The sequence below is a fragment of the Acinetobacter sp. YH12120 genome, from assembly GCF_013418795.1.
In the GTDB taxonomy this organism is placed as follows: Bacteria; Pseudomonadota; Gammaproteobacteria; order Pseudomonadales; family Moraxellaceae; genus Acinetobacter; species Acinetobacter towneri.
Window position 1 is genome coordinate 57,672 of record NZ_VPBI01000009.1, and the last position, 55,697, is coordinate 113,368.

The following is a 55,697-nucleotide window of genomic DNA, read 5'->3' on the forward strand; positions in this document are numbered from 1 at the left end:
ATTGACTGCTTTGTTGGCAGATGTTGAAGTGATTTCAGATAACAAGCGTTTTCGTCAATTATCACGTGAACACAGTGATTTAGACGAAATTACGGCAGTGTGGTCACAATACACACAAGCCGAAGCCGATATTGAAACAGCCGAAGCAATGTTGTCTGATCCTGACTTTAAGGAAATGGCGCAAGAAGAAATTAAAGACAATAAAGCGCTGATTCAGCAACTTGAAGCTGACTTAAATATTTTAATGATTCCAAAAGACCCGAATGATGCCAACTCGGCTTATTTGGAGATTCGCGCAGGGACAGGTGGCGATGAAGCCGCGATTTTCTCGGGTGACTTATTCCGCATGTATAGCAAATATGCCGAAAGTCAGGGCTGGAGAATCGAAATTTTATCTGAAAATGAAGGTGAACACGGCGGATATAAAGAAGTCATTTGCTTGGTGAATGGCGAAGGCGTGTATGGCCGTTTGAAGTTTGAAAGTGGTGCGCATCGTGTGCAACGTGTTCCTGCGACTGAATCGCAAGGTCGTGTGCATACATCAGCGTGTACTGTGGCAATTTTACCTGAAGTAGATGTAGACACCACGGTAGATATTAACCCTGCCGATTTGCGTATCGATACCTATCGTGCTTCGGGTGCGGGTGGTCAGCACGTTAACAAAACCGACTCTGCAGTGCGTATAACCCACATTCCGACGGGTACTGTGGTGGAATGTCAGGAAGAGCGTTCACAGCATAAAAACAAAGCGAAAGCGATGGCGTTGTTGGCATCACGTTTGGAAAATGCCAAACGTGCTGCAGCAGATGCAGCAACTTCAGAAATGCGTCGTGATTTGGTGGGTTCGGGTGACCGTTCTGAGCGTATTCGTACCTATAACTATCCGCAAGGACGTATGACAGATCATCGTATTAACCTGACTTTATATAAGTTGGATGCGGTGATGGAAGGTGATTTAACTGAACTACTAGATAGTCTGCATCGTGAATATCAGGCAGATCAGTTGGCGATGCTTGCTCAGCAAAACGGTGGTTAATGAATATTGCGCAAGCCTTGGCGCTACGTGGTGAAGTCGATAGCTATGAGCGTCAAGAAAATATTTGGTTGTTAGAGCATTTTTTAGGACTCAGTGCGCTTGAATTAAAATATCGTGCAGATCAGGAATTGAGTGCCGCGCAAGAGCAGATGTATGTGCAGGCTTTGGCACGTATAGCAGCAGGCGAGCCTTTGGCGTATATCACAGGTTCACAGCCATTTTGGACACTGGATTTAAAAGTCACGCACGATACTTTGGTGCCACGTCCTGATACCGAGGTTTTGGTCGAAACTGTGTTGGCTTTGTCATTACAACGTGATGCTGTAATTGTCGATTTAGGCACAGGTACAGGGGCGATTGCTTTGGCTTTAGCATCTGAACGTCCAGATTGGCAGGTAACCGCAACCGATATTTACCTGCCAACGCTTGCAGTTGCTCAAGAAAATGCAAGCAAGCATGCTTTAAATCAGGTGCAATTTGCCCGTGGTGCATGGTTTGAGGCATTGGGTTCAGCAGCCGAGCCACGTTTTGATTTAATTGTATCTAATCCGCCGTATATAGATGCTAATGATGCACACATGTCTGCTTTGGCAGCAGAGCCTGAACGTGCATTGGTGGCAGCAGATCAGGGTTTGGCAGATATTCTGCAGATTATTTCGCAGGGTAAGCACTGGCTGAAAGCAAATGGATGGATTGCACTAGAGCATGGCTATGACCAAGCTTTAGCAGTGCAAGCGATTTTTGCAGAACACGGTTTTTCTGACATTCGTACAGTCAAAGATTATGCAGGCAATGATCGGGTGACTTTAGCACAATGGCTTGCTGGCTGATGTGTTATATCAGTTAAAAATCTTGTGAGATCTATTTATCAGCTTGCAAACATAGACGAATGATTAGCAAAGTTTAAGTGCAAGACCAATTTATGAGCCTCAACTCAACTGATGTCAGCTTAGGTTGCCTTTCACTGCCAAAATTGCAGGTGGCAGTTCTTCGCCAAGTGAACTCAGCATTTCCCGTTCAATTAATCGCACCATGGAGTTGAGCGGTAAATCATTGTCTTGCAGGCCAAAAGGTTCTTCAAGTTGTTCGCTGAGAGCATCTAAACCTAAGAATAAATAGGCAATTAAACCCACCAAAATTGGTGTCCAGATTCCTAAACTTGCTTCTAAACTAAAAGGCAGAATAAAGCAGAAGCAATACACAGTGCGGTGCAACAAGACTGAATAAGAAAAAGGCAAGGGTGTGCTGAGAATTCGATCGCAACCTGCTTGCACATTACCCAATTCAACAATATGTTGATTCAAGCCTTGATAAATAATATCGGAAATTTCACCTGTTTTCAGTGCGCTGACTAACTCTTTTTGAATGCTTTCTAAAATAAACTGTGCGGCATTAATATGCGGAAATAATGCTTCATAATCTGCAGATGTGAGGTTGACTTTGTTTTGATAAAAATCGATAGGTTGGTTTTGATTGCGTAAACGGTTACGCAATAAATTACTAAACAACATGACCCGATACATCAAGACCCGACGCTGCTGATCTGGCAGTACGTATGAGTCACGTGAAATATGCCGTGCTGTTGCAATTAACGTCCCCCACAATTTTCGACCTTCCCACCAACGTTCATAACTGGCATTATTTCTAAAACTAAGGAAGATAGACAAAATAATACCGAAAATGGTAAAGCCAATGGCAGGTACGCTAGGGACTTGAAAAAAGTGGTGAGAAGACAAATACACTAAGACCGTAGAAAGGAAGACCACAATTGCAAGTGCAGGTAAGACCGTGGGTAAAATTGTCCCATACCATGCAAACAGTAGGGTAAAACTGTTGTTTTTATTGCGAATAATCATCTTGATGCATCCTTGAAGCTGTCCTTAGTGTTTCATAGACAAACAACGCTTGGCAAGATGATAGCTAGCTTTTGATTCAAAAAGCAGCAAGCGGCTTAAAGTCAATTTTTCTTATTTATTATTGCAACAGCCAATAAAAAAGTGATGCCATGAAGACATCACTTTTTAAATACTTTCAGCAAATGAATACCCGAAGTTTTAGTTTACATCGGGTAATCTTGCAAACAGTCAGGAATTTCAACTTGTGCCAAACTGTCTGTTTCTAAAGCCAAACATAGCGCAACAATTTTAGCGGTATCGCACAGGTGTTCATCTTTGAGAGCCAAACCCGCTTGCAAAGATTGTAAATCTTCTTGGCAAATATCTAGGGCTTGCGCTGCTTCAAGTGCATCTTCACGTTTGAAAAACGCAGACATGACATTACGTAACTGCTCTTCTGAGGTATTTAGAATACTTTGATTGAGTAATTCATCTAATTGTTCAGAAGCTTGGTTGAGGGAGTGAGAGAAATTTTGAACTAGATTGTGTTCAAGTACATCCATCATCTTAAGCATGGGGAAACCTCCAAAGATGCTCGTACATTTAATATTACAGGGGGAGTATGACAGCCGAATTGCATAAAATTTATGCTTTAAATTGATTGAAAAGTAAACTAAATTTAATACTTTGACAATGCTGTGCCGATGAACGTCCAGTTCACTGCTCAACCTTGAAATCACAGCGATGAGTTTTCTTTTATAATTAAGTTGTTTGTAAAATACACAAAATAGTGGCTGAGTAGTAGGTGATAAGTCACGCAATTATGAGCTTTCAATTATGAGCTTTCGGTATATTGTCGATATGCACCAGGATTGACCCCAGTCCATTTTTTAAAGGCACGATGAAAAGCGCTAGGATCATGGAAATTTAATTGATCGCTAATTTCCTGAAGTGATTGTTGGGTTTTGCTCAACAATTCAATTGCCGTATCTCGACGGATTTCATTTTTTAATTGCTGATAGCTGGTGCCTTCCTGCTTTAAACGCCGTTGGAACGTCGCTTCAGACATATTGAAATGTTGGGTTAATTCGTTCAGTTCTAACCACTCACTCGGCGGCAATCGCATTAATTGTTTACGGATTTTATGACTCAGCGCATGTGGGTTTTTATAACGCACCAAAAGGTTAAAAGGCGTTTGTTTTAAAAAGCGTTTCCAGCTTTTTTTATCCTGCTTGATTTTTAAATCAAGATGTTTTGCCTCAAAATAAATCTTATGCGTTGTACACGCATATTCAATTTGGTCACAGAAACGGACACGATAATCAGCATCATCCTGCGGAGCAGCACATTTGAGTTGCATGTTTAAGATAGTAATACGTTGTCCTGTCAGCCAGCACATCAAGCCATGAATCAGCATTAAATATGTGGCATAACTAAACATCGGTTTCACTTGATATTTATCGTGAATGGTTAAGATTGCATATTCACCATCTACGTTTAATTCACCTGAAAAATCATCCAGTATTAAATTAAAGAAATTTAAAATGTCCTGTAATGCGGCCTTTAAATGCTCTGCTTGGTACACCCATTTAGACAAGAGTTGATAACTGCCACGACGCATAGCATGGCTGTCCATGCCAAAAAACTCATCATTCATGGTATCTGCCAGTGCAATCCACAATTGACCATATTGCAGAACCGACACCCGCGCTTTGTTGGAATGTAAAAGCTCTACAGGAATACCCGCCGTCTGCAAAATCGCATGCGTATCCATACTGCGTTGCTGTGCAGTATGCAAAGCTTCATGAACTAAAGCAATTGAAATTGTACCTTTGCTATAAGTGAGCTGAGTTGCATTCATGGGATGGCGTGGTATTCCATTTACAAGTTGAGTGTTCAAATACATCATAATCGATGCAGGGTTTGGAAATTGTACTCTAGCTTGAGTGTGATTAATCTGTTTCTTAAGTTGTATCAACCTGAAAATTTATAAGGAAAATAAAATGAAAATTCAAGGAAAAGTCTGTGTGGTCACGGGTGGTGCATCGGGTTTAGGCGCTGCGACTGCACAACATTTAGTTGCGCAAGGTGCAAAAGTTATTTTGGTTGATATGAATCAAGAACTTGGGCAGCAGCTTCAACAGCAATTGGGCGAAAATGCAGACTTCGTAGCTGTAGACGTGACCGATGAAAACCAAGTACAGCAGCTTTTTAACCATATTGAGCAAAAATACGGACAGTTAAATGGCTTGGTGAATTGTGCAGGCATTGCACCGTCTGCCAAAGTCTTGGGACGTGATGGTTTGCATGATTTGGCAATGTTCCAAAAAGTGCTGAATATTAATGTCACGGGCAGTTTTAATATGATCCGTTTTGCGGCACAACTGATGGCGAAATATGACTTAGCCGCCGATGAAGAAGAGCGTGGTGTGATTGTGAATACTGCTTCGGTTGCAGCATTTGATGGGCAGATTGGACAAAGTGCGTATTCTGCATCGAAAGGTGCAATTGTGGGGATGACGCTGCCTTTGGCACGTGAATTGGCACGTGAAGCCATTCGGGTGATGACGATTGCCCCCGGTATTATGGAAACCCCGATGCTGAAAGCATTTCCACAGCATGTGCAAGATGCTTTAGGGCAAATGGTGCCATTTCCACCACGTTTGGCAAAGCCTGAAGAATTTGCGCAATTGGTGGGTCATATTTTTGAAAATGGTTATTTAAACGGTGAAGTGATTCGTTTGGATGGCGCAATTCGTATGCAACCGAAATAAGTTATGACGATGCTATCTCCATAAAATAGCCTAAGCAAAAATTCAAGTATTGAAAAACTGGATACTAAAAAACCGTTGCAATACAGAACAAGGATGTTGCGCGCATTCCTGACAAAAACAACATCTACCATATAAACAGAGGGTCACCATGATTTTAAGCCATGAACAAAAAATGATTCAGGATATGCTGCGCAGTTATGCACAGGAAAAGCTTAAACCAACTGCAGCGGCACGTGATAAAACTGCTGAATTCCCTGCAAAGGAGTTAAAAGAACTGGGTGAGCTAGGTGCTTTGGGCATGACCGTTGCAGAAGAATGGGGCGGTGCAGGTTTAGATTATGTATCTCTCGTTTTAGCCTTAGAAGAAATTGCTGCGGGTGATGGTGCAATTTCAACGATTGTGAGTGTGCAAAACTCATTGCCATGCGGAATTACACAACGCTACGGCACAGAGGCGCAAAAACAAAAATATTTAACTAAACTGGCAACAGGCGAATGGTTAGGTTGCTTTTGTTTAACTGAACCACAAGTCGGCTCTGATGCCAGCGCGATTGAATGTAAAGCTGAAAAAGATGGCGAGGATTGGGTTTTAAATGGCACCAAGCAGTTTATCACCACAGGCAAATATGCAGATGTTGCTTTAGTTTTTGCTGTAACGGACAAAACTGCGGGTAAAAAAGGCATTTCCTGCTTTTTAGTCCCGACGAACACACCAGGTTATATCGTGGCACGTTTAGAAGACAAAATGGGACAGCACTGTTCCGATACCGCCACCATCGTGTTGGAAAACTGCCGTATTCCTGCAGAAAACCTATTGGGGCAAGAAGGTGAAGGCTACAAAATTGCACTCTCTAATTTAGAGTCGGGGCGTATTGGTATTGCCGCGCAATCGGTGGGTATGGCGCGAGCAGCTTTAGATGCAGCCGTGGACTATGCCAATGAGCGTAAAGCTTTTGGAGTTGAAATTGTGCAACATCAGGCAGTCGCGTTTCGCTTGGCAGATATGGCAACACAGATTGAAGCTGCACGACAGCTTATTCTACATGCCGCAAGCCTCAAAGATGCAGGCTTACCGTGTTTAAAAGAAGCATCTATGGCCAAGCTTTTTGCTTCAACCATGGCAGAGCGTGTGTGTTCAGATGCGATTCAAATACATGGGGGCTATGGCTATGTATCTGATTTCCCAGTTGAACGTATTTACCGCGATGTGCGCGTTAGCCAAATTTATGAAGGTGCATCCGATATTCAGCGTTTGGTGATTGCACGTGAAGTGACTAAGCGTTAAAGCTGAGTATCTAAAACTTTAGTCGGTGTCCAAAGCTTGCAAGGTTATTGCAGGATGTGGAAATTGAGAAAATGTTCAAATCATGTTTAGCTAACTTGATTGAAAAATACGCGAAGATCATGTCGTGATTGCGTTGCATGATCGACTTCAACACAGCAAACCTAATTTAAATTTTAAAGAGCGATTCAATCCTAACTTGTAAAAACGGTTAAAACAATAACGCATATTGCTGCAAATGAATTGCAGTGTCATCAGTTTAAGACGGAGCTTAAAAGAATGAAAACTTTGCAAGAGGCATATCAACAGTTTGATATTGAGCAACTGATTCAAACCCAATTGGCAGGAACGCCAACGGCACTTAATGCCTATGAAGAATGTTGCGGACGCTATACGGGTACTCAACAAACTGCCTTAATTTGGGACGGCAAACACGGTCAAACTGCATCGTGGACATTTGATCAACTGGCAGAAGCATCTGGAAAATTGGCAAATTATTTTACTCAACTGGGCTTAAAAGCAGGTGATTGTATTGCAGGATTATTGCCGCGTACGCCTGAATTGTTAATTACGGTTTTTGCCACATGGCGCATTGGGGCAGTGTATCAGCCTTTATTTACAGCCTTTGAATCTAAAGCGATTGAGCACCGTATTCAAACTGCAAAGACGCAGCTCATTGTGACCAATACTGAGCAGCGTCCAAAACTAAATGCCTTGTCTAATGTGAAAATTTTAACTGTGGACGCAGCAAATCAAGCTCAAAACCATGATACAGATTTTTGGCAAGTTCTAAGCACTCAAGACACTTACTTTGAAACCGTGTATCGCAGTTTTGAAGATGATTTTCTGATGATGTTTACATCAGGCACTACGGGTTTAGCTAAATCTGTACCTGTGCCTTTAAAAGCCATTGTGGCATTTAAAGGTTATATGCAGCATGCAGTCGATTTAAGAGCAGAAGATTCATTTTGGAATTTAGCCGACCCTGGTTGGGCTTATGGCTTGTATTACGGTATTACAGGGCCACTGAGTTTGGGGCATAGCATTATTATGGATGAACGTCCATTTAGTGTTGATCATGCACTGGAAATTATCCGTAAATATCAGGTGAGTAATTTAACAGGTTCACCAACCGCATTTAGAATGTTCTTTGGTTTTAAAGAAAAGTTTGATGGTGATATTCAACGACATCTGCGTGTGGTTAGCAGTGCAGGCGAGCCGCTCACACCAGAAGTGATTCATTGGTTTAAGCATGATTTACAAGTCAATATTTATGATCAATATGGACAAACCGAATTGGGGATGGTGATTGCCAATCATCATGCACTGGAACATCAGAAAAAAGTAGGTTCTGCGGGTTATGCTATTCCCGGACATCGTTTCGCGGTTTTAAATGCACAGCATCAGGAAGTCGCTCACGGCGAAATTGGCACACTTGCACTGGATGAATCACAATCGCCTTTAATGTGGTTCAAAGGTTACGATGGGGATGACCGTAAATCATTTGTGGGACAGTATTATTTAACGGGTGATACGGTACGTTTAAATGAATTTGGTGGGATTGATTTTATTGGTCGTGCAGACGATGTCATTACAACTTCGGGTTATCGTGTCGGGCCTTTTGATGTAGAAAGTACTTTGCTTGAATGTGAGGAAGTGCTTGAATCCGCAGTAATTGGTAAGCCAGACCCAGAGCGTACAGAAGTGGTAAAAGCCTTTGTGGTGTTAAAAAATCAATATCAACCAAGCACTGCATTGCAGGAAAAGCTGCAACAGTATGTGCGTTCACGCTTATCGAAACATGCCTATCCTAAAGAAATTGAATTTGTCAGCAGTTTGCCTAAAACATCCAGTGGAAAAATTCAGCGTAATTTATTGAAGCAACAAGAAATTGCAAAACAAAATGCTTTTAAAAAAGTGAGCTAAATTCAGCCAATAGGCCCTGTTAATTATTGCGCCATAAGAAAAACGCCATTCATACAGATTGGCGTTTTTTTAAATCTGTATTCTTTATTTAAACCACCCGATTATGCAAGCACGAACTCAATCGATAGAAAATGTGTGCATCATATTGGTGATGTGATATTTTCAACTTTATGCTGACACAATGAACAAGGCTGCATGTACTTCGATTACGATAAAAGCATGTAGGCAGCGCAATACATATTGGGGGAGAACATCATGGTAACAGCTCATTTAAATTTCACGCAGCCGTCAAAGCGGATATTTACGAAGTCGATATGGATGGGCGCAGCTTTACTGTTGTGTGCCTCTGGCAGTTATGCACAAAACTGGAACCCAGCGCCAACTGCTGAAAGTACAGCCTATTCCAGCTATCCAGCAGCAAAAACGCCACAAAAAAATTATGCAGTCTTTGCCGAATACGCCAATTTTGAAGCAGATTTTGACAGTGGCGATACAGTAGAACTAGATGGTTTTGCTTTGGGTGTTTCCACCACGCCACATCGCTCAGGTTTTTATGGCAGATTGGAATTCTTAAAAAACAATGAATACGATTTGGATTATTATGAATTCAATATGGGTGGGAATTTAAACCTGATCAGCTATCATGGTTTTTATTTCAATACATACGCAGGTCTAGGTTATAGCGGCGCAAGTTCAAAGCTGCTTGCCAATGATGTCAATTTTGTCACTTTACCTGTGGGCGTAGAAGTCGGTTTGAACTTTGTTCCTGATTTCTCGATTTACGCCACTGCCGGTTATAAATGGTTATATGACAGCACCTCGAATACCACCTGTAAAGATGGGACAACCTCAGACAAAGTCGGGAATACGGCATGTTACTGGAATGGTGGAATTGCCTATTATAATGAATATATAGGCGATGCCGATGGCGTTACTTATAACGTAGGCATGCGGATGCACTTTTAAGCAAGTCGTTGCACATCTCCATCTGTTCAAATACGCAACAATTCAACCGCCGTCATGGCGGTTTGCTTTGAATACCCGTTATACTTGGCGTTTTGGTTTTGCAGAATAGGGCATTTTCTTGGAAAGCATATTCGATACTCAGTTGGAATTGAGCGATGCAGAAATGCATCTATATAGCCGACAAATTTTATTGGATGGCTGGGATATTGAAGCCCAAGAAAAATTAAAACTGGCCAACGTACTTGTTGTGGGGGGTGGCGGGATTGGCTGTTTAAGCGCAGAATTACTTGCACGTGCAGGCGTGGGAAAAATCACTCTGATTGATGCTGATGTGATTGAAACCAGTAATTTGCAACGACAAATCGCCTATACCCCCGCAGATTTAGGCTTTTATAAGGCCGAAATTCTCGCAAAAAGATTAATGCAAATTAATCCTTATATCGAGATTGTTTGTTTAACCACGCTGTTAGATGCGCAAAATGCAGGCACTTTAGTTGCCCAACAGGACCTAGTTTTAGATGGTTGTGATAATTTCAGTACCCGATATTTGGTCAATCAATATTGCCGACAATTGAATGTACCTTTACTCAGTGCCTCTGCCATTGGTTTTCAAGGGCAAATGTTCATGGTCGAAGGTGATTCTGCTTGCTATGAATGTCTGTTCCCGAAAGAACAACATGCCAATGAAAGTTTGCGCTGCGCTGACAGTGGCGTATTGGCAACCACTCCCAACGTCATGGCCAGTTTACAAGCGCATCATGCCTTATTGTACTTGGGTTTAGGCAACACCGCGCTGAAACAAAAGCTATTACTTTGGGATGGTTTAAGCATGAAACAACGCTTATTGTCGTTTGATCAAGACCACAACTGTCCAGTTTGTCAGGCAAGATAGCCTTTTTACTTGGCAATTTTTTGTTAAACTCTCACTACTTTAATATGACTCAGACATGATGAAAAATAATATCTGGTTAGATGGTTTACGTTCAGTTGCTCGCATGGGTGAAACTGCCGTAGTGGCAGCCAAAGCAGGCATTAAATATGCCACTGAAAAGCCAAGTAATGCCAAACTCATGCGCGAAACATTTGAATCTTTAGGTTCAACCTACATTAAACTTGGGCAGTTTATTGCCAGTACACCGTCATTGTTCCCGCGTGAATATGTCGAAGAGTTTCAAGGTTGTTTAGACCAAACTCCAACTTTACCGTTTAGCTATGTGCAGCAAGTATTGGCATCTGAATTTGCAGGGCGCAATTTAGATGAAATATTTGCCTCAATAGATGAAAAGCCTCTAGCTTCAGCATCTATTGCACAAGTACACGCTGCAAAATTGGTGAGTGGCGAAGATGTGGTGATTAAAGTGCAAAAACCGGGGGTAGAAACTATTCTCTATACCGATTTAAACGTCTTGCACTGGGCGACTAAACTGCTCGAAAAAGCTGTACCTAAAGTCAAATTTGCGTCATTGGCCGATATTGTCGAAGAAATCAAAACCCGTATGGTGCGTGAAGTCGACTTTATTGAAGAAGCACGTAACCTAGATGATTTTATTAATTATCTGAATTTAACCCAAAATACAAAAGCCACTGCACCTAAGGTCTATCATCAATATTCCACCCGTCGCGTATTGACCATGCAGCGTTTGTATGGCGTACCTTTGACCGATTTTGACGTGGTGAAACAAGTATCTAACGATCCATCGCAAGTGTTGATTACTGCCATGAATACATGGTTTGGTAGCTTGATGATGTGTAACAGTTTCCATGCCGATTTACACGCAGGCAACCTGATGTTGCTTGAAGATGGGCGTGTCGGCTTTATTGATTTTGGTATTGTCGGACAGCTAAATCCTGAAGTGTGGACTGCTTGTATGGCCTTTATGGATGCCTTGCAAAATACCAACTACACGCTTATGGCGGAAAATATGCTCAAAATGGGCATGACTGACACGCAAATTGATACTCAGGTTTTGGCAGCAGATTTAGAGCGTTTATTTAGTGGCGTATTGCTGGCTGATCCTCAAGAATTGCTGACTTCTAACCCTGCAGATTTAAATGACATCATGCTTGATATGGTTGCTGTGGGTGAGCGTCATGGGATTCGTTTCCCACGTGACTTTGCTTTACTGTTCAAGCAAATGTTGTACTTTGACCGTTTCATGCGCGTTTTAGCACCTTATACCGATATTTATGCCGATCAACGACTGCAGATGGTACAAAGTATTGATCCGAATTTGTTGTTAAAGCATTAATTATCCATATTGGGCGAATCAAGCCTTCTGGTTGCATATTTTAAAGCCACCGATCTTTTGTTTTATGAGTTCAGTGTGGCTTTAAAATACGGCAAATATCCCTTTCAATAGACAGAGATAGAAGGATTTAAAATGAAATATAGAGTGTGGTCATGGATGCAATTATCATTGAAGGCTTAAAGGTAGAAACAGTCGTCGGCTGTTTTGCATGGGAGCGTCAGATTCAACAACCGCTTATGTTGGATTTGATTATTGCCACCAATTTAAGCCAAGCTGCAGCTTCAGATGAATTGCAAGACACGCTCAATTATGCAGAAATTTGCAGCATTTCAGCGCAAGTGATTCAGCAGGCTGCGCCCAAATTGATTGAGCATGCCGCACAATTGGTATTGGATGCACTTTTTACGACTTTTGCCGCCATTGAATCCATTACCATCACCATTCGCAAACCTGCCATTATTCCAGAAGCCAATTCTGTAGGAATTCGTCTTGAACGCCACCGAAACGATTTTTGCCCTCGCTCTGGCGAGTAACTGCGAAGCACCGCGTCAGTTTAAAAATGCCTATCAGCAAATTGCTGCATTGGGTGAAGTGCATTTTTCGCACATTTATCTGATTCCATGCCGTGATGGAATTGGTGCAGACTATTGGAATTCTGCTTGTTTGCTAAAAAGCCGTTTAAGCTTTGAGCATCTAAACGTCATCCTTAAGGAATTGGAAGTTGCAGCAGGGCGTGTGCGTCCATCGCATGATATTCCGCTGGATATTGATATTATTGCGTGGGGTGAAAATTTAGCTCAAATGCAATTCAATCCGAAAAAACTGCCACTGGCTTTAGATGTTAAAATTCCAATGTGGGATATTTGGCAAGATGAGGCTTTTGTGCATCCAGAGCATGACTACCCAATTGTGAGTTGTGAAGAATAAATCAGCCAATAAAAGGGGTAGATTCGTACTACACATCTTTAAATTTTGGCTGTGATCTGTGATCTCGTTTCGGTTAACATCACCGTGTCATATCTTTCTGATATATTTGTATGAAAAACCATCAAAAACAATATTTTTCTGTATTTATACGGCTTTGCACTTAAAAAATATCCACAAAATCTGCGGATAAATCTTGGGATAACTCAAGATCGGCTCTTTCTCTGTTATTTTTTGATCGTTTTAATCGAGATGTTTTCTATTCCAATGACATAAAAAAACGCCCACAATTGTGAGCGTTTAAGTGTTATCAATTCATTAAATATAATAACTGGTCTTGGTCATGAGCTTGGAAATCGCAGTCATGGTCAAACGTACAGGTACAGGCAAATCTACACCACCTGCTTTGAGCGCCGTATCGCGATGATGCAATTCATCTTCATTCATTTGGACTAGAATTTTACGTGAACGATCATCTTGTTCAGGCAATTGGCTAATATGATGTTCTAAATGCAAGCTGACTTGACGTTCAGTTTCTGCCACAAAACCCAAACTGTATTTATCGCCCGCAATACCTGCAATTGCACCCATCCCAAAAGACAAGCCATACCATACAGGATTAAGCAAACTGGTGTGACTGTCTAACTCTTTTAAGCGGTCTTCGCACCACGCCAAATGGTCTTGTTCTTCAATTGCAGCCTGTTCCATTTCACGACGTACATTGGGCAATTTCGCAGTTAAAGCCTGACCGTGATATAAGGCTTGTGCACAGACTTCACCACTATGGTTTACTCGCATTAAGCCTGCAACATGACGTGCTTCACTCACAGCCAATTTGGTTTCAACCGTATTGCCCGGGTTTTCACGTTGAGCCGAAGTTGTGCCAGGTACTAAACTACGTAAGGCTTGGTCAAATGAATGAATAAACTTGTCGATGCCTGTGTAATGACGCATGAAATTAATCCTCCAAAGAGTCCTGTGCAGTATCTAACATTGGCTTGAGCTTTAACAAGAGCCAAAAGGTGAAAACAGCACTTAAAACAGCCGTAATACTAAATAAAATTTTTAAATCAATTTTTAAAATGCTTAAAATTAAAATCGAAAAAATGGCAGATGACACCATAAATACCGCATTTAAAATATTGTTGGCTGCGACCACACGTGCGCGGTGCGAGCGAGGGGAATAGGCTTGCATTATGGCATACAAGGGCACAATGTAAAAACCGCCACTAATGCCCAGTAAAGTGACTGCACACATGACATGATAATAACTCCAGCCTTGCTGAAAGACTTCGGCTAAGCCCAGTAGTGCGCCTGTTTTTTCTGGTACAAAAGCCAATGTGCCTGCCAAATAAAAAGCAAAGACGGTTAAACCGACTGCGCCAATAGGCACCATTTTAATATTGACCTCGGTACCGCCTATTTTACGGCAGAGCAAAGAACCTACGCCAATACCGACAGAAAAGAGTGTCAGTAATAAACTCACCACATTTTCAGAAGCATGCAAGTTTTGTTGAGTGAGCTGTGGAATTTGGGTTAAATACGTTGCCCCATAAAACCAATACCAAGAATTGCCCAATAATATTAGAAAAATCATCGGCAGGCTTTTGGCATATTTTAAAGTCTGGAAACTGGTACGGAAAAAATTCCAGTCAATTTGAATGTCGGGTGCCGTGACGCGCTGCGTCAGCACAAAACGACTTGAGGCATAACCAATTAGTGCAATAATCACCACAGTTAAGCTAATCCAGACTAAATTGCCTGCAGATACCGAAATCACTGCACCGCCTAAAATCATCCCCAATAAAATTGCAATGGATGTACCTGACTGGAAAATTGCATTGCCCGACATCAGTTCATGCGGTTTGAGTACTTCAGGCAAAATGGCATATTTGATTGGGCCAAAAAAGGTCGATTGTGCACCCATTAAAAACAAGGCCATCAGCAACAGCCACAAATTTCCTAAAATAAAACCAACGGTACCAATCAGCATGATGATAATTTCAAGCAGTTTGATGGCACGTACCAATTGAGCGCGTTCATACTTGTCTGCCAATTGTCCTGCGGTGGCAGAAAAAATGAAATAGGGCAAAATAAACAGCAGGGCTGCCAAATTGTTCAGGGTGCTGACATTTGCAGATTGTTGGCTAATCCAGCCATAGGTAAAGACCAAAAGCAGCGCTTGTTTATACACATTATCATTGAGTGCGCCAAAAAATTGAGTGAGAAACATCGGCAAAAAGCGACGACTCTTTAACAAATGTTCATTTTTTTTCATGCATGATTAACTTCGTTTAGTTTTATTAAGAAATGTGACCACTTGATATAATTGTACAGAAAATCATGTATGATGTTTCAAGTATTTCACTAATGAAAAAATCGAACAAATAGTGTTTATACGTGGGTTGATTGGGGTTTATCCAAAAAATTAAATCAGTTTAGAGTTTTTTATGCTTGTAAATACAAACTTTAAAAAATCAGTACTGTGTTCCAGTATGCATGCAATTTTATGCTGGAATATGCCGAAAAAGCTCGGACTAAGTCTGTTTTTAGGTTTAGTTGCATCCTCAAGTTTTGCAGAAAGTCTTAAGGTATCTAACTCCAACACCCAACTCGCTGAAAATCCTACATCACTGCAGACTCCAACTACAGAAGAAGCACAAAATTTAGCTGAAGAAATTAAACAACTGGCAGCAGCACAAGGTAAAGACAGTGCCCAAGATCTACAAAAAATAGAAGAAGCTTTAGAGCAAGCGCAAACACCTGAATTTAATAGTCTAGAAATGCTGCAACAGCAACAACAGGCAGGGGCATCTTTTGCTGAATTTCAGCCTATCGAATTTGAAGACTTAGAAGATTTACCCATTGCACCTGTAGATCAGGGGCTTGCCAATGAAATTTTTCAGGTGGCAGAACAAGCCAAACAAGAAGCGATGCTAGACCGCAATGGTCAAGTGCCAGAAACGTTGGTTCAAGACGCAACACAGCAGGAGCTACTGCAAATTGATCAAGCGCCTGTAAATGTCGATCAGCTCATAACCAATATTCAGGCAGACAGTAATTTTGTAGTGGAAGCCAATCCTAACGATACCTTAATGACTGAATTGGGCTGGATGACGCAGGTCGAAAATGCCGATAAACCCGGTTTTTTCAGACGTTTACTGTATAAAGTCCGTCCACCGCGTGAGCTAAACACAGCCAAAGTGCCGCGTATTAGTGCAGATGTAGTCATTACCGCAAATGGCGCCAATGGTACACAAAACTCAATTGGAGAAGTGTCGCCCGATGCTTATCGTACAGCGGTGGATCATTTAAGTGCCAATATTAAGGCCAAACTTTCCAGTTTTACCCAGGAATCTTTTGCAGATTTTCCATCGGCATTGCCGCAACTGCGTACGTTGTCAAATCAGGCTGCGCAGGCGGTGGGTTTTTATAATGCCGAGTTTAAGTTTGAAAAACTCAGTGATAGCCGCGTGCGTGTGCAGGTTGTGCCAAATCCACCTGTGGCGATTAAACAGCAAAATATTGAATTTACAGGTGAAGGACAATACGAGGCACAATTTCAGGTTATTGGTGTCTTGCCTGATCAAGAAGTAGATGATGTGTTTAATCATGGTTTGTATGAGCAAACCAAAAAACGAATTACCGATGCCGCTTCAGATAACGGTTATTTTGACAGTTACTGGCGTTTGCATGACGTTAAAGTCGCTCAACCTCAAAATACAGCCGATATCAATTTACGTTATGAAACAGGCGAGCGTTATAAACTCGGAAATGTTGAATTTCGTATGAGCGATCCAAATCAAGAATTCCCTTTGGATATGGATATTCTGCAAAGTATGGTCACTTGGCAGGACAATGCTGACTATACTTTTTGGCGTGTAAATGGTTTGGCCAATAACCTCACCAACTCGCGTTATTTCAACTACACCTTGGTTGATACAATTCGCCCTGATCCTGTCGAGTATCCTTTGGAATTACCGCCTGATATTCAGGCTTTGGTCGATCAACAAAAACTCTCTGTTTACGATGCCACAGTCGTCGATCAAAAACGGGTGGTGTCATCTCAGGAAGTGACGCAATCTGTGGTGAATGAAGCTGAGTTTGCAGGCACAGAAGAAGGTGCGAGCAACGATAAGCTGCGCATGCTACAAGCACAGCAAGAAGACAAACAATCAGAAGAAGAACGCTTAAAACAACAGGCACGTATCGACAAAAAAATTCCTGTGATTGTGACTTTAAATGCAGACCGCTTAAATAGTGCCGAAGTCGGTGCGGGTTACGGAACTGACACAGGCGTACGTTTGCGTGGGCAATATCGCCGTGCCATTGTCAATAAACGTGGTCACTCTTTCGATGCCAACTTGGAGCTTTCACAAATTCGTCAAGCCATTGATGGACGCTATAACATTCCTTATAACCATCCACTGAATGATTATGTCGCGTTGGTTGGCGGTTATGAGCGTGAAGAACGTGACGATGTTGCACAAGGTGGCGGCTTGATGATTGAATCTGCGGTTGCAGGTGTAGACCGTGTGATTAAAAACCCAATGGGCAGTTGGCAACATACTTTTGGCTTGCGTTATCGACTGGATCGCTTAACTGAAGATGGCACTGTATTTTTGGAAAAAGTGCCTGATGCCTTTATTGCCAATGGTGATGTCGAGCAACAATCGTTATTGCTTGGCTATGAAGTTTCACGTACCGACAGTAACCGTCGTGTTAACCCAAGCAAAGGTTTCCGCCAAATTTATAAAATAGAACTGGGGAGTGAATCACTGCTCAGCGATGCAGATTTAGCCATTCTAAATGCAGGTTGGCGTTTTATTTATTCATTGGGTGAAAATGACGATCATCAGTTTGTCGGACGCAGTGACTTAGGTTATATCTACACCGAAGATTTTAATAAAGTGCCTTATAATTTGCGTTATTTTACTGGTGGTGACCAGTCTTTACGTGGCTTTGACTACAAGTCTTTAACACCACAAATTGAAGGCTTTAAAATTGGAGGTCAGGCTTTGGCGGTTGGTTCATTAGAATATAACTATCAATTTAAAGAGGGGTGGCGCGCAGCAGTATTTAGTGATTTTGGTAATGCTTACGATAAAGACTTTAGCAACGACACCGAATATAGCGTAGGTTTGGGGGTACGTTGGGCATCACCAATTGGCCCAATTCGGATTGATGTGGCTTCTGGTATTTCAGATGATAACCATCCAATCCGTTTACATTTCTTTATTGGCTCTCAACTATAAATTTAAGACTTAGAGAACATTATGGCTGAAGTTGAACAGCAACCAGAAACTCCAGTAACGCCACCTAAAAAGCGTCGAATACTCAGGAGTGTTTTACTGTCACTGCTGTTGATGCTGGTTTTATTGGTGTCCGCTTTGGTGGTGATGTTCTCAACAGACCGTGGCTCAAAGTTCTTATTAGACAGCGTATTGCAGCGCCAAGAAATTATTCATTATGAATATGAAGGCGGTAATTTATGGCGCGGGATTATTCTGCGCAATATCATCGTCAGTTTAAAACCTGTTGATGTCAAAATTGACCGTGCCGATGTCATTCTTGGTTGGCGTGCTATTTTAGATAAAGAAATCCATCTCAATCGTGCCGATGTGCGTAATCTGCGGATTTATCCGAAAGGCCCACCAAGTGATGATCCATTCAAATTCAATGAAATTCGCTTACCTTTTGTTTTGCGTTTAGATACTGCCGATGTCGATCATTTATTGATTCAAACCGCCTCTGGTACGCAGGTCGATTTTTACGATATTGATTTAAATAATGCCTTGTGGTCGGGTACAGAACTGAAATTTGAAGATTCCAATATGGATATGGGATATTTGAATGTACGCAATGCCACAGGCGATATGAAATTTGAAGGTAAATATCCGCTTAATGTGGTGGGTGATTTAAATATTCCCTCTTTACATGACAGCTTAAATATTCACGATATTAAAGTAGTAGGCAAAGGCACACTCGACACGATTCAGGCGGGTGTTGCAACAAATACGCCTGATTTGCTCACGGGATGGGTGGTGCTGCATCCAATGCGTAAGCAAGTGCCAATGTTTGGTGAGTTACAATTTAAAAACTACCGTTGGCCTATTTTGACCGAGCAGGAACTTTTTACCCAAGCAGGTGCAGCTAAATTTAAAGGCGATATCAAGCGTTTAGATATTGATGTCAATACGGATTTGAGCGGTAAACACATCCCTAAAGGTCAATATACAGGTCTGATGTATACCGATTTAGTTCATCAACTGAATATCAGTAATTTAAATGCACAACTTATGCAAGGTGCTGCCAATGTAGCGGGCATTGTCAGTTGGGATAAAAAAGTCAATTGGGATTTAACAGGACGTCTGGATAAAATTAATCCTAAAGATCCACTAATTCCTCAAGTGGTCAAAGACTTTTTACCGCCAAGTTTAGATGCCAATTTAGCATCTAAAGGTCATTTGGAAAAAGGCACACACTTAACTGCACAAGTCGATTTTGACCAATATGAAACTTGGAATTTAAAACTCGATCAAAAACCTGCGCAGGGCAAAGCGGCAAATCCGATGTTGCTTGATGTGCGCTGGAACAACATAGACCGTGCTGTGCCGTATGTGGGTTGGTTGAAAAGTGAATCGGGTGATGTGCAATTGGCCTTGGTAGAAGGTCAGCAAGATATTTTTGTGGCGAGTAAAGTCAGCACACATGAAAAAACCATGTTACCTGCGGGCATGTACCAAGCCAAATTGAATTTAAAGAATAATCGTTTAAATATTCCTAATTTTAAATTTGATACTGCAGATAGTCATTTGGCAGGCAGCGCCGTCATTGATTTACCAACTGATAAACGTCAGTTGAAATGGAATGCGGTATTGGCTGCGAAAAACTTTAATCCGCAAAGTATCAGCACCGCAGCACCTGTTAATGTGTTAAATGGGCAGTTTAAAGCCAATGGTTTTGCATTGCCGAATCAGCAAATTATTCATTTGAAAGATATTAATTTGACAGGGCGTTTGGTCAATCAAAATGAAAACGTACATTTAACTGGGCAAAGCACCATCGCTTTATTGTTCCATGATGTGAAAGCTGGTGGTGGCTTTAAAAGTTTTGCCGTGAATTATGATGGTGGGTTAAATGCCAGTGCCATTCAAGGCAGTGAAGGACATTTAAAACTAAAATTATCGGGTACGCAGGAACTAATTAAAATTAGCGACTTACGCCATAATGGTGTTGCAGGGCAAATTGTGGCGGATGGTTTGCTGCATTTGAATCAGGGGGTGAGCTGGAATTTAAACACTTCTTTAATTCGCTTTAAGCCGCACTATTTTGTGTCCAGTGTACGTGGTGAATTATCGGGCAATATTCGCACTCAAGGTATTTGGTCAGACACTCAAAAACGGATCAACATTGAACGTCTGAATTTGGCAGGCATGCTCAATAATAAACCTGTACGTGGTACGGGGAATTTAGCCATGTTGATTGATGCTAATCAAAAAGGCTTTTTACCAAAACAGTTTGAAGCCAATAATCTATTTTTGTCTTATGCCAAAAATCAGTTACAAGCAACGGGGAATGCACAAAATCTGCGTATTAAAGTCAATGCGCCTGCTTTATACGAAATCTATTCAGGTTTACGTGGACGTGCGTATGGCTATATCAATGTGCAGTCGCAGCCACGCTTACAAGCCACTGCCAATTTCGCTGTTGATCAGTTCAGTGTAAATAATATTTTCAGCGTGCGTAAATTGCGCCTACAAGGTGAATTGCCAACCTCTGAAAATACGCCAACGCTGATGACGGCATCCATGGAAAATTTACGCAGTGGCAACCGTGGCATCGAGCAAGGGCAGATTTCTTTAGCAGGTACACGTCAGGCACATATTTTAAAACTAGAAGCCGAAAATAAGCTGAGTAAGTTTTATGTACAATTGGCGGGTGGTTTAAATGCACAAAATGATTGGATGGGACAAATTCAGAAAGGAGATTTTGACTCCTTAAGAACCCACTTGGCACAGCGCCAAAACGCAGCCGTGATTTATCAACATAGAACCAGTGAGTTGTATGTTGGTGCGCATTGTTGGATGAGTCAGCAAAGCCAATTGTGTTTTGATCAACCTATTCGTGTGAGTAAAACCAAAGCCAATGCATCATTTGTGACTCAAAACTTAGACTTAAATGACTTTTCTGCATTTATGCCTGAAGGTTTGGCGATTACAGGCAAGGTTAATGGGTATGCCAAAGCGGCGTGGGCAAAAGGACAGAAGCCAAAAATTGATGCACATTTGGTCACGCGTGATGGCGTCATTGGACTTGCTGCGGACGATCCACAAGATATAGGCTCAACCTTGCGCTATGAACAAGTGGCTGTGGTCGCAAAAAGCATTGCCGAAGGCTTGAAATTACGCATAGATGTGAAAACACCTGAAATTGGTACAGGTTATGCCAATGTGCTGATTGATCCTTACACTAAAAACATGCCAATGCGCGGTGAAATTGCCTTTGATCAGGTACAACTTAAAGTTTTTAAACCGTTTATTGCCGATGTGCGCTCAATGGCAGGCATTTTGTCCTTTGCTGGCAAGATCAATGGGACTTTAACTTCACCATTGCTCACAGGTGAAATGCGCCTGAAAGATGGTGCGATCAGCATGATTTCGTTACCTGTAAATCTGACCAATGTGCAGGTCTATTCCTCTATCCGCCAAGATCAAGCCAGCATTAATGGCGCATTTAACAGCGGTGGTGGTGTAGGGCGTTTAACGGGCAGTGTGGATTGGAAAAATGATCCGCGTATTCAGTTAAATTTAAACGGTAAAGACTTATTAATTCGTCAAGCACCGCTAATTACTGCAATGATTACGCCAGATGTATCCTTAGATGTTTTACCTTTCCAGAAAAAACTGAGTTTAAAAGGACGTGTAGATGTACCTCGGGCTTTAATTTCTATGCCTGAAGTGTCTGCACCTGTGGTTAACGTGTCTTCGGATGTGCGTGTGGTACATGAAGGACAAGATCAACTGGCATTATTACGTTCAGCTCGTCCATGGGATATTCGTGCCGATCTTGAATTGAATTTGGGTGATCGGGTCATTTTCCAAGGTTTTAATAGCCGTATTCCACTGATTGGACGTTTGTATTTATCTCAACGTGGTTTAGAAACTGCGATGCGTGCCAATGGTGCGATTGGGGTCAGCCAGCGTGTGAAAATTGAAGCCTATGGACAAAGTCTGGATTTGAACCGTGCCATTGCGCGTTTTAATGGCCCAATTTCTAACCCAACTTTAGATATGGATGCCAATAAAAATGTACAGGGCAGCATGGTCGGCTTTAGAGTTACAGGCACAGCCAGCAGTCCGAACATTCAGGTCTATAACGATGCAGGCTTATCTGAACAAGAAGCATTAAATGCTTTGATCACAGGTCGTATCAATGAAGGTACCAGTGGTTTAAGTCAGACCGAAAGCTTTAAGTCAGACGTCAACAATACTATTGCAGCGGCAGGTATTAGTATGGGATTGGGTGGTACACGTGCCTTGACCAATCAAATTGGACGTACCTTCGGTTTAAGTGGTTTGGCACTTGATGCCCAAGGTACAGGCGATGATACCCAAGTCAGTTTGACGGGTTATATCACCCCAGACTTGTTTATTCGTTATGGTGTGGGGGTTTTCACACCTGTCAATAAATTGACTTTGCGTTATCAAATGAATAAGCGACTGTACTTAGAAGCCAGCCAAGCTTTAGAACGCGCAGTGGATATTTTCTATAACTGGCGCTTCTAACGGCAACCTCACTTAAAAATGCGTTCTATCAGAGCGCATTTTTTAAGCTTGTGCATGGATAGTTTCGTATTTATGTCAACTTTTGATTATCATAAGCACAACAGGAGAGCTTCAATGAAAAAGATTTTGGTGGTGACTGCAGTGCTTGCATTAATGGGTTGTGCAGAAAAGAAACCCTTAACCCCTGAAGAACAATGGCAAGGCTATTGCCGAAGTGTTGGCAATGCTGCGCGTACCATCATGCTAGATCGTCAAAATGCGATTGAAAAAGAACGTGCGATTGAGCATGCCAATAAAATTGAAGATGACATTACCCGTAATTTTATCTCAGAGATTATTGAGCAAGTATATGCATTGCCACTTGAAGAAATTAATGGTGATGTTGATGCGGCACGTGAAAAAGTCCGTACGCAATTTACTGAAAAATGTATCGCGACCCCGCATGATAAAATGCCTGATTACAAACCGTTCTAAAAGAACGGTTTTTTTATGAATTAAAATTGAAATATGTTTTGTACCTCTATATCTTTTATCAAAAATAGCCTAAGTAAATCAAACGTCTAAAACTAAAATAATCAACAAATAAATTGTGACAAGTTCTAAATCTTAAAACTGGCAAAGCTTATCTTTTTCATGAATAATTAAAAACATAACAAAAACAGTAGGAGCGCATAATGGAAGTGGTTGCTTACCTGCATAATGCAGATTTGCTCTTAGAAGATGAACAAGGTGTCGCGGTAATTGGCGGCAGTCATTATGTTTTAAGTTTAGGTGATCGGGTGTATTTACGTCAGCAAATTGATGCACCTGCAAAGATATATCAAGTTCAAATTTCATTTACCAGTGCAGAACACTGTATGCTGCATGAAGATGAAATTCAACTCAAGTTTGAAGGTAGTCGCGAACAATTACAGCACTATCTTCAAGCCACAACAGTACACTAAGGTGGAATATCATTCATTCATTAGAACAGGCAACATGAGTGTTGCCTTTTTTACGAGTTAAACTTTAGGCGAAAAGTTAGTGTACATACAGACAAAGTTAAAATTAAGTCGTGTTTTGTCTGTAAATTGAACAATATGCGCATCATTTAGTTATAAAATAATGGGCATCACAAAGAAACACTCTAGTTGCATTAACTTTTAACCGGAAGTTTAGTAAAATTTTGCAGTCCATATTGTTTGTGATGCTTTAAAAGCAGGAATTCACAAATAATTTTTTAAAAAAGAGGAATAACACCGTGCTAGAAGCTTACCGCCAACACGTTGAAGAACGTGCCGCACTCGGAGTCCCACCGAAGCCACTTGATGATGTGCAAACAGCTGCATTAGTTGAATTATTAAAAAATCCACCAGCAGGCGAAGAAGCTTATTTGGTTGATTTGATTGAAAACCGTGTACCTGCAGGTGTTGACCAAGCGGCATACGTTAAAGCTGCTTTCTTAGCTGCTGTAGCAAAAGGTGAAGCAACCTCTCCACTCGTTTCTAAAGAGCGTGCTGTTTACTTACTAGGTACTATGCTTGGTGGTTACAACGTAGCACCTTTAGTTGAGCTTTTAGACAATGCAGAATTATCTGGCTTAGCTGCTGATGCATTGAAAAACACTTTGCTTGTATTTGATGCGTTCCATGACGTAGCAGACAAAGCAAAAGCAGGTAACGAAAACGCGAAAGCAGTTTTACAATCTTGGGCTGATGCTGAATGGTTCACTAGCCGTAAAGATGTACCTGAAGAAATCAAACTTACAGTTTTCAAAGTAACTGGCGAAACTAACACTGACGACTTGTCACCTGCACAAGACGCATGGAGCCGTCCAGACATTCCATTGCACGCAAATGCAATGTTGAAAAACGTACGTGATGGTATCAACCCAGAAGTTCCTGGTGAAGTTGGTCCATTAAACCAAATCAAAGACTTAATCGCGAAAGGCAACCAAGTTGCTTACGTGGGTGACGTTGTAGGTACAGGTTCTTCTCGTAAGTCTGCAACTAACTCTGTACTTTGGTTCTTCGGTGACGAAATTGCGCACATTCCAAACAAAAAAGATGGCGGCTACTGCTTAGGCGGTAAAATCGCGCCAATCTTCTTTAACACAATGGAAGATGCGGGTGCTTTACCTGTAGAAATCGACGTTTCTAACATGAACATGGGTGATGAAATCACTCTTAAGATCGACCATGCTGCTGCTAAAGTAACAGCGTTCAAAGACGGCGCGCAAATCGCTGAATCTGAACTTAAAACTCCAGTGCTTCTAGACGAAGTACGTGCTGGTGGTCGTATTAACTTGATCGTTGGTCGTGGTTTGACTGCTAAAGCGCGTGAAGCTTTAGGTCTTGCACCATCTACATTGTTCCGTACTCCAGTACAACCTGAAAACACAGGCAAAGGCTTCACTCAAGCTCAAAAAATGGTAGGTCGCGCTTGTGGTCTTCCAGAAGGTCAAGGTGTTCGTCCAGGTACTTACTGCGAACCTAAGATGACTACTGTTGGTTCTCAAGATACAACAGGTCCAATGACACGTGACGAATTAAAAGATTTAGCTTGTTTAGGTTTCTCTGCAGACTTAGTAATGCAATCTTTCTGTCACACAGCTGCGTATCCAAAACCAGTTGACGTTCAAATGCAACACACGCTTCCTGACTTCATCATGAACCGTGGTGGTGTTTCTTTACGTCCAGGTGACGGTATTATCCACTCTTGGTTAAACCGTATGCTTCTTCCAGATACAGTAGGTACTGGTGGTGACTCGCATACTCGTTTCCCAATTGGTATTTCTTTCCCAGCGGGTTCTGGTCTTGTAGCGTTCGCTGCAGCAACTGGTGTTATGCCACTTGACATGCCTGAGTCTGTACTTGTGAAGTTCAAAGGTAAAATGCAGCCTGGTATCACTTTACGTGACCTTGTACATGCGATTCCTTACTACGCAATTAAAGAAGGTGACTTAACTGTAGAGAAGAAAGGTAAGAAAAACATCTTCTCTGGTCGTATCTTAGAAATCGACTTAACAGAAATGGAAACTGACTTAACAGTTGAACAAGCATTTGAATTGTCTGATGCTTCTGCTGAGCGTTCAGCTGCAGGTTGTTCTATCACACTTTCTGAAGAGAAAGTTGCTGAATACCTTCGTTCAAACATCACCATGCTTAAGTGGATGATTTCTGAAGGTTATGGCGATGCGCGTACTATGGCTCGTCGTGTTGAGAACATGGAAAAATGGTTAGCGAACCCATCACTTCTTAAAGCTGATGCTGACGCTGAATACACTAAAGTGTATGAAATTGACCTTGCAGACATCAAAGAACCAATCCTTTGCTGCCCGAACGACCCAGATGATGCAAAACTTCTTTCTGACGTTCAAGGTGACAAAATTGATGAAGTGTTCATCGGTTCTTGTATGACAAACATCGGCCACTTCCGTGCTGCTGGTAAGTTATTAGACAAAGTTCCTGGTGGTTCTTTATCTACTCGTCTATGGTTAGCGCCTCCAACTCGTATGGACGAGCGTCAACTTATGGAAGAAGGCTTCTACAACACTTATGGTAAAGCGGGTGCGCGTACAGAAATGCCAGGTTGTTCATTATGTATGGGTAACCAAGCACGTGTAGCACCGAACACAACTGTAGTATCTACTTCTACACGTAACTTCCCGAACCGTTTAGGTCAAGGTGCAAACGTTTACTTAGCTTCTGCTGAGCTTGCATCTGTTGCAGCGGTACTTGGTAAGTTACCAACACCAGAAGAATACCAACAGTACGCTTCTCAAATCGACAGCATGTCTGCTGACATCTACAAGTACTTGAACTTTGACCAGATGGAAAGCTACACAGACGCTGCTGCGAATGTAGACACCAAGAAAATTGCTGCTGCTCAGTTGACCTAAGTTAGGAAAAGCAAACGCAAGAGCAAATCTATGATTTGTTCGAGTGTTGAGCGATAAGCAAGATCAAATAAGGGCTGATTATTCAGCCCTTATTTTTATGTGTAAAATTTCAATCTAATAATGAATGACATTTAAAACAGCATAGATTGTGATATTTCAGCTTGCCTAGCTGATTTTAAAAATAGGGGCGTAAGCTATGAAATAAATTAGGATTTAACTTATTAAAACAATATAAATTTGCCTATCAATACCGTTCGTCATAAAATAATGTAAACTGCGTCACAAAATATAATGGATTAATGCTGGTATTCAATTTTAATTATAATTTTTGGTAAAAACTTTATTGAAATGAACTACTTAGTTTTAATTTTAATGAAATTGGATATTTTTTAATAACTTACTATAATGATTGTAAAATTATGTAATTAAAATGTGTCATATTATTAATGCATTGACCAATTAAAAAAATTTTGCGTCTCTCTTTAAATATGAAACTGGGTTGTTTTTATGAATTTAATAGAAACAGTTTTTGACTTTAAAGCGCTTTCAATGCAGCAGCAATCGTATTTTTTTGAAAAAATTTATCAATTCGATCAAAAAATCTTTCCAAATTCGAGTTTAGAAGAATTTAAAGCCTTTGTTTATGACCCCGATGCAATCGCAGTCACGGTTATTCAATATCATGATCGAGATCAAGTGGTTGGGCAAAATGTTATTCCTTTTATTTTGATTCATTATAATGAACAGCCTATGCATGTGGTCAATTCACGAGCGGGTTTTTTGTCTGAATATCAAAAACAAAATTTGACGATTCCAAGTGCAGTCAAAGCCATGTTGAATCGACGCTTAAAAAATCCATTTATTCCATTGTGGTTTGTGATTAGCATTAATCAACCGAAGATTTATTCTTTGTTTGCTTCGCGTTCTAAAAGTTTTTTCCCAAGAGTCGGGAAAACTATGCCTAAGGAATATCATGAAGTTTTGCAGCTTATGGCGGCACGGTATCCTGAAATTCAAAAGCGCGGTGAAGGCGTATATGTGCATGAAACTCATTCTCCAGCACGAAGTTTTGAGCAACTGATGCATTTGAGAATTCCGCAAGATGTACATTCCAATTTCTTTTTGCAGCACGCGCCTGATTATTTTGATGGTTGGGGCATTATGTGTATTTGTAAATTAGACGGTAAAACTTTATCTGAAACGGCACTCAATTTAGCACTAAACAGAAAAGTGGATTAGGTGCTTATCACATCGAAAAACTGTAATCCTCTGTACGTATCCTGTTGACTCTATACTGCAGTAGATGATGAATTTGGGCAGTGATGGGGTGTAACCATCATCTTCACCAAAGTTTTATTGAGTGAAATAATGATCTTGATGTTTGCAGTTGCGACAAAATAAGGACACATAATTTTCTGCGTCATAATCGACAGTCAGTTCATCCGATCCGCAGTGCATACAGCGTTTAAGTGAATAAAATTTAAGTCGTGCTTCAATTTTTCGCCAAGAACGCCACACAGGTTGAAAGAAAATCCTTTCGTCATAACCCAAAAAGCGGAAGAATAAAATTTCGCTCATATAGCTGAAAGGCAAATTAGGCGGGCGTGGCAGGGTAGAGGTCTCCCATTTTTCAGCCACTGACCGTTCTCGGTATTGCTGCACAGTCTTTTTCAGTAAATTGGTATTAATAAAGTTTTCATTACGCGGTTTGAGTGCTTTTTGTTGGTATAAAAATTCCAAAGCAGTTTGCACCAAGTAATAAATTTGTCCAACCGCCAAGACATCTAAAAGTCGGTAGCAAAAGCTCTGAAAACTATGGTTGCCCGCAATTTGTATTCCCCAAGTCCGACAATAAAATTGCATAAACTGCACAATCTCTTGATACAGCAATAAATACAGCGCATCTTTGACTTCATCTGCTGTTTTGAACGGTGTGCCCATACTCAGATTTTCATAAAACCAATAACGTAATTGTTGTGCAATGCTGAATAAGCTTGGTTCAGAATAACCATCTAAACGGACATTGATATAATATTGCTGCGCATTTTCCGCAAAATCTTTGGCAATTAATATTTGCTCTTTTAGCAAATGTTTGATCATGCCGTGCTGGAAAAAATAGTTGGGGGTAATATTTAAATACTTGATTTTTTCCCAATCTATAAATTCTTCATGTGGAATATGTTCCTGTGCATGCTGATCTAAAATACTCAATAAAAATAATTTATCTATAAAACGCAGCTGATTTAATTCGCGTTCAGGTGCATCCTGTTTTTTGAATTTTTGTTGTTCTTGCAAGCGGGTTTCCGCCATGATTTTTTTGCGTTGTTGGGTACAGCTTGCGCAATGACAGTTTTGTTGTTGGCTATTTTGAAAGATGCGATGTTCACAATGACTACATTGGTGAAAATTTAATTCCTGCTCATATTGTTCTGCTTCTACCCAATACATAGATGCCTGACACAAAGGGCATAATGTGCTTTCATCTAATTGTTTTTGCAGAATTTGTAGCATTGTGAAATAGAAGCTCAAGTAAATCGTGATATGTCATTATACATGGCTTGTGTACTGAAAAGTGGAAGCTTCTGTGCTTTTGATCATCATCAAAATTAGCCTGTGTTGGTCGTATTTGAAGTGAAGTTGCATATCAAAATATTAAATTTACGCGTAATAGCAATACAGGTATTGATTTAAACAGTCTGCTTTTATGTTACTTGTACAGGATTAATCCAGATAGGATTGAAAAGCTTGGGTTGAGCGCCCATATAAATCAGCATTGTTGAATAAGACTGAAATAGATTGTGTGCAGACAGATGTTGAAAGTTGTCGTATGATCATTGCAACTTTACAAAAACAAGCGCATCGCCACAAAGAATGAGGACAAGATGAATATTGCAGCAAATCCTATGGTTGAAGCCAGCCAAACTATCTATTTAAAAGACTATCAAAAACCTTCATTCTTGGTAGATGCTGTAGAGCTAGATATTCAAGTCTATGCAGATTACACCCAAGTGGGTGCAACATTGAAAATGCAGCGTCAGACTGCAGGCGATTTGGTGTTATTGGGCCGTGATTTAGAATTGAAATCTATTATTTTGAATGGCACGGAATTATCGGAAAGTGACTATCAATTAGATAGTGAGCAGCTTCGCATTGCAAATGCACCTGATCAAGTCACGTTAGAAACCATCGTGATCATTCATCCTGAAAGCAATACGCAACTTGAAGGCTTATATCAGGCAAGTTCTGATTTATTTGTTACCCAAAACGAGCCTGAAGGTTTCCGTAAAATTACCTTCTATCCTGACCGCCCAGACGTATTGTCGGTATTTACCACACGTGTTGAAGCCGATAAAAAATATCCTGTGTTATTGGCAAACGGCAACTTGTTAGAAACAGGTGAAGCAGGCGAAGGTCGTCATTATGCGATTTGGCAAGACCCGACCAAAAAGCCAAGCTATTTATTTGCTTGTGTGATTGGCGATTTGGCAGTCATGAAAGACCATTATGTGACATCTGAAGGGCGTAATGTTGCACTGGAAATTTATGCAGAAGAAAAAGACATTCCAAAATGCAAAATTGCTATGCAAGCGTTAAAACATTCGATGCGTTGGGATGAAGAACACTATGGTCTGCCGTATGATTTAGATAATTATATGATTGTGGCGACCAGTGCCTTCAATATGGGCGCAATGGAAAATAAAGGTCTGAATATTTTCAATACGTCATGTGTATTGGCCGATGAAGAATACACCACAGATGCCGCAATTATGCGCGTACAGTCCGTGATTGCGCATGAATATTTTCATAACTGGACAGGTAACCGTATTACTTGCCGCGATTGGTTCCAGTTGTGTTTAAAAGAAGGTTTAACGGTGTTCCGTGACCAATCTTTCTCTGAAGATTTACAGTCTGCCGCAGTACAGCGTATTGATGATGTGGCGGTGCTCAAAGCACATCAATTCCCCGAAGATTCTGGCCCGTTATCGCACCCGCCACGTCCAGATCATTTTGTAGAAATTAATAACTTCTATACCGCAACAGTCTATGAAAAAGGTGCGGAAATTAACCGCATGATGTCGACTTTACTCGGTAAAGAAAAATTCCGTAAAGGTAGTGATGAATATTTCCGTCGTCATGATGGACAAGCAGTCACGGTTGAAGATTGGGTCAATGCTTTAAGCGCAGGTTCAGGTGTCGATTTATCTAATTTCCTGACTTGGTACAATCAACCAGGCACACCAAAGCTTGAAGTGCAGGGCGAATACGATGCGGCTGCGCAGGTTTATCGTTTAAATTTAAAACAAAGTCTGAAAAGCAATGCCAAATATCCAAACTTAAAAGCATTGCCTATTCCTGTTGCATTGGCATTGTTCAATGCAGAAACAGGCGAGCAATATATTTTGCAGTCTGAAGCTTTGGTTGAAAACTCAGTAAAAGATGGTGTGTATTTGTTTGATCAGGCACAAGCAAGTATTGAATTTAGCGGTATAACTGCGCATCCCGTTGTTTCTTTATTGCGTAATTTTTCTGCACCTGTGAATTTAGAATTTAACTATTCTAATGATGAATTGGCATTTTTAATGCAGCACGAAACCAATGGCTTTAACCAGTGGCAGGCGACTCAGACTCTATTGGAACGTATTTTATTGGAAGAACATGCAGCAGATACTTATTTGCAAGCCATGAAAAATACAGTACCTGCTTTAATTGAAAAAGATCCTTTGTTGGCATCACGTATTTTTGATGTACCTTCTGAAGGCTATTTGGGCAGCCGTATTGATCAAAATTATCAACCTGAAAAAATTCAGCAACAACGCAATGCGCTGTTAGATACATTGGCGCGCGAACTTGGTGCATTCTGCAAAGAAACCTATTTAAGCCTTGATCCAGACATGCAGCAAGATTTCTCTCAGGCAATGGGTGTACGTGCTTTAAAGAATATCATGTTGGCGTTAATGGCACGTCAGGGCGATGCCGAAGCGTTTGAGCTGGCAAAGCAGCAATACCAAACAACTCGAAATATGTCTGAGCGTTTAGGGGCATTGCGTGTCTTGGTGTGGAATGATGCACCGCAAGCCAAAGCTGCTTTGGAAGATTTTTATACACGTTTTAAAGATGAAGCTTTAGCACTTGATCAATGGTTTATGGTTCAAGCTTCACATCCAAAAGCGACAGCTGAAACCATTCAGGCTTTAACTGCACATCCTGATTATGATTTGGGTACACCTAACCGTATTCGTTCAGTCAGTGGTGGTTTAAATAGCAACCCTGTGAATACATGGAGTTTTGGTGTTCAGCATTTTATTGACTTAGCCAAGTATTTAGATGAGAAAAACCCAATTGTAGGTTCGCGTTTATTGCAGGTGTTGTCGCGTTGGTACACTTTGGCAGAGCCACAACGTAACCAAGTGCAAGCAGCGTTGCTAAATTTGCAGTCTGTGGTGAAATCTAAAAACGTGGTTGAAACCCTAAATAGTATGTTAGAGGTTTAAGTTAAAAAACTAAAAGCCATTTCATCAATTCGTTGAAATGGCTTTTTTGTGGCTGGAATACATTAAAAATAATCTAGCTTAGTCACAGCGAATTTGATATTCATTTTTATAGTTGGTGTAAGTTTCATTTAATTCAGCATGTAATTTTTCTCGTTATATTGCCGATCTTCAGGTTTAGAATTTTTAAGTACAATTGGCATATATTCATGTTTGTAAATCTGCGTATATTCTTCACAAATAATATGTTTGCGCTCATCTGCAGAATAGTTATCTAAATCGCGAAGCAAGATTTCATTCATTTTGGTATTGATGAGATCGAGTTCATCAAACATGCTTGGGGCTTGATCTGACGGTTGGGATGGGGAACAGCCGAAAGTGATAAAGCTACATATCAGAACGTAAACCCACTGCTTCACATTGACCCCAATGATAAAAAATCAAATTTATATTATAGCCTTAAAAGCGTAAAATTTAAGTGAATAGTCAGTTTTATTGGCAGTGAAATCAATTGAATGACAGTGTGTCGATTTTGTGTATTTAGACAATATGGCTGACTTGGGAAATGCAGTTTTATGTGTTAGTTTTGATGAAAATGAATGTTTTTCTGCGCTGAATTTCTGCAGATGAGTATCTAAAAAAATCACGAAAAATTGAGGCATGAAATGGCTAAACATTATGACTATTTGGTAATTGGGGCAGGAAGTGGTGGTATTGCTTCGGCCAATCGCGCGGCGCAATATGGTAAAAAATGTGCATTAATTGAAGTTGCAGATTTGGGCGGGACTTGTGTCAATGTGGGGTGTGTGCCTAAAAAAGTGATGTGGTATTCTGCGCAAATCGCCGATGCTATTCAAAAATACGGCCCAGATTATGGTTTTAATACTGAATTAAAATCGCATGATTGGAATACGTTAATTCAAAATCGTCAAGCTTATATTCAGCGTATCCATGCATCGTATCAATCAGGTTTAGCTAAAAACAATGTTGATGTGATTCAGGGCTTTGCTCGTTTTGTAAATGAAAAAACAGTTGAAGTAAATCAGCAGCAATACACTGCAGATCACATTTTAATAGCCACAGGAACTGAGCCAACACGTCCAGATATTGAAGGGGCAGAGCTAGGAATTGATTCAAACGGTTTCTTTGAATTGCAACAATTACCAAAACGCACGGCAATTGTCGGTTCGGGTTATATTGCCGTAGAGTTAGCAGGTGTTTTAAATGGGTTGGGTTCAGAAGTTGGATTGTTTATTCGTAAACAATTGCCGCTGCGTAGTTTAGATCAATTTTTAGGTGAAACATTACTTGAATGTATGCGTGATGAACATATCCAAGTGCATACGCAAGCCATTCCAAAGAAAGTCACTCGCCAAGCGGATCAGTCTTTGTTATTACATCTTGAAGATGGTTCACAGCATGAGGTCGATTGTCTGATTTGGGCAGTTGGACGTAAACCAAATACACAAGCATTGAACTTGGCTGCTGCAAATGTGCAGATTGATGAAAAAGGATATATCGCAGTAGATCAATTCCAAAATACCAGCCAAGCAGGTATTTATGCGGTGGGCGATATTATTGGAAAAATTGAGCTGACACCCGTTGCTGTTGCCGCAGGACGTAAATTGTCTGAACGTTTATTCAATCACAAACCAAATGAATATTTAGATTATCAAAATGTTGCCACGGTGGTCTTTAGTCATCCGCCTATTGGTACGGTGGGTTTAAGTGAAGCGCAAGCCATTGAACAGTTTGGGCAAGATCAGGTCAAAGTCTATCAATCTTCTTTTACCTCAATGTACACGGCTGTAACTCAGCATCGTCAAGTGTCTAAAATGAAATTGGTCTGCGTTGGTGATGAACAGAAAGTCGTGGGCGTGCATGGTATTGGCTATGGCATGGATGAAATTTTGCAAGGTTTTGCAGTCGCGGTCAAAATGGGCGCGACCAAGCAAGATTTTGACAATACTGTCGCAATTCATCCAACTGCTGCAGAAGAATTTGTGACTATGCGCTAATGGAGTAGCGTAGTCGCACACAAAGAGTATGGGTTAAAAAAATCCATACTCTTTTTTATTTTTGAAATTTGTAGATAAAAAATCAGAAGATAAACGTCAGAAAGATAAAGTTTGTTATCGTTATTTAGTTAGCCTAATAAGAAACCCACCGAAGTGGGCTTGTGCGATCAAACACCATCCATTGTGTCTGGGGTAGATTATCTCACGAAAATGATTAAGGTTTGATTAAGAAATTTTTGTTTTATTAAGTTTATCTTTACAACTTTGTAGTCCATGCTGCAAAGACTTTAAATCTATGTTATAATATAACTTGTACAATAAAAATATCTCTATTCTCTCGTAGTTATTCATCATCATGCTGTGCTGCATTTATTTTCTATGCACTGCAAATTAAGTGTGATGAATGTTGTTGTATTAAAAACTATGCTCAAAATTTTAATTTGAGCTTGATTTGTAAGTTATAAATGAATTGGTGTAAATATTGAAAAAAATGCAAACAATGCTTGCGAAAGCAGTGAATGGTCGCGAAATTATGGTGTCTTTGGTGGCATCAAAGAAAAAGCAAAATACCCGTGATGGTTTTAAATGGGTCGAAGTCGGAAAACATGTGTTGTTGGAATGTGGTCAGGAAATTGAACTGAATTTAGATGGTCGCAGTTTTTATACCGATACGCATGAAATGTTCCGTTTACCGCATCGGGTTAATTAAGTTTTGGTCTGAAATGAATATTCAACCTAGCTAAACTGGATTGCATAATATGTAATTTAGAAAAGCTTTTAAAAGTTTTATCCAGAAAAATCCCGTTCATTGGCGAACGGGATTTTTTTATTTTATCTTTTACTGTGGCAGAGCACAGTTGGTAATGAATTAAACCTTAACAATCAAAACAGGAACAGGAGACTGAGTCAGTACGTTTTGGGCAACGCTACCGAGCATCATCTTTTTCACTCCAGTACGGCCATGCGAACCCATAATAATCAGGTCAGCACCAATTTCATTGGCAATTTGTACAATCCCTTCAGAGGCTGCAACACCGCGGATAATTTTGGTATCTACCGAAATACCTTCACGGCTAAAGGATTGCTGAATTTCAGCCAAACGATTTTGTGCATTTTGTTCAGCCTGCATGAAATAATCGGTAATTGCTGGTGCAACTTTGTAGAAGTCCACGCCTACAAAAGGATCAACTGCAATTACACTCATAATAGTAACAGGGCAATTTAGATCTTTTGCCAATGAAAGTGCTTGTTCGGCTGCAGCATAAGACATAGGTGACTCATCTACTGGAACAAGTAAGTGTTTATAAGTTGTCATGGCAAATCCTTATTAAAAATTTATGATGAAAATATGGCTTAAAATAGTGATTAAGCTTTAACTACAAGCACAGGTAATTCTGTATGACGTAATACGTCTGTGGCAAAGCTACCCAATAATAATTTTTGGAAACCTTTACGACCATGTGAACCCATCACAATCACATCGGCATTTAAGTCTTTCGCAGTTTTGATTACACCTTCAGCAGATACCAAACCCTCAACCACGCGAGTTTCTGCATTTACACCCACTGCTTTCGCAATTTCATCTGCTTCTTTTAATGCCTTTTGTGCATTGGCTGTCGCTTGCACAAAGTATTCTTTCATAATGGCAGATGAATAATTATAGTAAAAGTCAGAATCAGTAAATGGGTCTTCCGCAACAAGGCTAATTAAGGTGAGTTTACTGTTAAATACTTTGGCAATTTCAGCTGCATGTTTGACCGCTGAAAAAGAAATTTGTGAACCATCTACAGGGACTAAAATATTTTGGTACGACATGCGGGTAACTCCAGAAATTATGATTATTCGCCTTACACTTTATTGATAGCATATAGTCTATATAGGTTCAATTTAAAATCTGAAAAAAGATTGATAATTCATTTAATTACCCGCCAAATTTGCTGAAAGAAAAGATAAGCTGAAGATGATGAATTTACTCAACTCAACGGCAAAGCTATACGATAAAATAAGATGCTAAATTTGCAAAAATAAATAGACCTTCATAATTTAATTTTAAATTACTTGGGTTTGAATTGGGCGTATGAATCTTGAGGGAAATGTGGTTTGAAAATAATTTGGATGTTGCTGTGTTTTATGTTGTTAAGTGCTTGTCAAACCACGCAGCAGAACAGTCGAATCATTGCTAGTGCATTTAATCTCACCACAGGCTTGCAGCAGAAAATCATGGATCGCTATGCACCCAAAAATATACAAGTGCAACATGATATTGTGTATGCAACGCAGCCTAATTTGAGTTTTGACTTGTATCAAAACAGTCAATTGCAAGATTTAGCCGCACGCCCGACAATTGTCTGGATTCATGGTGGTGGCTGGATTGCGGGCTCAAAAGCACATGCACGTGGCTATTTTAAATTATTAGCCGCGCAGGGCTTTAATGTAATTGCAGTACAATATCAATTCGCCCCGCATGCAACTTATCCTACTCAGTTGCAACAAATTGATCAGGCTTTAAATTACATCACGCAACATGCAGAAAAGTATCAGCTTAATCCACAACAATTATATTTGGCAGGTGATTCTGCAGGGGCGAATTTAGCTAGCCATTATGCCGAATTATTGAGTAATCCTGCATTTGCACAGCAGTCTAATTTACAACCGACTATTCAGCACAAACAACTTAAAGGGCTGATTTTGCACTGCGGGATTTATGATCTAAAAGCGTTTGTTGAAACTGCGCCAGATGAAATGAATATCGTAGAGTGGGGTGTTTATAATTTGGTGCAGGCTTACACGGGAGATCGGAAACAGGACAGTGAATTTCTGAAGAATATTTCGCCTATTCAACATTTAACGGCAAACTATCCTGCGGTATTTATCAGTGGTGGTAACAAAGACTTTTTAACAGAAACTCAATCTATGCCGATGCTGCATGCTTTACAGCAACAGCAGATTCCTGTGACGACAGCATTTTATCCAGATACAAAAGCATGGTTAATTCACGAATATCAATTTTTTATGCACCAAAAAGAAAGCCAGCAAACTTTTGCTAAAACAGTAGAATTTATCCGAAGCACAGCAGACCCTAATGTATCGCGCATACAATAAATCAATACGATGCTTCAGAAAAAGTGTTTTTTAACTGCTTAAGTTATTTAGCTTTTGCTTTGTTTAAACTTTAAAACTGCCAAAACCACACAACCAAAAATCAGTCCCCAAAATGCAGAACCAATACCAAAAAACTGCACCCCAGAAGCACTAAATAAAAAGGTCAATAAAGCGGCTTCACGCTCTGCAACGTGCTGAAAGGCGAGGGCGATGTTGTGTCCAATAGTGCCAAGCAGTGCAATTCCTGCCAAAGCAGTAATAAAAACAGCTGGGAATGACATCAACAAACTGGTGAGCGTTGCAGCAAAGATCCCCATCAAGATATAAAACAAACCGCAGCTAATTCCCGCAATATAGCGCTTACTGGCATCGGGATGCGATTGATCATCTAAGCTAATCGCAGCACTGATGGATGCGATATTGACACTAAAACATCCAAATGGTGCAAAAATAGCTTGTGCTGTGCCTGTCCAACCAATTAAGTGACGTACATTTGGGTTAAAACCATAGCTTTTGATCATGGCAAGACCGGGTAAATATTGCGATGCCATATTAATGACAAACAAAGGCAGGGCTAAACCTAAAATAGCAGACCAACTTAATTCAGGTTGCATCCAAACTGGTTGTGCAATACTCCATTGCACACTCGGCATTTGAAATTGCAAGAAGATTGGGCATAGTGCGACCCCAATCAATACAGTTAAAACAATGCTATAACGCGGGCTAAATCGTTTTGCCAATACATAGGCTGCCAATAAAGACAAAATAAATGCCCATGCTTCTTGCAGACTGGTAAATAGGGCAATCCCAAATTTAAGCAGCACACCTGCCAACATGGCGCTGGTTAAGCTTTGTGGAATATAAGTCAGTACCTTTTCAAAAATACCCAAAAAGCCAAGCACTGCTGTGAGTACGCCACAAAACAAAAATGCGCCAATTGCTTCGTGTAAGCTATAACCGCTGCCCGTGGCGATAATCAGTGCCAAGCCTGCGGTAGACCATGAGGTCGCCACAGGATATTTAAATTTCCAAGATAAAATCAGCCCGCTTAGACCAATACCTAAACCCAACGCCCAAAACCAAGAGCTGATTTGCTCAGCACTTGCGCCTAAAATTTGTGCTGCCTGAATGACTAAAACCGCGGAAACACTAATACCGACCAAGAAGGTAATAAAACCTGCAAATACTGCAGGCACAGAGAAGTCATTTAAAAGTTTTTGCATGCTTTCTTAGACATATTTTCTATAATTTATGAACAGATCATACACATTTGAACAAATAGTCAAAAGTGTTTTTTATACTTTTTTTATAGCGTTGAGCTTGCCAGTCTAAAGCCAAAACCGCAGAACAAAATACCAATGCTTGCAACGCAAATGGCTGCAATTTTATAGCGTTGATTGAAATAACTGGCTAATTTGACTCCTGAAAAAATCAAGATAGATAAATAACCCATGCTAATGATTTGTAGGACGATGGCTAAAACAGCAAAGCTCAGCATCGGGTAGGTGTAATCAGGATTGACGAATTGCACAAAAAAAGACAAATAAAACAAAATTGCTTTTGGGTTAATAACGCTAATCATTAAAGCAGTTCGGTAGGGATGAACCCGTTCAGTTGTATTGCTCGTTGCTGTTGTAGAAAGATTGGCGTGCGAAGTTCTGGTTTGTGGAAACCATGTTTTATAGGCTGCAATCAGTAGTTTAATACCTAAATAGCCTAAGTAGAGCGCACCAACTACTTTTAATAAGGTGAATAGCCATGGAAAAGCATGCAATAATGAGGCTGCCCCTAAAATGGTGCACACAATTAAAATCAGATCACCCGTAAATACACCGAAAGCAGCTGCATAGCCTGTGCGTATCCCAAAGCGTGAAGCCACTGACATGACATAGAGTGAGTTTGGGCCAGGCAAGAGCACAATTAAGGTTGTGCCAATTATAAAAGTGCTGAGGTCACTAATACCAAACACGCAAACTCACCTAAATAAAAACCGATGTTGCAGTATAACAACATCGGTTTTGTGGCTTAGTAAAAATTTTGGAATTTTACTGGGATAGGTTAAAGCTTAAGCTTTAATCTCTGCATCTAAGCCGAAAGACTGGCGTAATAGGGTGGCAAGTTGCTCACGCGCTTTAATAAAGCCATCAATGCCGCCTTGTAACAATTGGAACGCCATCAAATCTGCCTCAAGTTGCGCTTTGAATTGTTCCTTTTCAATTGCTGCCAGTGGTTCAGCTTGAACTTGAATGCCATTGGTCGATAACGCTGCAGCGACTTCTCGTTCATCAGCTTCAAGTTCTGCCAATAAATTTGGTGCAACGGTCAATAAATCACAACCAGCTAAAGCCAAAACCTGATCTATACTACGGAAACTCGCGCCCATAATTTCAGTTTGTACTTGATGCTGTTTATAGAATTGATAAATTTTCTTCACCGAAAGTACACCCGGATCTTTTTCAATAGGGTAGTACATGACATTTTCAGCTTTTTTATACCAATCTAAAATACGACCCACAAATGGTGAAATCAACGTCACTTTGGCATCTGCACAAGCATGTGCCTGATGTAAACCAAACAATAAGGTTAAATTGGTGTGAATGCCTTCGGCTTCCAACACTTTCGCCGCTTGAATGCCTTCCCATGTCGATGCAATCTTAATCAAAATGCGGTCTGAATGAACACCATAAGCTTGGTACAGTGCTAAAAGTTCTTTGGCTTTGGCAATGGTTGCATCAGTGTCATAAGACAAAGAAGCATCTACCTCAGTCGAAACACGACCTTCAATCAGCTTTAAAATTTCTACACCAAATTTGACCGTTAAAATATCAATGCTGCGCTCAACCAATAGATCATTTATATAACCTTCAGCTTTGGCTTGCTCAAATGCAGCTTCAATCAACGCTTTATTTTCAGGTTGATTTGCAGCCGCCGTAATGAGTGATGGGTTGGTGGTCGCATCCAAAGGACGAAACTTTTCAATCGCAGCCAAGTCACTACTATCTGCAACAATGGTGGTTAAGTTTTTTAGTTGATTTAAGGCTGTCTGTGTCATTCGAGATCTAGTTCTTAGGTTATTGCTTATACATTCAGTTATATCACAAACAGCTTTTAACCCAAGTACCAAGCAAGCGGGTTTGTGGATTATTTACCAGTTTTTCTCAGATTTCGGACGTGATTAATCAAAAAATGAGCAGCAGCGCCCAATTGATGTTCTCGGCTCCAGACCAAATCGACAAAATATTCAAATTTTGGGGTGAAATCTAGCAGCTGTAAAATTTTTAATTCGTGTTGTAGTTCAGGATGTTCATTCAGCATTTCCAAGGGCAAGACACCCCAGCCTAAACCCTGCTTAATCATACTGCAGGCAGAATGATGATTATCGGTACGCCAATAGTGCTTAGAAAATAACAACTCGGGTTTAATCTGCCGATCACGGCTCGCCACTACAATTTGCCGATTTTGTAAAATCTGTTCAAAACTGACTTGATCAGATTCAGCCAGCGGTGAATGTCGGGCAGCGACAGGCACTAAAATTTCACGTTTTAATTCCACAAATTGTTCACTGCTTTGTAATTGTTCGCGTTCAAACATAAAGGCCAAGTCCGCTGCTTGAGTCATGAGTAAATGCAGTGCATCTTCTTGTGGCGCAGAGAAAATATTGATCTGCAATTCAGGAAATTGCTGTTCTAGTAACACAATATAATCTGTCCAGCGAGTGTGTAGTAATTCAGACACCACCACAATATTTAAGTGTGCTTCCAGCCCAGAACTGAGCGCAAAAGCATGTTGTTTCCATTGCTTCATTTCTATGAGCAGTTGTTTGCTTTTTTCGTAAAGACTCTGCGCTTGTGGGGTAGGCAAAGGTTCACGCCCAATCCGTTCAAACAGTTTTAGGTCTAAATCAATTTCTAAATTAGCAATGGACATACTAATTGCCGAAGGCACCTTGCCCAATTGGCGTGCAGCTGCAGAAAAAGAACCCGTTTCCATGACGGTGATAAAAATAATCAGCTGATCTTGATTGATATTCATGACAGAGGTTGGCTTTTATCTTTCAATATTATTGATGGATTCTAACTCGATTGGTCAATTAAATGAAAATAAAATAAGTGGGGAAGGGTAAGTATTTGAGTAAGCAGATGTTGATTTCCAAAAGAAGATGGGTACATGCCCTGAGTTATGAAGTGATTTTATTGGTCATCATTGCTTTGGCATTAAGTTATGTGTTTGAAATGCCAATGCAAGTGACAGGTGGTCTAGGCATTGCGATGGCGGTGACATCGGTGCTGTGGAATATGTTGTTTAATCACTATTTTGAAAAGTTTGAAGCGCAACACCAGCTACACAGAACTTTTAAAATACGCGTTTTACACGCAATTGGTTTTGAAGGTGGCTTAATGCTCGCCACTATTCCCATGGTGGCGTATGCACTAGAAATATCCATGCTGCAGGCAATTTTGATTGATTTATTGATGACGCTCAGTATTTTGCTCTATACCTTTATTTTTCAATATTGTTATGACCATATCGAAGCGAAATTGGGTTATGCTCCGCAACATTCAGTCAGATAAAACGCTAGTAGCTAATTAAAAGTGAGCTGCTATAAATTAAGCGCTATAAAAAAGCCACCTGAGCGAATCAAGTGGCTTTTATTGCTATCTAAATTGGAACTAGGCAGAATTATTTTTCAATAATGGCTGTTACACCTTGACCGCCTGCTGCACAGATTGACACCAATACGCGACCTGAACCTTTTTGATTCAGAAGTTTCGCCGCAGTGGCAATAATACGTCCGCCTGTTGCTGCAAATGGGTGACCTGCTGCCAAAGATGAACCTTTAACGTTTAATTTGCTACGATCAATTGATCCTAAAGGTGCATCTAAACCTAAACGCTCTTTACAGAAGTTTGGATCTTCCCATGCTTTTAAGGTCGACAAGACTTGAGATGCAAACGCTTCGTGAATTTCGTAATAATCGAAGTCTTGTAATGTTAAACCAGCACGTTCAAGCATACGTGGAACAGCGTACGCAGGTGCCATCAATAAGCCTTCTTTTTTACCTACAAAATCAACTGCTGCAGTTTCTTGGAAAGTCAAATAAGCTAAGACTTCATGACCGTTGGCTTTTGCCCATTCTTCAGATGCAAGCAATACACATGATGCACCATCGGTAAGTGGGGTAGAGTTACCCGCAGTCATGGTACGCGCATCACCTTTACCAAAAGCAGGTTTTAACTTCGCTAGTTTTTCTACAGTAGAATCTGCACGTAAGTTATTGTCACGTTCTAAACCTAAAAATGGCGTGATGAGATCATCAAAGAAACCTTCGTCATAGGCGGCTGCCATTTTTTGGTGAGATGAAGCTGCTAACTCATCCTGCGCTTCACGAGAGATGCCCCATTCCAACGTAGTAATGGCTTGGTGGTCGCCCATTGATAAACCTGTGCGTGGTTCACCGTTACGTGGCGCATCCATTAAATCTTTAATGTTGATTTTGGTTAATGCTTTTAAGCGGTCTTTACCTGTTTTTGCAATGTTCAATTCAAGCAATGCTTTACGCAAACCATCGCCAAATGCGATTGGCGCGTCAGAAGTCGTATCTACACCGCCTGCAACACCAACCTCGATTTGACCCAGTGCAATTTTATTCGCAACTAAAAAAGCAGCCTGCAAGCCAGTACCACATGCTTGTTGTATATCGTAAGCAGGTGTTTCAGGAGCAAGGGCAGTATTGAGTACGCACTCACGAGTCATGTTAAAGTCACGGCTGTGTTTGAGCACTGCACCTGCAACAACTTCACCCAAACGCTGACCTTGTAAGTTGAATCGTTCAACAAGACCATTTAATGCTGCTGTAAACATATCTGTATTAGATGCAGTAAAGTAAGCGCCATTAGAACGTGCGAATGGAATACGGTTACCACCGATAATAGCAACGCGGCGAACAGTGTTTTGGCTCATAATTTTATCCTGTTGAACAGAGGTATTGGTATTAGATGGTGCTTTTGTTTGCGTTGAAGCAGTTGTTTTAGCACGGCTAGTCGTGCGGGTACGTGTAGTTTTTGTCGTACTCGTGTTGGAACGGGTTGCAGTGTTGCTACTTTTGCTTGTACGTTTAGCAGTTGATGTATTTGACACAGAATCCGTTGCAGAATTTTCCACTGCTGGATTTTCTTGAGTTGTTTTGCTCATAAGGCTTTTCCAAGCATGTTAAGGGTCTACTTGATGCGTACATTAGCACAATAGTATGACAGCTGAATTGACTACAATGACATTGCAGAATGCATTCAGGTCAAGACATCTGATAATTAACTCAAGTATGATTTAGCACAAACGGGTAACGCTATTGAAATGTGGGCATTTGGCATCATATTGATGTTAAAAGATATCGTGTAATCCATCAAAAAATGAATTTATGAGAGATAATAATCATGACTGATCAATACCAAACATTTGCAAAATCTCCTATTGGTAAATTTGTCATTAAAAATTTGGGTTTACCATCCCCAACTTTTTTAGATCGTTTTGAGTCTGCAACACCAGTGGTAAAAGGTGCAGTACTTTTAGGTGCAGCCCCTGCAAGTGATTTGTCTGCATCAATTGCACAAGTTTTAGCTAATGTACATGCCAACAGTTATGCAGGTAACAATGCAGAATTGCAACAAGCTGCGGCAAAAGTGGGCTTAAATTTAGGTGCATTCAATCCAGGCGATAAAGAATCTAAATTTAAAGTGGTGGTGTTTGATGCTTCAGGTATTGAAAACTCTGAACAATTAAAAGCGCTTTATGAGTTCTTTAACCCAATCGCACGTCAAATTCAGGCTTCTGGTCGCGTGGTGGTGATTGGTACTACACCAGAAACTGCAGGCAGTGTGAAAAAAGCCATTGCACAACGCGCTTTGGAAGGTTTTGTAAAATCGGTAGGCAAAGAATTTAAAAAAGGCATTGCGGCTAACTTAATTTATGTCGATCAAGGTGCTGCAGCAAACTTAGAATCTACGTTACGTTTTGCAATTTCACCACGTTCTGCTTATGTGTCAGGTCAGGTGATTCGTGTGTCGAGTGCTGCAACTGTAGATGTAGATTGGGCAAAACCATTGGCAGGTAAAACTGCAGTGGTGACAGGTGCAAGCCGTGGTATTGGTGAAGCGATTGCGCATGTGTTGGCACGTGATGGTGCACACGTTATTTGCCTAGACGTTCCACAACAACAAGCAGATTTAGACCGTGTTGCTGCTGAAATTGGTGGTTCAACGCTAGCAATTGACATTACTGCTGCAGATGCAGGCGAGCAAATTAAAACAGCTGCCGCTGCACAAGGTGGTTTGGATATTATTGTGCATAATGCGGGGATTACCCGTGACAAAACTTTGGCAAATATGAAACCAGAGCTTTGGGATTTAGTCATTAACATCAACTTGTCTGCAATTGAGCGTGTGAACGATTACTTATTGGCAAATGATGGTTTAAATGCCAATGGTCGTATCGTTTGCGTATCTTCAATTTCAGGTATTGCAGGCAACTTGGGTCAAACCAACTATGCAGCATCTAAAGCTGGCGTGATTGGTGTCGTGAAATTTACCGCACCTGTTTTAAACAACGGTATCACCATTAATGCGGTTGCACCGGGCTTTATTGAAACGCAAATGACTGCTGCAATTCCTTTTGCCATTCGTGAAGCAGGTCGTCGTATGAACTCTATGAGTCAGGGTGGTTTACCTGTAGACGTTGCAGAAACCATTGCTTACTTTGCTTCATCGGCATCGACAGGTATTAATGGTAACGTGGTACGTGTTTGTGGTCAAAGCTTGTTAGGGGCTTAACACTAAATCCTCTACCTATTAGAGAGGATTTAGGAGGGGGGAAAGGGTATATTATTAACCCTCTCTCTAGCTCTCTCCCTGAGGGAGAGAGCACTCCATTAAATAAATTAGAAAAACTTCTCAAAGGTTTAGTATGAATACTCGCCATTTTAGTCAACTTCCAAAACCCTATTTAGCCTATCCAAAAGTGATTCAGGGCTTAATTTTTAAAAAGCCAAAAGGTGAAAAAGTTCTGCCGCAAGTTGAATATGTGGTGGATTCATTCAAGGTCGATCAAAAGCATTTAAAAGCCTATAACGCAGTGACAGGGTTTAAAAATAACGGCTATATTCCTGCAATTTATTTGGCTGTATTGTCACAAAGTCTGCAAATGCACATGATGACCCAAGAAGCATTTCCATTTGCAATTTTGGGCTTGGTACATATTCGTAATCAAGTTAAACAAAGCCGTAAAGTTGGATTGAATGAACAACTGACCTTGTCATGTAAATTTGGTGAATTGCAACCACATGATAAAGGCGTACAGTTTGATTTTATTACCACCGTTAAAGTAGGCAATGAGGTGGTGATGGAAGGTTTGACCACGTATTTAGCACGTCAAAAAACCACCACTAAAGCTGCTGCAAAGCCTGCAGAAAGCAAAGCGCTAAACTATGCCGTTCAAGCTGAATGGGATATTTCTGAAAATACAGGTCGCCGTTATGCTTTAACGTCTGGCGATTTTAACTTAATTCATATCCACGCGATTACTGCAAAAGCATTTGGCTTTAAACAAGCGATTGCGCACGGCATGTGGAGCAAAGCCAAAGCCTTATCTAGTTTAACTTTGCCAGATGCTTATGAAGTCGATGTGTGGTTTAAGTTACCTATGTATTTGCCATCTAAAGTTGAGTTTTTAACTGCAACGGACGCTAAAAATACAGATTTTTTAATTCGTAACAGTAAAAACCAAAAACCGCATGTGACAGGTGTTGTCACCGCGCTTTAATTCAATGATCGAAAGCCCAGATTATTTAAATTTGGGCTTTTTATTTGCGCTAAACTTTTATTAACAAGAAAAACGAGATAAACAGGACGATGCAACATTTAAAGGATTATATTTTTGCTGAAACTGAAAATTATCGTGGATGGGTTGCGCCTGAATTTCATGATTTAGCGATGCAATTTAGCCGTTTGCAAAATGCACGTAGCCAACAGGGCGGGGCTGCTTTAGCGGTGTACTTTCAAGGTCAGAAAGTCGTCGATATTTACACAGGTAAAAAGTCGCCAGATGAAGACTGGCAAGCCGATACGTTATCGGTATGTTATTCCACAGGCAAAGGTGTATTAGCGACACTGGCACATATTTTGGTCAGTCAAGGACTGGTCGATTACGATACTCCCATTTATATATACTGGCCTGAATTCGCCCAAAATGGCAAAGCATTGATGACCTTAAGGCATGTGCTGAGTCATCAAAGTGGTTTATATGACATCCGTAATATCATTGCCGATGCGACTGAAATGGCAGATTGGTCGCACATGCTGGATGTGTTGGCTCAAGCCAAGCCACGTTTTGATGTAGCAAGTGAGGCAGCGTATCAACCTTTAACTTTTGGCTGGCTGGTCGGTGGGATTTTAGAAAAAGCTACAGGTCAAACATTGGCTGAATTGATGCAGCAATACTTGGTTGAATCTTTGGCTTTGGATGGGGCTTATTTTGGTGTGCCTGCGTCTGAGCTTTCCCGTGTGGCGCGACCATTTAAAACTGCTGTGACATCAGCGCAAACAGATACATCACCCACAAATAAACAGACAGCTAAAGTTCAAAGCCAAACTAAATCGAGCAAACGTCCTGTATCAATATTCGATAAAGTCATTGCATGGAGTGGGCAAAATCCGCAAGACTTTCAGGATGGCATGATTCCCAAAGGCATGAAAAATTTTAGTTTTTTTAGTGATACAGGCTTACAAGCCGTGATTCCTGCTGCCAATGGTGTATTTACTGCACAAAGTTTGGCACGTATTTATGCCATGTTGGCGCAGGGTGGATCATGGCAAGGTCAGCAATTGATTCAGCCTGAAGTTTTTCAGAAATTGAGCCAAGTGCAATATGTGCAGCGTGATCGGGTTATGCCTATCCCGATGCATTGGCGATTGGGCTATCACCGCGTATTAAGTTTGGGTAAGCGCTCTCACGGTTTTGGACACATGGGTTTTAATGGTTCAGGCGCGTGGTGTGATCCTGACCGTCAACTCAGTTTTGCCTATACCCATAATTTTGCTGCAGGTTCTTTAATTGGTGATTATCGACTTTGGGGACTGAGTCAGGAAGCCATTCGCTGTGCAGATCGGCAATTGCAAGGGCGTAAAGGCTGGTTTTAGGCGTGATTGTACGTTCACTCTTTGCCAAAAAAACAGTATGCTTAGACCTGTAAAAAGGAGCATTCATGTATCAGGTACTTGCGCGTAAATATCGTCCTCGTAATTTTAATGAATTGGTGGGACAAAACCATGTATCACGGGCATTGACCAGTGCTTTGGAACGTGGGCGTTTGCACCATGCTTATCTTTTTACGGGAACACGTGGTGTAGGTAAAACTACCATTGCGCGTATTTTGGCCAAATGCCTGAACTGTGAAACAGGCGTGACATCTACCCCATGTGAAGTGTGTCCGACCTGTACTGCGGTCAATGAAGGTCGTTTTATTGATTTAATCGAAATTGATGCGGCGTCACGTACTAAGGTTGAAGACACACGTGAGTTGCTCGATAACGTACCTTATGCACCGACTCAGGGACGTTTTAAGGTTTATCTGATTGACGAAGTGCACATGCTGTCTACGCATTCGTTCAATGCTTTGCTAAAAACTTTGGAAGAACCGCCTGAGCATGTGAAGTTTCTGTTTGCGACCACAGACCCACAAAAACTCCCTATTACTGTGATTTCGCGCTGTTTGCAATTTACTTTGCGTCCATTGCAGGTCGATGAAATTACCAGTCATTTAACGGATATTTTAGCCAAAGAACAGATTGTTGCAGAGCAAGATGCAATTTGGCAGATTGCTGAATCTGCGCAAGGTTCTTTGCGTGATGCGATGTCTTTGACAGACCAAGCCATTGCTTATGGTCAGGGTGAAATTCATCATCAAGATGTCAAAGACATGCTGGGCTTGATTGATCGCACCATTATCTATGATTTGATTTTAGCGATTCATCAAAACCAACAGCAGCGTGTGAGTCAGTTGTTATTACAATTTAGACAGCAAGCTTTAGATGTGTCTTTGGTGTTGGATCAGTTAATTTCGACACTGCATGAATTGGCAATCATGCAATATCTGCCAGATTTAAACCTAAAATACAGTGCTGAAATTAATCAAAAAATTCAGCAGCTTGCGGGTCTGATCTCTGCACAAGATTTACAGTTGTATTATCAAATTGCTTGTAAAGGACGCGCCGATTTACAAATTGCCGTAACCCAAGAACAAGGCTTTGAAATGTGTGTACTGCGTTTACTGGCATTTCGACCTTTGCAAGCCAATGAAGTGTTGGTTGCTGCGCCACAAAATACTGCACAAACAGCGGCTTCCCAGCCAGTTGCTCAAATGGAGCAAACTCCACAAGCTGTGGCAACTCAAAATACAGCACAAGCGGAACAGCATGTAACTGAATTAGATGCGGTTGCAACACCTGATCTTGATGGATTTGACTATGAGGATGACGATTATTCAGATCACACCACGACACAAACCAGTGTTGCAGAACCTTCTTCAGATGATTTTTTAGATGAGGATGAGCCTGAAGCTTTAACACATCAAGATCAACAGTCGATTCAAGCGCAACAACCGACTCCGCAAGCGCTACACTCAACAGCTGCGATTTCACCAGAATCTATGTCAGAACCTGCAGTGAATGAAGAAACTGCAATACAGGCTGAGGATAAGCAATCTGAATCTATCGTGTTTGATCCAAATGCAGATGCACAATTGTTTGGTTTAGATGAAGATGCCTCATCGGTAAGCACTACATCTGATGTGCAAAGTCATGATGATTTTTTACTGGAAAGTTTTGATGCCGTTGCACCGTTAGGTGATCTTGCTGCATCAGCCGAAACATCGCTAGTTTCATCTACACTACAATCGAATAATGCTTCACCGTCAATTACACAAAATGTAAGTAATGCAGAAACCGCTTTATTTGATTTAGCAGCGACTGAAGTCGAACCGAATGTTGCCAGTGCGACAGCACAACCGCAGCAAACCATAGCATCTAATGCCGATGATCAATTAATGCCGCAGGATATTCTGCGTTTACAGCCGCAAGTTTTAGAAGGTGAGTGGACTTTAGACAAGTGGGAATATTGGTTTAGACACAGCGAGTTGTCACCTGCCGTGCAAGAATTGGCGCAGCATGGCGTAATGACGGGGCAGATTAATGCTGAATCGGTTTTTCATATTCCTGAGCAATATCAGCAGTTATTGACTCAACTGCAACATGCTTTAGAAAGTGCTTTAAAAGAACAGTGGAGTAAAACTCTGTTTAAAGTGCAATATGAAAATGTGGATGACACGACACCGTACATTTTGCAGCAACAGCGCAAACAACGCGCTTATCAACGGGCTGAAAATTTATTGCATCAAGAACCGATTGTGAAAGATATTTTGCAAAACTTTGATGGCGAATTACATAACATTCAGTTGAAATAACCTGTTGTTAGCTTTTGTTTGCAGAATTTTAAGGCTGGGTCAAACCAGCCTTATTTTTTGCTAAGCGCAAGCTGAATCTGTGCTTTTATATGGCTGTAATGCTTCGCGGATGGAGTCAGGAATCGGGCAGTTTTGGCGTGTAATTCGATCTACAAATACATGCACCACTTGTCCTTGTGCAGCGGCAAGATTTTGATTGTTTTTAAAAATTGCCAAATCATAAATTAAGGATGAGTTTCCAATTTTTTGAATAGCAACACCTACTTCAATCATTTCAGGATAGGACAATTCCTGCAAAAAATGACAGGTGGAATTGACCACTAAACCAATACAGGGTGATCGTTTGGGTTCAAAGCCTGCTTTTTGCATCAGTAGGGCATTGGCTGCGCTGTCAAAATAGCTGTAATAAGTGACATTATTGACATGTCCATACATATCGTTGTCTGCCCAGCGAGTTTGGATGGGAAAGAAAAAAGCGTATTGCTCACGGGTTTTGGTGTCAGGTTTCACAAGTTTACCTATATTTTTATCGACGTGGTGTCATGCTTTAATGGGTGGAAATCATCCCAAATAAATGTAGAAAGTTAAATACAGAACGTTAAGCGTAAATGTTAGGCATAAATGGCTTGGTAAATCTGTAACGCATCCTGCATTTGCATTGCTCTCGGGTTGTTTTGCAATAAACGGCTTTGCAGCATCGCATCTTCTGCCAGTTGTGGCAGCATGTTTTCTGCTATGCCTAGGGCATTGAGTTTTAACACCAAGCCACTTTGATCTAAATGATTTTGTAAATGATCAATAAACAAATCACATAATCCATCTGTGCAGCCTTTACTGCGTGGGTCTAACCAACACATCAGTTCTGCATAATACTGTTTGGCTGCAGGCACATTAAATTTTAAAACTTCGGTTAGTACCAATGCATTGCTATGCCCATGTGAAATATGGAAATGTCCGCCTAAAGGATAGGCAAGCGCATGTACCGCAGCCACAGGAGCATTGGCAAAGGCTTGTCCTGCCAGCATTGAACCAAACAGCATGTTTTGCCTTGCTTGCATATTGCTGCCATCTTCAAGCACTAATTTTAAGTTTTGATCAAGTAAACGCAGCGCATGTTTTGCCAGAAAATCTGAATACGCATTTTTTTTGATTTTAGAAGTATAGGCTTCAATGGCATGTACCATCGCATCTATACCTGTGGCTGCGGTAATCTGTGCAGGTAGATGACGGGTAAAATTGGCATCTAAAATGGCAACATCGGCATATAAAATAGGAGAAACAATGCCTGTTTTACTGGTTGCACCTGTGGTGACAATGGAAATAGGTGTGACTTCTGAACCTGTACCTGCCGTTGTGGGAACTAAAATGAGTGGTAAACGTGGTGCTTTCGCATTGCCAACACCGTACAAGTCCGACAGTTGTTGAGTTTGTGCAGGATGACTCAGCACGGCAATAATTTTGGCGACATCCATCGCACTACCCCCACCAAAACCTAATACAACATCAATATTTTGCTGTTTGGCAAAATCAACTGCTTCTAACACAATCTGTTCTGCGGGGTCGGCTTGCACATTCGAGTAAATGGCATAGTCCAGTTGCAGTTGCTTTAAAATTTCTAAAATAGGTTGATGTAATTGTTGTTGTAAAATGCCAGCATCGGTGACCAATAACAAACGCTTATAATTTTTTTCGGTTAAAACCGTTTTTAGTTCAGAAATTGAACCCAATCCAGAAATAATGTTGCCAACTGTTTGAAATTGAAAATGCTGCATCGTCTTTATTCCTAATTTTTATACTTAATTCAACATTATTGTAGGGTCGCGATATAGGATTCATATCATAAATAACTTAACATAAGACTCTTAAAAATAAAGTAGCTTTGAGGTTGTTTATGTCATCCAAAACGCCATATAAGGTGTTATGTGTTTGTTTGGGAAATATTTGCCGCTCTCCAACGGCAGAAATTGTACTTCGACATTTTTGTGATGAACAACAACTCAATGTGTTGGTAGATTCTGCTGGAACCAGTAATTATCATCCAGGCAAAGCCCCAGATTTACGCAGCCAAAAACATGCGTTCAAACGTGGTTATGACTTATCTACATTGCGCGCGCGTCAGTTACGTATACAAGACTTTGTCGAGTTTGATTTGATTTTGGCGATGGATTTTGAAAACTTAAGCAATATTCAATCTTTAATGCGCCGTGCTGAAGCTGAACTGGGCAGTTTGCGCGCTGAAATAGCCTTAATGAGCGAACACGATCCGCATTATACGCAGCAAGAATTACCCGATCCATATTATGGCGAAGCCGATGGTTTTGAGCGGGTGCTCGATCAATGCGAGTCGAGTAGTCGCGCATGGGTGAAAGTTTTACAACAACAATTTGAATTGAAGGTTTAAGTCATGCACATTCACTACAACATGCAACTCAAACCTTTCAATACGCTCAATTTAGATGCAACTGCGTCGCATTATGTCAAAATTGAAAATATTCAAGATGTACAGGATGCTTTGGCATTTGCCCAGAAAAAACAATTAAATGTGCTGATTTTATCGGGTGGTAGCAATATGTTATTGCCTGAACATATTCATGCCTTGGTCATGCACATGGATATTCAGGGCATCGAAAAATGCGCTGAAGATGATGCAAGTGTCACCCTAAAAGTTGGGGCAGGACAAGTCTGGCATGAGTTTGTGTTGTGGAGTACGGAACAAAAGTTATATGGTCTGCAAAATCTGGCTTTAATTCCAGGTTTGGTCGGCGCTTCACCTGTGCAAAATATTGGTGCTTATGGCGTTGAAGTCGGTGAGTTTATTGAATCTGTGCAGGTCTATGATCGTGAATGCCAACAATTCAGCTCAATTGTTGCTGCAGATTGTCAGTTTGCCTATCGACACAGTATTTTTAAAGATCATCCCAACCGTTACATCATTACCCATGTGACTTTTAAACTGTTAAAACAGGCTGCGTTAAAATTAAATTATGGCGACTTAAAAGCTGCTGTAGGCGATGAGCAAACTGCTGAAAATCTGCAGCAACAAGTCATTCAAATTCGCCAAAGTAAGCTGCCTAATCCTGCAGAATATCCAAATGTAGGTAGTTTCTTTAAAAATCCTGTGATTTCGACTCAGCAATTTGACCAAATTGCAGCACAATTTCCAAATTTACCCCATTACCCACAGCCGAATGCGCAAGTTAAAATTGCAGCAGGCTGGTTGATTGATCAAGCTGGCTGGAAGGGAAAACAACTGGGTGTGGTGGGTATGTTTCATAAACAAGCGTTGGTTTTAGTCAATTATGCCGATGCCACTTTGGCAGATGTGCAACACACCTATCGTGCTGTGCAGCAAGATGTTTTGAGTCGTTTTGGTATTTCACTAGAACCTGAACCTGTGTTATTTGATGAAACAGGTTTGATTCGTGCACATCAACCGGTAGGTTAAGTGAAGATGAAACAGAATCATTGGATGCTCAGATTGGTACAAATTGCTGCCGTGCTATTTGTATTGTTTGCAGCGTTCATGATTTTTATCTATTCACCTTTTTATTCTACTTTGGTGGTCAAAACGCTGAACACTTTGGTACCTGTAGAAGTGAATCAAGTGGCAGCAAAAAGTCAGCAAATGGCGGCTTTTAGTGATCAAGACAGCTTGGAACCCGGTTCAGATTTATGGATTGCCCGACAAGCTTATTTGAAGCTGATGGAGCAAGAGATTCAATCTGAAAATTCGAAAAATTTAACTTTAATTCAGGCTCGTTATAAAGCCTTACAAGCGCTTATTTTAGAAGAACAAACGCAAAAAAAATTAGCATCTGAGCAAGAGTTGCCGCAAGTCCCATTGTTGGTGTCTAATGCAGCTTCTGAAGCAGTTGTAGAAGACCCATCCGAAAATGTAAAAGCCTTGCTCAATTTGGATAGTCATGAAAATCAGGTACTCATGGAACAATACTTGGAGTTTTTAAGCACTCATAAAATTGCCGAAACCGAAAGTGAGCCTGTAGATGAAGAAATCTTTAAAGATATTGCTTTAATTCAGCAACAAAATATTCCAAAAATACCTGCAAACTCTAAACCTTATGCGATTGTGGTTTTAGGTGGTGGCTTAACTTTAGATGATAATGGCAAAGATATTGTGGTCAATGACTACACACGTTTACGTTTAGAAACGACCCTAGCGGTGGTAAAACAATATCAATTGCCGATTGTACTGAGTGGTGTAGAAGCACCTTATATGCAGCGTTGGTTAAAAAAATATGATGTCGAAGCAAAATTATTAGAAGATCGCAGCATGAATACTTGTGAAAATTCACGTTTTAGTTCTTTATTATTACAAAAAAAAGGGGGGGCGCCGACAGTGATTTTGATTACAGACCGTTATCACATGCCACGCACCCGCCGTTTATTTGCTTTAAATGGAATTGAAACGATTCCTGTCGAAGCTCCAATGCCGACTCAACTGACCGCATGGCGTCCAAGTGAACAAAACTATGATCACAGCCGCCGTGCCAATTATGAAATGCTTGCCGCCATTCGGGATGTCTTGATTGGTTCTAGCGCATGTCGCGAGGTGCCATAATGCCTGATATTCCATTTTTAAACCCAAGCGTGTTGAAGCAATTAGATTTGCCAGTGCCGAGTAGGGAAACCACACCACAAATTCTACAACCTTTAAATTTGAATCGTGGTTTTGAACCGAGTGTTGAGTTACAAGCCTATCGACAGCTATATGGTTTTCATTTGTTGGACTGTGAACATTGGCAAGGCTATGTGCAAATGCCGTTGTTTAAATTGCATGTGCAAATTTTTCAACCCGATTTAAGCAAAACCAAATTTGATCAGGTGCAGGGCACGGTATTTCTACTGCATGGCTATTTGGAACATAGCGGGATTTATCAACCTATCGTCAAAGAATTATTAGAGCAGGGCTTTAGTGTTTTGACTTATGATTTGCCCGGACATGGATTGAGTGATGGTTATCCTGCCAACATCAAAAATTTTGATCATTATCAGCAAGTATTACATGCGGTTTATCAATATGTAAAAAATGCCGATCAATTGCCAAAACCGTGGTTGGGCATTGGGCAAAGTACAGGTGGTGCAATTTGGATGCATCACTTGTTGGAATTTGCTCAGCGCCGTGAAAATCCATTTGTAGAGCGTGTGTTGTTGTTATCGCCTTTGATTCGTCCTGCAAAATCGGCATGGTGGCATAACTCTGTTGGTTTGGGCATTATCCGTCGGATTAAGCGTGAAGTGCCGCGACATTTCCGACGCAATAATCATAATCCTGAATTTTTACGCTTTGTGCGTTTAAAAGACCCGCTGCAACCTAGAATGATGGGCATGGATTGGATTTTAGCCATGTCTAAATGGATGTTGGAGATGGAAGAACGTCCAGCTTGCCGTATTCCTGTTTGGTTGGCACAAGGGGCGCAAGATCAAACCGTAGATTGGCGCTACAACATTGAGTTTATTCGGCGTAAATTCCGCCTGCAAACCTTACTCATGTTAGAAGAAGGCTCGCATCAATTAATCAATGAACGTGCGGATATTCGTGCGGCTTTAACAGGGCTGATTCCTGCATTTTTACATGCACATAGCTCTAAGACTTATTATTAATTTATCAACCATCTTTTAAATACGGCTCTACATTTGCTTTGATGCTGTTCTCGGCATCAAAGCATATTTATGCTGCGCTGCTCATTAAAATGTGAAGCGATTTCTAAAATAAAATAGTACTTCACATTTATTTTTTATTTCATGCTCGAGTTTCATGTTTCAGTGCTATGCGGCTTTGTTGCACAAAGATTTGAAATGCAAAGCGCCCCTAATTGAGCCAAATTTAAGGCGTAACTTGGGTAACTGGTCGACCTAATTCCGTAAATCTGTTGAGGACTGCTACACGTGCATGAATCTC

Annotated in this window: 45 protein-coding genes (1 of these 45 only partly in view); 29 read left to right on the plus strand and 16 right to left on the minus strand. The window is 40.8% G+C overall.

Annotated features, from left to right (window positions below; translation table 11 throughout):
- Positions 1-1,036, plus strand: the 3' portion of a protein-coding gene (gene prfA, locus FTU58_RS07815; RefSeq protein WP_004973192.1) for a peptide chain release factor 1. It extends 53 nt beyond the left edge of the window; the window shows 1,036 of its 1,089 coding nt (coding positions 54-1,089); its start codon lies beyond the left edge, outside the window; the stop codon is at positions 1,034-1,036.
- Entirely contained in the window at positions 1,036-1,866 is an 831-nt protein-coding gene (gene prmC, locus FTU58_RS07820; protein ID WP_167846066.1) for a peptide chain release factor N(5)-glutamine methyltransferase, read from the plus strand. Before prfA ends, prmC begins: the two co-directional genes overlap by 1 nt.
- Positions 1,867-1,980: 114 nt before the next feature.
- Here prmC and FTU58_RS07825 read toward each other — a convergent pair whose 3' ends face one another.
- From FTU58_RS07825 to FTU58_RS07835, 3 genes are all read right to left on the minus strand, one after another.
- Positions 1,981-2,892: a bestrophin family protein gene (locus FTU58_RS07825; protein WP_180062301.1), complete on the minus strand. Its 912-nt coding sequence runs from the start codon at positions 2,890-2,892 to the stop codon at positions 1,981-1,983.
- A gap of 203 nt (positions 2,893-3,095) precedes the next feature.
- On the minus strand, positions 3,096-3,446 hold the full coding sequence (locus FTU58_RS07830) for a hypothetical protein (RefSeq protein ID WP_004973198.1): 351 nt from the start codon (positions 3,444-3,446) through the stop codon (positions 3,096-3,098).
- A 260-nt stretch (positions 3,447-3,706) separates the two neighbouring features.
- A complete protein-coding gene (locus FTU58_RS07835; RefSeq protein ID WP_180062302.1) occupies positions 3,707-4,732 on the minus strand; it encodes an AraC family transcriptional regulator in 1,026 nt (341 codons plus the stop codon).
- A gap of 142 nt (positions 4,733-4,874) precedes the next feature.
- Between FTU58_RS07835 and FTU58_RS07840 the strand changes: the two genes are divergently transcribed.
- From FTU58_RS07840 to FTU58_RS07875, 8 genes are all read left to right on the plus strand, one after another.
- Positions 4,875-5,645, plus strand: a complete 771-nt coding sequence (locus tag FTU58_RS07840) for a 3-hydroxyacyl-CoA dehydrogenase (protein ID WP_004973201.1) — start codon at positions 4,875-4,877, stop codon at positions 5,643-5,645.
- A 148-nt stretch (positions 5,646-5,793) separates the two neighbouring features.
- Positions 5,794-6,930 carry an acyl-CoA dehydrogenase family protein gene (locus FTU58_RS07845; RefSeq protein WP_004973203.1) on the plus strand — a complete coding sequence of 379 codons (1,137 nt, stop codon included), beginning with the start codon at positions 5,794-5,796 and terminating at the stop codon, positions 6,928-6,930.
- A gap of 276 nt (positions 6,931-7,206) precedes the next feature.
- A complete protein-coding gene (locus FTU58_RS07850) occupies positions 7,207-8,853 on the plus strand; it encodes an AMP-binding protein (RefSeq protein WP_180062303.1) in 1,647 nt (548 codons plus the stop codon).
- A 255-nt stretch (positions 8,854-9,108) separates the two neighbouring features.
- On the plus strand, positions 9,109-9,819 hold the full coding sequence (locus tag FTU58_RS07855; RefSeq protein WP_004973205.1) for a hypothetical protein: 711 nt from the start codon (positions 9,109-9,111) through the stop codon (positions 9,817-9,819).
- A 163-nt stretch (positions 9,820-9,982) separates the two neighbouring features.
- Complete coding sequence (locus FTU58_RS07860; protein ID WP_167846466.1) at positions 9,983-10,711, plus strand: HesA/MoeB/ThiF family protein; 729 nt, start codon at positions 9,983-9,985, stop codon at positions 10,709-10,711.
- Between the two features lie 58 nt (positions 10,712-10,769).
- A complete protein-coding gene (locus tag FTU58_RS07865) occupies positions 10,770-12,068 on the plus strand; it encodes an AarF/ABC1/UbiB kinase family protein (protein ID WP_178865885.1) in 1,299 nt (432 codons plus the stop codon).
- A 152-nt stretch (positions 12,069-12,220) separates the two neighbouring features.
- Positions 12,221-12,601, plus strand: a complete 381-nt coding sequence (gene folB / locus FTU58_RS07870) for a dihydroneopterin aldolase (RefSeq protein ID WP_004973210.1) — start codon at positions 12,221-12,223, stop codon at positions 12,599-12,601.
- A complete protein-coding gene (locus FTU58_RS07875; protein WP_178318661.1) occupies positions 12,558-12,995 on the plus strand; it encodes a 2-amino-4-hydroxy-6-hydroxymethyldihydropteridine diphosphokinase in 438 nt (145 codons plus the stop codon). The genes folB and FTU58_RS07875 overlap by 44 nt, the downstream gene beginning before the upstream one ends.
- Before the next feature lie 315 nt (positions 12,996-13,310).
- Here the strand turns inward: FTU58_RS07875 and coq7 are convergent, their stop codons facing one another.
- Together coq7 and FTU58_RS07885 are read right to left on the minus strand one after the other, a co-directional pair.
- The gene (coq7, locus tag FTU58_RS07880; protein WP_004973212.1) at positions 13,311-13,946 is read right to left on the minus strand and encodes a 2-polyprenyl-3-methyl-6-methoxy-1,4-benzoquinone monooxygenase; all 636 of its coding nucleotides are present in this window, start codon (positions 13,944-13,946) and stop codon (positions 13,311-13,313) included.
- Positions 13,947-13,950: 4 nt separating this feature from the next.
- Positions 13,951-15,270: an MFS transporter gene (locus FTU58_RS07885; protein WP_180062304.1), complete on the minus strand. Its 1,320-nt coding sequence runs from the start codon at positions 15,268-15,270 to the stop codon at positions 13,951-13,953.
- A 172-nt stretch (positions 15,271-15,442) separates the two neighbouring features.
- Here FTU58_RS07885 and FTU58_RS07890 point away from each other — a divergent pair, with 172 nt between their 5' ends.
- The 6 genes from FTU58_RS07890 (at position 15,443) to FTU58_RS07915 (ending at position 27,899) form a co-directional block, all read left to right on the plus strand.
- The gene (locus FTU58_RS07890; RefSeq protein ID WP_180043861.1) at positions 15,443-18,247 is read left to right on the plus strand and encodes an autotransporter assembly complex family protein; all 2,805 of its coding nucleotides are present in this window, start codon (positions 15,443-15,445) and stop codon (positions 18,245-18,247) included.
- Between the two features lie 21 nt (positions 18,248-18,268).
- A complete protein-coding gene (locus FTU58_RS07895; RefSeq protein WP_180062305.1) occupies positions 18,269-22,780 on the plus strand; it encodes a translocation/assembly module TamB domain-containing protein in 4,512 nt (1,503 codons plus the stop codon).
- A 114-nt stretch (positions 22,781-22,894) separates the two neighbouring features.
- Positions 22,895-23,254 carry a hypothetical protein gene (locus tag FTU58_RS07900; RefSeq protein ID WP_104852111.1) on the plus strand — a complete coding sequence of 120 codons (360 nt, stop codon included), beginning with the start codon at positions 22,895-22,897 and terminating at the stop codon, positions 23,252-23,254.
- A gap of 200 nt (positions 23,255-23,454) precedes the next feature.
- Positions 23,455-23,724 carry a hypothetical protein gene (locus tag FTU58_RS07905; protein WP_004973220.1) on the plus strand — a complete coding sequence of 90 codons (270 nt, stop codon included), beginning with the start codon at positions 23,455-23,457 and terminating at the stop codon, positions 23,722-23,724.
- Positions 23,725-24,020: 296 nt separating this feature from the next.
- A complete protein-coding gene (locus FTU58_RS07910; protein ID WP_180062306.1) occupies positions 24,021-26,660 on the plus strand; it encodes a bifunctional aconitate hydratase 2/2-methylisocitrate dehydratase in 2,640 nt (879 codons plus the stop codon).
- Positions 26,661-27,167: 507 nt separating this feature from the next.
- The gene (locus FTU58_RS07915) at positions 27,168-27,899 is read left to right on the plus strand and encodes a hypothetical protein (protein ID WP_004973230.1); all 732 of its coding nucleotides are present in this window, start codon (positions 27,168-27,170) and stop codon (positions 27,897-27,899) included.
- A 114-nt stretch (positions 27,900-28,013) separates the two neighbouring features.
- Here FTU58_RS07915 and FTU58_RS07920 read toward each other — a convergent pair whose 3' ends face one another.
- A complete protein-coding gene (locus tag FTU58_RS07920; protein ID WP_004973232.1) occupies positions 28,014-29,171 on the minus strand; it encodes a hypothetical protein in 1,158 nt (385 codons plus the stop codon).
- Between the two features lie 371 nt (positions 29,172-29,542).
- Between FTU58_RS07920 and pepN the strand changes: the two genes are divergently transcribed.
- The gene (gene pepN, locus FTU58_RS07925; protein WP_131260801.1) at positions 29,543-32,152 is read left to right on the plus strand and encodes an aminopeptidase N; all 2,610 of its coding nucleotides are present in this window, start codon (positions 29,543-29,545) and stop codon (positions 32,150-32,152) included.
- A 128-nt stretch (positions 32,153-32,280) separates the two neighbouring features.
- Here pepN and FTU58_RS07930 read toward each other — a convergent pair whose 3' ends face one another.
- The gene (locus tag FTU58_RS07930; protein ID WP_179997369.1) at positions 32,281-32,568 is read right to left on the minus strand and encodes a hypothetical protein; all 288 of its coding nucleotides are present in this window, start codon (positions 32,566-32,568) and stop codon (positions 32,281-32,283) included.
- Positions 32,569-32,814: 246 nt separating this feature from the next.
- Between FTU58_RS07930 and gorA the strand changes: the two genes are divergently transcribed.
- Both gorA and FTU58_RS07940 read left to right on the plus strand, forming a co-directional pair.
- On the plus strand, positions 32,815-34,167 hold the full coding sequence (gene gorA, locus FTU58_RS07935; protein ID WP_096900890.1) for a glutathione-disulfide reductase: 1,353 nt from the start codon (positions 32,815-32,817) through the stop codon (positions 34,165-34,167).
- Between the two features lie 490 nt (positions 34,168-34,657).
- A complete protein-coding gene (locus FTU58_RS07940) occupies positions 34,658-34,876 on the plus strand; it encodes a hypothetical protein (RefSeq protein WP_004973244.1) in 219 nt (72 codons plus the stop codon).
- A gap of 159 nt (positions 34,877-35,035) precedes the next feature.
- Here FTU58_RS07940 and FTU58_RS07945 read toward each other — a convergent pair whose 3' ends face one another.
- Both FTU58_RS07945 and FTU58_RS07950 read right to left on the minus strand, forming a co-directional pair.
- Positions 35,036-35,482, minus strand: coding sequence for a universal stress protein (locus FTU58_RS07945; RefSeq protein ID WP_004973247.1), 447 nt, complete (start codon positions 35,480-35,482; stop codon positions 35,036-35,038).
- 50 nt (positions 35,483-35,532) lie between these two features.
- A complete protein-coding gene (locus tag FTU58_RS07950; protein WP_004973248.1) occupies positions 35,533-35,982 on the minus strand; it encodes a universal stress protein in 450 nt (149 codons plus the stop codon).
- A 315-nt stretch (positions 35,983-36,297) separates the two neighbouring features.
- Here FTU58_RS07950 and FTU58_RS07955 point away from each other — a divergent pair, with 315 nt between their 5' ends.
- Positions 36,298-37,269, plus strand: a complete 972-nt coding sequence (locus FTU58_RS07955) for an alpha/beta hydrolase (RefSeq protein WP_179990798.1) — start codon at positions 36,298-36,300, stop codon at positions 37,267-37,269.
- 47 nt (positions 37,270-37,316) lie between these two features.
- Here the strand turns inward: FTU58_RS07955 and FTU58_RS07960 are convergent, their stop codons facing one another.
- The 4 genes from FTU58_RS07960 to FTU58_RS07975 all read right to left on the minus strand — a co-directional run bounded on the left by FTU58_RS07960 (position 37,317) and on the right by FTU58_RS07975 (position 41,301).
- On the minus strand, positions 37,317-38,492 hold the full coding sequence (locus FTU58_RS07960) for a benzoate/H(+) symporter BenE family transporter (RefSeq protein WP_178318669.1): 1,176 nt from the start codon (positions 38,490-38,492) through the stop codon (positions 37,317-37,319).
- An 83-nt stretch (positions 38,493-38,575) separates the two neighbouring features.
- Positions 38,576-39,238 carry a leucine efflux protein LeuE gene (gene leuE / locus FTU58_RS07965; protein ID WP_004973255.1) on the minus strand — a complete coding sequence of 221 codons (663 nt, stop codon included), beginning with the start codon at positions 39,236-39,238 and terminating at the stop codon, positions 38,576-38,578.
- A gap of 96 nt (positions 39,239-39,334) precedes the next feature.
- On the minus strand, positions 39,335-40,321 hold the full coding sequence (gene tal, locus FTU58_RS07970) for a transaldolase (RefSeq protein ID WP_180062307.1): 987 nt from the start codon (positions 40,319-40,321) through the stop codon (positions 39,335-39,337).
- Positions 40,322-40,410: 89 nt separating this feature from the next.
- Positions 40,411-41,301 carry a LysR family transcriptional regulator gene (locus tag FTU58_RS07975; RefSeq protein ID WP_004973259.1) on the minus strand — a complete coding sequence of 297 codons (891 nt, stop codon included), beginning with the start codon at positions 41,299-41,301 and terminating at the stop codon, positions 40,411-40,413.
- Between the two features lie 107 nt (positions 41,302-41,408).
- On the opposite strand from FTU58_RS07975, the gene aceI reads away from it, so the two are divergent.
- On the plus strand, positions 41,409-41,840 hold the full coding sequence (aceI, locus tag FTU58_RS07980; protein ID WP_179996420.1) for a chlorhexidine efflux PACE transporter AceI: 432 nt from the start codon (positions 41,409-41,411) through the stop codon (positions 41,838-41,840).
- 109 nt (positions 41,841-41,949) lie between these two features.
- Here aceI and FTU58_RS07985 read toward each other — a convergent pair whose 3' ends face one another.
- Positions 41,950-43,461 carry an acetyl-CoA C-acetyltransferase gene (locus FTU58_RS07985; RefSeq protein ID WP_104852102.1) on the minus strand — a complete coding sequence of 504 codons (1,512 nt, stop codon included), beginning with the start codon at positions 43,459-43,461 and terminating at the stop codon, positions 41,950-41,952.
- 239 nt (positions 43,462-43,700) lie between these two features.
- Here FTU58_RS07985 and FTU58_RS07990 point away from each other — a divergent pair, with 239 nt between their 5' ends.
- From FTU58_RS07990 to dnaX, 4 genes are all read left to right on the plus strand, one after another.
- Entirely contained in the window at positions 43,701-45,092 is a 1,392-nt protein-coding gene (locus tag FTU58_RS07990) for a 3-oxoacyl-ACP reductase (RefSeq protein WP_180062308.1), read from the plus strand.
- A gap of 133 nt (positions 45,093-45,225) precedes the next feature.
- On the plus strand, positions 45,226-46,080 hold the full coding sequence (locus tag FTU58_RS07995) for a MaoC/PaaZ C-terminal domain-containing protein (protein WP_131260931.1): 855 nt from the start codon (positions 45,226-45,228) through the stop codon (positions 46,078-46,080).
- Positions 46,081-46,250: 170 nt separating this feature from the next.
- Complete coding sequence (locus tag FTU58_RS08000; protein WP_373886006.1) at positions 46,251-47,456, plus strand: serine hydrolase domain-containing protein; 1,206 nt, start codon at positions 46,251-46,253, stop codon at positions 47,454-47,456.
- Positions 47,457-47,521: 65 nt separating this feature from the next.
- Positions 47,522-49,777 carry a DNA polymerase III subunit gamma/tau gene (gene dnaX, locus FTU58_RS08005; protein ID WP_004973273.1) on the plus strand — a complete coding sequence of 752 codons (2,256 nt, stop codon included), beginning with the start codon at positions 47,522-47,524 and terminating at the stop codon, positions 49,775-49,777.
- Positions 49,778-49,837: 60 nt separating this feature from the next.
- Here dnaX and FTU58_RS08010 read toward each other — a convergent pair whose 3' ends face one another.
- Together FTU58_RS08010 and FTU58_RS08015 are read right to left on the minus strand one after the other, a co-directional pair.
- Complete coding sequence (locus FTU58_RS08010; protein ID WP_004973275.1) at positions 49,838-50,287, minus strand: thioesterase family protein; 450 nt, start codon at positions 50,285-50,287, stop codon at positions 49,838-49,840.
- Positions 50,288-50,388: 101 nt separating this feature from the next.
- Entirely contained in the window at positions 50,389-51,549 is a 1,161-nt protein-coding gene (locus tag FTU58_RS08015; protein ID WP_180062310.1) for an iron-containing alcohol dehydrogenase, read from the minus strand.
- Between the two features lie 119 nt (positions 51,550-51,668).
- On the opposite strand from FTU58_RS08015, the gene FTU58_RS08020 reads away from it, so the two are divergent.
- The 4 genes from FTU58_RS08020 to FTU58_RS08035 are packed head-to-tail and all read left to right on the plus strand — an operon-like array spanning position 51,669 to position 55,399.
- The gene (locus FTU58_RS08020) at positions 51,669-52,178 is read left to right on the plus strand and encodes a low molecular weight protein-tyrosine-phosphatase (RefSeq protein ID WP_004973278.1); all 510 of its coding nucleotides are present in this window, start codon (positions 51,669-51,671) and stop codon (positions 52,176-52,178) included.
- Between the two features lie 3 nt (positions 52,179-52,181).
- Entirely contained in the window at positions 52,182-53,222 is a 1,041-nt protein-coding gene (gene murB / locus FTU58_RS08025) for a UDP-N-acetylmuramate dehydrogenase (RefSeq protein ID WP_180062311.1), read from the plus strand.
- Positions 53,223-53,228: 6 nt separating this feature from the next.
- Positions 53,229-54,356 carry a YdcF family protein gene (locus tag FTU58_RS08030; RefSeq protein WP_154320702.1) on the plus strand — a complete coding sequence of 376 codons (1,128 nt, stop codon included), beginning with the start codon at positions 53,229-53,231 and terminating at the stop codon, positions 54,354-54,356.
- On the plus strand, positions 54,356-55,399 hold the full coding sequence (locus tag FTU58_RS08035) for an alpha/beta hydrolase (RefSeq protein ID WP_096900878.1): 1,044 nt from the start codon (positions 54,356-54,358) through the stop codon (positions 55,397-55,399). The genes FTU58_RS08030 and FTU58_RS08035 overlap by 1 nt, the downstream gene beginning before the upstream one ends.
- Positions 55,400-55,697: the final 298 nt, after the last annotated feature.

Bases quoted from the DNA above. Each gene is read 5' to 3' on its own strand.
- FTU58_RS07890 (WP_180043861.1), top strand. From the start codon at position 15,443: ATGCTTGTAAATACAAACTTTAAAAAATCAGTACTGTGTTCCAGTATG.
- FTU58_RS07945 (WP_004973247.1), bottom strand. From the start codon at position 35,482: ATGACAACTTATAAACACTTACTTGTTCCAGTAGATGAGTCACCTATG.
- FTU58_RS07860 (WP_167846466.1), top strand. From the start codon at position 9,983: ATGCATCTATATAGCCGACAAATTTTATTGGATGGCTGGGATATTGAA.
- FTU58_RS07955 (WP_179990798.1), top strand. From the start codon at position 36,298: ATGTTGTTAAGTGCTTGTCAAACCACGCAGCAGAACAGTCGAATCATT.
- FTU58_RS07995 (WP_131260931.1), top strand. From the start codon at position 45,226: ATGAATACTCGCCATTTTAGTCAACTTCCAAAACCCTATTTAGCCTAT.
- FTU58_RS07895 (WP_180062305.1), top strand. From the start codon at position 18,269: ATGGCTGAAGTTGAACAGCAACCAGAAACTCCAGTAACGCCACCTAAA.
- dnaX (WP_004973273.1), top strand. From the start codon at position 47,522: ATGTATCAGGTACTTGCGCGTAAATATCGTCCTCGTAATTTTAATGAA.
- FTU58_RS07905 (WP_004973220.1), top strand. From the start codon at position 23,455: ATGGAAGTGGTTGCTTACCTGCATAATGCAGATTTGCTCTTAGAAGAT.
- gorA (WP_096900890.1), top strand. From the start codon at position 32,815: ATGGCTAAACATTATGACTATTTGGTAATTGGGGCAGGAAGTGGTGGT.
- folB (WP_004973210.1), top strand. From the start codon at position 12,221: ATGGATGCAATTATCATTGAAGGCTTAAAGGTAGAAACAGTCGTCGGC.
- FTU58_RS07830 (WP_004973198.1), bottom strand. From the start codon at position 3,446: ATGCTTAAGATGATGGATGTACTTGAACACAATCTAGTTCAAAATTTC.
- FTU58_RS07825 (WP_180062301.1), bottom strand. From the start codon at position 2,892: ATGATTATTCGCAATAAAAACAACAGTTTTACCCTACTGTTTGCATGG.
- FTU58_RS07940 (WP_004973244.1), top strand. From the start codon at position 34,658: ATGCAAACAATGCTTGCGAAAGCAGTGAATGGTCGCGAAATTATGGTG.
- FTU58_RS07985 (WP_104852102.1), bottom strand. From the start codon at position 43,461: ATGAGCAAAACAACTCAAGAAAATCCAGCAGTGGAAAATTCTGCAACG.
- prmC (WP_167846066.1), top strand. From the start codon at position 1,036: ATGAATATTGCGCAAGCCTTGGCGCTACGTGGTGAAGTCGATAGCTAT.
- coq7 (WP_004973212.1), bottom strand. From the start codon at position 13,946: ATGCGTCATTACACAGGCATCGACAAGTTTATTCATTCATTTGACCAA.
- FTU58_RS07990 (WP_180062308.1), top strand. From the start codon at position 43,701: ATGACTGATCAATACCAAACATTTGCAAAATCTCCTATTGGTAAATTT.
- FTU58_RS08000 (WP_373886006.1), top strand. From the start codon at position 46,251: ATGCAATTTAGCCGTTTGCAAAATGCACGTAGCCAACAGGGCGGGGCT.
- FTU58_RS07975 (WP_004973259.1), bottom strand. From the start codon at position 41,301: ATGAATATCAATCAAGATCAGCTGATTATTTTTATCACCGTCATGGAA.
- FTU58_RS07840 (WP_004973201.1), top strand. From the start codon at position 4,875: ATGAAAATTCAAGGAAAAGTCTGTGTGGTCACGGGTGGTGCATCGGGT.
- FTU58_RS08030 (WP_154320702.1), top strand. From the start codon at position 53,229: ATGAAACAGAATCATTGGATGCTCAGATTGGTACAAATTGCTGCCGTG.
- FTU58_RS07920 (WP_004973232.1), bottom strand. From the start codon at position 29,171: ATGCTACAAATTCTGCAAAAACAATTAGATGAAAGCACATTATGCCCT.
- FTU58_RS08035 (WP_096900878.1), top strand. From the start codon at position 54,356: ATGCCTGATATTCCATTTTTAAACCCAAGCGTGTTGAAGCAATTAGAT.
- FTU58_RS07845 (WP_004973203.1), top strand. From the start codon at position 5,794: ATGATTTTAAGCCATGAACAAAAAATGATTCAGGATATGCTGCGCAGT.
- FTU58_RS07855 (WP_004973205.1), top strand. From the start codon at position 9,109: ATGGTAACAGCTCATTTAAATTTCACGCAGCCGTCAAAGCGGATATTT.
- FTU58_RS08015 (WP_180062310.1), bottom strand. From the start codon at position 51,549: ATGCAGCATTTTCAATTTCAAACAGTTGGCAACATTATTTCTGGATTG.
- FTU58_RS07960 (WP_178318669.1), bottom strand. From the start codon at position 38,492: ATGCAAAAACTTTTAAATGACTTCTCTGTGCCTGCAGTATTTGCAGGT.
- FTU58_RS07865 (WP_178865885.1), top strand. From the start codon at position 10,770: ATGAAAAATAATATCTGGTTAGATGGTTTACGTTCAGTTGCTCGCATG.
- pepN (WP_131260801.1), top strand. From the start codon at position 29,543: ATGAATATTGCAGCAAATCCTATGGTTGAAGCCAGCCAAACTATCTAT.
- tal (WP_180062307.1), bottom strand. From the start codon at position 40,321: ATGACACAGACAGCCTTAAATCAACTAAAAAACTTAACCACCATTGTT.
- FTU58_RS08020 (WP_004973278.1), top strand. From the start codon at position 51,669: ATGTCATCCAAAACGCCATATAAGGTGTTATGTGTTTGTTTGGGAAAT.
- murB (WP_180062311.1), top strand. From the start codon at position 52,182: ATGCACATTCACTACAACATGCAACTCAAACCTTTCAATACGCTCAAT.
- aceI (WP_179996420.1), top strand. From the start codon at position 41,409: ATGTTGATTTCCAAAAGAAGATGGGTACATGCCCTGAGTTATGAAGTG.
- FTU58_RS07915 (WP_004973230.1), top strand. From the start codon at position 27,168: ATGAATTTAATAGAAACAGTTTTTGACTTTAAAGCGCTTTCAATGCAG.
- FTU58_RS07850 (WP_180062303.1), top strand. From the start codon at position 7,207: ATGAAAACTTTGCAAGAGGCATATCAACAGTTTGATATTGAGCAACTG.
- FTU58_RS07900 (WP_104852111.1), top strand. From the start codon at position 22,895: ATGAAAAAGATTTTGGTGGTGACTGCAGTGCTTGCATTAATGGGTTGT.
- FTU58_RS07950 (WP_004973248.1), bottom strand. From the start codon at position 35,982: ATGTCGTACCAAAATATTTTAGTCCCTGTAGATGGTTCACAAATTTCT.
- FTU58_RS07835 (WP_180062302.1), bottom strand. From the start codon at position 4,732: ATGAATGCAACTCAGCTCACTTATAGCAAAGGTACAATTTCAATTGCT.
- FTU58_RS07885 (WP_180062304.1), bottom strand. From the start codon at position 15,270: ATGAAAAAAAATGAACATTTGTTAAAGAGTCGTCGCTTTTTGCCGATG.